The following is a 41,231-nucleotide window of genomic DNA, read 5'->3' on the forward strand; positions in this document are numbered from 1 at the left end:
CACATGCCGGCGGCAATGGTCATACCCATATCACGGATAGCGAACCTGCCGAGCTGTGGAATTTCTTTTACTGGCTCGATAACCATCGGCTTTGTTGGTTTGATGGTAACGATTGCTGCATCTCCGGCCTTAAGGAAGGTCGGGTTTTCTTCCTTTACCTGCCCGGACTTCGGGTCCAGCTTCTTGTCAAGAGAAATCAGCTGGCATGCAATCTGGGAGGTGTGGGAGTGGAATACTGGGGTGTATCCGGCAGTGATTGCGGAGGGGTGCTGCAGAACAACAATCTGTCCTACAAACTCATCAGCTACTTTTGGTGGGTTGTCAACATGGCCACAAACGTCTCCTCTGCGGACGTCGGCCTTGCCGATACCACGGACGTTCCAGCCAATGTTGTCTCCTGGAAGGGCCTGTGGAATTTCTTCGTGGTGCATCTCAATGGATTTAACTTCACCGGTTGCTCCGCCTGGCATGAAGACGACCTTGTCGCCCTTCTTCATGGTACCGGTTTCAACTCTGCCTACAGGCACAGTTCCAATACCGGAAATTGTGTATGCGTCTTCTACAGGGATCCTGAGAGGAAGGGTGGATGGCTTTTCTGGCTCTTTGAGGTTGTTTAGAGCTTCCATCATGGCTGGGCCCTTGTACCATGGAGTGTTTTCACTGTGCTTAACAATGTTGTCGCCTTGGAATGCAGAGGTTGGAATGAAGGGGATTTCGCTTGGCTTGAATCCGATCATTTTAAGGATACCGGAGACCTGCTCGACAACTTCCTTGTACCTCTTCTCGCTATATTCAACTGCATCCATCTTGTTGACTGCGACGATCAGCTGGTTGATACCAAGGGTTCTGGAAAGGAAAATGTGTTCTTTGGTCTGGGCCATTACACCATCAGGAGCTGCGACAATAAGGACAGCAGCGTCAGCCTGGGAAGCACCTGTGATCATGTTCTTTACGAAGTCACGGTGACCTGGGCAGTCTACAACTGTAAAGTAGTACTTGTCTGTGTCGAATCTCTTGTGAGCGATGTCAATTGTAATACCTCTTTCACGCTCTTCCTTAAGAGAGTCCATAACCCATGCGAAGGCGAAGGATTCCTTACCCTTCTGCTTTGCTTCTTCCTTGTACTTCTCAATAATGTGTGCAGGTACAGCTCCTGCGTCATACATTAAACGTCCTACGAATGTTGATTTTCCGTGGTCAATGTGACCAATAACTGCTAAGTTCATGTGCGGTTTATCTGATGCCATATTATAATTCTCCTGTAATTCTGGATGAGTTTCATTCGTATATCAAATATTTACTATATTAAGATTAGGGCGGATCTCAATATTGATTCATCTTTTCTATATTCTTTTGTCCGATCAATATTGTCAGTTTTCCTCTTTCCGGATTCCTTCTCGAACCGCCACTTTATAAATTTTCCAGTGGTCTGGACTGCTTTCCCCAATATAGGCATACCTTATTTTAAAGCTTTCCGATTGGCCGTATTCCCGAGCCGATAGGGATTCTCTTCCCTTCCAAATCAGTCGGGTGCTCTTATCTATCCTATCTGAGGATAGGTATATCCTTGTAAATATTAAGGAAAAGCGGAAAATTCCGCTTACATTGAAAGGAAATCAGTGGCTTTAGGCAGTTCTTTCTTCAAGCCTTTCCTCTCTCTGATCTGACCTACAATTTCGTTCTGAATGCTGGTTGGCACAGTGTCAAAGCCTCCGAATTCGGTGCTCCACATAGCACGCCCTTCAGTTGCAGACCTGATCTCTCCTGCAAATCCGAACATTTCAGCTACAGGCACTCTGGCCTCAATAATTGCCAGATCTCCTTCCGTAGTCATGTTAAGAATGATTCCACGGCGGCCCTGCAGTTCCTTTGTTGCACCACCCATTAAAAGCTGGGGTACTTGGACGAAAACCTTCTGATAAGGTTCTAGCAGGGTGTCGTCTGCCATAAGCATGCCTGCCTGAATGGCCTGCCTTGAAGCTGGAATTACCTGAGCCGGTCCTCTGTGGATTGCGTCTTCATGAAGTTTGGCATCTACGAGCACGCACTTTACATTTGCCACGGGTTCCCTTGTAAGCGGGCCTGCACGCATGACTTCCTCAAACCCGTCAAGCACAAGTTCCATTGTCTCATTCAGGTACTGGATACCTTTGGTCATATCAATGAAGATATTGGAATTGAAGATCCCGACAATGCCTTTTGCCTCTTCTTTTTCCATTCCGAGATCCATGAGTTTCTGCCTGCGTTCAAGCTCGGGCAGATTCATGCTGATATCGCCGGCCTTGATAGCATCCACAATCTCAAGGTCAAGGGGTTCCACAAAGATATAGAACCTGTTGTGCCTGTTTGGAGACTTTCCTTCAACAGCTTCGATCTTCTTCTTAATGGTTTCCCTGTAAACGACAATTGGCTTGCTAGTGGTGATTTCCACGTTCTTGTCCCTTTCGATCCTGTGTGCAATAACCTCAAGGTGGAGTTCTCCCATACCTGCCATCAGGTGTTCCCCAGTTTCTTCGTCCAGAGTAATCTGAAGGGTCGGGTCTTCCTTTGCAACCTGTCTGAGCACTTCAACCAGTTTGGGTAAGTCCTTGGTGTGCTTTGCTTCCACAGCTACAGTCACAACAGGCTCGCTTACGTGCCTGATGCTTTCAAAAGGTGTCATGCCTTCGAGGGTTGTTACAGTGGATCCCACAATTGCATCTTTCAGACCGGTAACTGCGGCAATGTTTCCTGCAGGAATCTTGTCCACTTCAAGCCTCTCAGGGCCCATGAAGATACCTACCTGCTGGACTCTGCTCTTCTTTGCAGTGCCTGAGGTATAGACTTCCATACCACGGGAAAAAGAACCGCTGAACAGTCTTCCTGTTGCAACTTCACCTGCGTGGGGGTCAACAGAAATATCAGTTACCATGAATGCGAGGTCTCCGTCTGGATTTGCATGAGTCATGGACTCTCCGATCTCGGATTTCGCATCTCCGTGCCATATAACAGGTACTCTTCCCTTCTGAGCGTCAAGTGGGTTTGGCAGGAAGTGAATGACCATGTCAAGTACAGCTTCGTGCAGTGGGCACTTTTCTGCCAGGGACTTCATATCTCCGGCTTTACAGTATTCGTATACATCGTTAAAAGAAACCCCGGTTTTCTTCATCATGGGCACACTGATTGCCCAATTGTAAAGAGCTGACCCGAAAGCAACAGTTCCGGCTGCAGCATCAACTCTCCAGCCTGCCTTGTATTTTTCAGGGTTCATGTTCTTGATGAGCTTGTTCACGTGGTCAATGACTTTTCCAAGGCGAACCTGCATTTCCTGAGAATCTACCTGGAGCTCATTGATCAGCCTGTCGACCTTGTTAACAAAAAGTACAGGTCTGACATGTTCCCTGAGTGCTTGTCTCAGAACGGTTTCGGTTTGGGGCATTGTACCTTCGACAGCATCCACGACAACAACAGCGCCGTCTACAGCCCTCATTGCACGGGTGACGTCCCCACCAAAGTCAACGTGTCCGGGAGTATCGATTAGGTTGATCAGGTAGTCTTCATTATCAAAACTGTGAACCATGGAAACGTTGGAGGCATCGATAGTAATACCTCTTTGCTGTTCCTCTTCGTCGGAATCCATGAATAACTGTCTGCCTGCAAGTTCCTTCGAAATCATGCCGGCGCCGCCTAACAGGTTATCCGATAATGTAGTTTTTCCGTGGTCAATATGCGCAACAATCCCGATGTTTCTGATCTTTGCCGGTTCATTCATGAGCGTCGTTACACGCTCGACCATCTTCTTCCTTCGTCCCATGCTAATACCTTTTAAACAAATGTAATCTCGTTCTATAATGACTTTTTATATCGAGGCAACCCGCATAAGCGATTAACGTGCTGCCTTTGCAACTCTTTCCTTTGCATCCTTCCTGTTGATTGCGAAGGACTTTGTGTCACGGTTTGCAGCGCCTATTAATTCGGTTGCCAAACATTCTGCAACCGACCTCTTGGATTTAAAGGCTGCATTGTTGGTTCCCATACTGATGTAGCGCAGAGCTGTATCCACACGCCTCTGTGGTGCGGTGTCTACTGCTTTTGGCACGGAGATTCCGCCGTACTTCAGCCTTACTACTTCCTCCCTGGGGCCTGCGTTGGCAATAGCATCCACAAGCACCTGGATAGGGTTCTGCTGGGTTTTCCTGTTTATGATGTCGAAAGCTTCTTCAATGGCGCTGAGAGTCCTCTGCTTCTTTCCTGTGTTTACCTCGGTCCTCATCAGGTTATTTGCCAGACGTTCCACAATAGAAATCTCGGATTTGTTAAACTGCTGCCTCGCATGCTTTCCGCTGCTGTGGGGAACAATAACAGGAGTAAGACTGACATAGCGCTTAATTCCTAGGTCTCGGACTTCAACTTCAGTCGGGTCCCATTTGCCGAATATCTTCAAGAAAATCATCTCCTGGGTTTTTCCATTCTGCCGATAACCAGCTCGTTCAGAGATACGTTGTTTACGGCAGTCACTTTGAAGCGTACACCCGGAATATCACCCATAGCACCACCCATGCGGCCTCCAATCCTTTCCACGGTTACTTCATCGTGCTCGTCGATGAAATTCACTGCGCCGTCTCCTGGACAGAAAGCAGTTACCTGACGCCCGTTTTTAATAAGCTGGATTCTTACACATTTGCGGATAGCTGAGTTTGGCTGCTTTGCTTCAACTCCTACCTTTTCTAACACAATACCCCTACCCTGGGGTGCACCACCTAGCGGATCGGCTTTCACGTTCAGCCCAAGAACTCGCCTGCCATAGTATGAGTCTTTCCAGCGGGCATTTTTCCTGGTCTGTGTGAGAATATTAGCTGCATATTTTCCTTTAGCCATTGTTAATTTCTCCAAATTAAAAATTTATCTCAGTTTTCTAGAGGCATACTGGATGCCAGATTGTCCTTCAACGCCGGATTAATAGATCAATGTAAATTAAATTAGATTACTGCAGGATCACATCTTCTATATCATGATGGCGACGGGCAAGCATCTTTACTTTCTCAATGTTTTTGCCGTTACGACCTATGGCAAGCCCCTTTTCTTTATTGGGTACCTCTACATAAGCTAATCGCTTGCCATTTTTGTTTAGAATGTTTACCGAACTCACGGAAACAGGTCCAAAGGCATTCTTCAGAAAGGTAACAGGGTCATCTGAATATTCCACAAGTTCTATGGGTTTGTCCAAGGTCTTTTTAACGCGGTTTATATTCTCCCCATTTCTGCCTATAGCAAGTCCCATATCTCCCTGTTTTACGACATATACGAGCCTTTCCTCCTCAGGGATACAGTCAAGAATTTTGGCTCGCGTCATATTTTCAAATAACGCAATGTACTGGATGCTTTCTGCAGTAAGTCTTATTTCACCCAAGACGTTGCCAACTCCTTTTATTAAACTGTAGCTGCCAGAATATCGGATTCTCCTACATCGAGAATTGCCATGGCTGCAATCGTAAAAGGCTTACCGCATACCGGTCCGAGTTCTACACTTGTGCCTTCATATTCCAGAACAGGGACATTTGTTGCCTGAACTTTCTGTTTAATTTCTTCGGGGCAGTTTGATGCCAGGACCACCATTTTTGCAGAACCATCTGCAGCTGCATCCATGGTCCGGTTGGCTCCAACTATTACTTTTCCTGTTTTCACAGCCTTTATAAGAGATTTATCAACATTGATCTTCATTTTCATCAACTCTGTCTCAAATGAGCTCGTCTACTCTATCTCTTTCCTAATAAAGATTTTCCAAGCTCGGTGAATATATGGTACTCTAAATACCTGATGCCTTATATTTATTTTCTGGTTATGAGCCTAGCAGACTCGAGTTTCTGCAGCAGGATTCTCTAAGTTTCATAAAGGTAAGGTATACCTGATCTGAACTGGTCCTCTATCAGGCTACGCACTTAAATAATTATAGGTTGAGTTTCAGGTTTTTGCACCGGGCTGGCTTTTACCCAGAAACCTTCACTCTTCTGCCGCTTCTGCCGCTTCTGCTGCTTCTGCCGCTTCTATTGCTGCTTCAATTTCATCTCGTCTTCGGCTTATAAGGTGCACGTCTCCTGTACCCATACGGATAGGCTGGCCAACGATGATATTTTCCGTGACTCCCTGAAGCTGATCCACATCCCCGCGCATTCCTGCATCCAGCAAGTGATTTACCGTAACTTCGAAAGCTGCACGAGCAAAGACACTTGCCTTTTCTCCTGAAATCCCGTGCCTTCCGATCTGTTTTACTTCTCCGTCACAGGTCATAAGATCGGCCACAAGCATAATGTGCCGGATGTCCACAGTAAGACCCTGTTCACGCAGAGTATCTGTAGCTTCCTTAATTATCGCATTTCTTGCAGCTTCGATTCCAAGCACTTCATAAATTTCATTGATGTTATTTGTACTTGTCCTTGTCTTATCCACGCCTTCGAACTGAAGCACTTCACGCAGGGCCGAACCTTCAGTGTAGAGTGTATATTCTTCCCCTTCCTTACGGACCACTACACGCTTGATTCCTTCTATTCCTTTCAGGGTGACATTATGGATGCTTTTTGCAAGCTGTAGAAGCTCCCTGTAAGAAGGCTCTCCCGGTGCAATGATAATTTGGTTATCTATATCCGGAGAGATGGTAACCATCACGTTCAATTCTTCATTGAACTTTTCTTTTACCTGATCTATAGTAATGTTCCTGCCTTCCATTGCCTTCTCATGCAGGTCAATTATCAATTTCATCTGGGAAAGATCAGTGGTTACGTCAGCGATATGATCAATTTTTGTGGCTTCAATCTCCCAGGCAAGATATCTTGTCTTTTCCCTGTCGTAAGCATAGTCCTCAGGATGTTCTTTTGAGAGGGCAATTGTCATCATAGGAGTGCTCGGAATTTTTCGAGCATCCACAATTTCAATAAGACGGGGCAGACCGAGTGTAACGTTAATCTCGGCCACACCAGCGTAGTGGAAGGTACGCATTGTCATCTGGGTACCCGGCTCCCCTATGGATTGGGCTGCAACCACACCGGCAGCATCACAGGGTTCCATACATGAGGTATGATACTCTTCCATCACCTGTTCTATAATCTCTTCCATTTCCTTCTTGCTTACTCCGGCTTTGATAACATCTGCCTTGAGAGCATTAAGGATATTTGAAGGGAGAGGCAGATCTTTTATCATGCTATCGATTGTAGCTTCACTAATACTCATCAGGCCACCTCCCGGTTTACTACGGAACGGACAATCCTGTGGATTGTATCGGGCTTGCTGAAATCACTTTTTGTGGGGTTAATTCCATCTTCTCCGAACTTGAACTGCACAAGCACACCTCTGGTATCCCTGACCGTAAGATCGTACTGGACTTCCAGGTCCTGAAGAGCATTAACAAGCCTTCTCTGCAGGTACCCTGATTGTGATGTCCTGACTGCAGTGTCCACAAGACCTTCCCTACCACCGATTGCATGGAAGAAATATTCAGTCGGGTTAAGCCCGCTCTTGTAGCTTGCCTTAACGAACCCGTGGGCATCAGAACCCAGGTCTCCTTTCTCGAAATGGGGCAGTGTCCTGCCTGCATATCCTCTGCGGATACGTTCACCACGAACTGCCTGCTGACCAACACAGGCTGCCATCTGAGTAAGGTTCAGAATGGAACCTCTGGCTCCTGAGCGGGCCATGATAACTGCCGAGTTTTCAAGTCCCATATGGCTGTCTGCGATATTACCGGTCTCGTCTCTGGCCTTTCCGAGCTTCTGCATGATGCTCATTTCAATTGTCTCATCAAGGGTTCTTCCAGGAAGAGGTTCAAGTTCTTTATTCTGGTAAGACTTGATGAGGTTCTGCACAGCACCTTCAGCTTTGCCGAGGACTTCATTGATCTGGATTCTGGCTTCTTTCGGAATATCCTCATCAGCTATCCCGAAACTCAGGCCTGTTCGCATGATAGCCCTAACTGCAAGCATAGTCATATTGTCTATAAAGCGGGCTCCGGCTTCAGGGCCTATTTCCTTGATAATGCGGTCCTGAACTTTTCCTTTGAATGCTCCGATGGCCGCCTCGTCTATCGTACCTTTAATGAGTTCTCCGTCCCGGATCACCACATAGGCATCGTTAGGGCACTCCTCTTTCTTGCAGGTATCACAATGCGAGCAAACCTGAGCTGTAAACTGTGCATTCAAATTTTTGGGCAGGATCTGGCTGAAAATCTGTTTTCCTGTCCAGTAGGGCTTTCCGTCGGGATCATACCCTGCAGGGGAAGGCAACTCACGGATATCACTTTTCCGGAGCATATCATAAGCATCATTAGCTGAGATATGATCTTCATACCGTGTCAGTAGGAAAAGCCCAGAGATGTGGTCGTGAATCCCGCCTATAATAGGTCCTCCGAAACGCGGGGAGAGAATATTTTCCTGAACCTGCATGAGGATCTTTGCCTCAGCCCTGGACTCTTCGGTCTGAAGGGCATGCATGTTCATCTCGTCCCCATCAAAGTCAGCGTTATATGGAGGACAGACCGCAGGATTTAACCTGAATGTCTTATTCGGGAGTACCTTAACTGAATGAGCCATGATACTCATTTTGTGTAGAGACGGCTGCCTGTTAAAGAGTACAATGTCTCCATCCTTTAACTGGCGTTCAACTGTCCATCCGAACTCCAGCTTTTCGGCAAGGTCATCTTTGTTTACATTAGTAACTTTTATACGCCTACCGTCAGGCCGCAGCACGTAGTTTGCTCCGGGGTGTACATCTTCCCCATTGCGCACGTAAATCTTTAGCTGTTCTATATTCCTTGGCGTTACCACTGCGGGCATTGTCAGGGTCCTTGCAATGGGCATAGGAACCCCTACCTCATTAATGCTAAGGTTCGGGTCCGGAGAGATTACCGTACGGGCTGAGAAGTTAACACGCTTACCTGACAGACTTCCTCTGAAACGCCCTTCTTTACCCTTCAAACGCTGGGAAAGAGTCTTTAAGGGCCTGCCTGACCTGTGCCTTGCAGGAGGTATCCCTGAGACGGAGTTGTCAAAGAAGGTTGTAACGTGATACTGAAGGAGTTCCCAGAGGTCCTCAATAATGAGCTGAGGTGCACCGGCCTCCCTGTTTTCCTGGAAGCGCTGATTAATCCTAATAATATCTACAAGCTTGTGAGTCAGGTCGTCTTCACTGCGCTGTCCGGATTCAAGGGTAATTGAAGGACGAACCGTAACAGGAGGTACTGGCAGGACTGTAAGGATCATCCATTCAGGCCTTGCGTTCTTCGGGTCCATCCCAATAACCCGGATATCTTCGTCAGGGATATTCTCGAAACGGTCCCTTATCTCTGTAGGGGTTAATTTCTCTCCGTTTTCAAGATACTCAGTGGGTTTTTCAAATTTAATATCTAACTGTTCCTCGTTACAGTAAGGGCAGACCTTTACTTTACTGGCTTCCTTATAAGCCTCGTTAATCAGGTCATCAGGCATATGTCCGATTTCCTCAATGCCTATAAGCTGATCCAGAAAATGCTGTTTCTGTGCAGGTTCAAGCAGGATCTTGCTGCATTTCCTACAGGTTGCCCTGAGAAGTTTTCGGATTACTTTGTTGAAACCAACGTGGACTACAGGGGCAACGAGTTCAATGTGTCCGAAGTGGCCTGGGCACTCGCCTGCTCGCCCTGAACAGGTTTTGCAGCGAAGCCCAGGGTCAATAACCCCGAGTTTTGTATCCATAAGCCCCATATCTATTGGAAATCCGTCATCATCGTAAGTGTCGGCTGTGATGATCGGGGTTGAACTCATTTTACGGATCTCTTTTGGGGAAAGTAAACCGAATTTAATAGAAGAAATTCTTTTTGGGATTGGAGGTACGTTTGCCATATCTGCCTCACCTCATACCGCGTCTTCAAGTTTAAGCCTGGGCGCAACTCCCAGGGATTTTATTTCGTCAAGCAGCAGCTTGAATGCGTAGCTCATTTCCACAGGATATATGTCCGTGTCAGCTCCGCAGGTTGAGCAGAAAGAGACATTCCGCTGCTTGTCATACGTTGCAATCATTCCGCAGTGGGAGCAGACAAGTTCCACAACCTTGTCCGACTCGTCGAGCAGCCTTTCTTTTAATGACATGGCAGCTCCGTGCCCTACAAGCACATCACGCTCCATTTCTCCGAATCTGAGACCTCCTTCTCTGGCTCGACCTTCAGTTGGCTGGCGGGTAAGTACCTGTACTGGTCCGCGAGACCTTGCATGCATCTTCGAAGTGACCATATGGTGCAGTTTCTGGTAGAGAATAACCCCAACAAAGACATCTGCAGGAATCATCCTCCCGGTTGCTCCATCGTAGAAAACCTCTTTTCCGGTGTGGGCAAAACCGTGCTTTTTCAGGGCTTCTCGAAGATCTTCTTCATTTTCCCCGGAGAAAGCTGTTGCATTAACTCTTCGGCCTTCCATGGAACCTACTTTTCCACCAATCATTTCCAGAACGTGGCCTACAGTCATACGCGAAGGAATTGCATGCGGGTTGATCATCAGGTCAGGAGTTAGGCCGGATTCCGTAAACGGCATATCGGCAATCGGGACTTTCAGGCCGATAACTCCTTTTTGCCCGTGTCTTGAAGCGAATTTGTCCCCTATATCAGGAATCCTTTCATCTCTTACTTTTACCTTGGCAAGCCTGGTTCCGTTAATGGATTCGGTCAGAATAACCGTATCAACAATTCCGGTTTCATTTGACCGCATTGTGATCGAGCTTTCTCTCCTCTGCTCGACTGCAATCCCGAAGTCCGACGGTTCTTCAAGGAACCTTGGAGGACTGGTCTTTCCAATCAGTACATCGTTGGGTCCAACCGGAGTTTCGGGATTCACAAGCCCATCAGTATCCAGGTTAGCATAGGCTTCTGCACTGCGCGCTCCACGGTATTCAGAGTCAGGAATCTCAAACTTATCTTCCTGTCCACCGGGATACCTGCGTTCTTCTCCTTCGAAAGTTCTGAGGAAGTGACTTCTCCCGAGACCTCTATCAATTGAGCCTCTATTGAAAATCAGGGCATCTTCAATGTTATACCCTTCATAGGACAGAATTGCAACCACAAAGTTCTGGCCTGCAGGCCTGTCATCAAAACCTATTGCTTCCGAGGTCCTGGTTTTGGTCATTGCTCTCTGAGGATAGTGAAGGACATGGGCACGGGTATCAGGTCTGAGTTTCTGGTTTGCGGTTGCAACTCCAATACATTGCTTTATCATGGCTGCACCCATGGTATTACGCGGAGACGCATTATGTTCTGGATAAGGAACCATTCCCGTAGAGATTCCGAGAATAAGTTCAGGATCAATCTCCATGTGAGTATGCCTTGGACCAATGTCAGCCTCGTAGAGTGCGATATAGGCATTTTCCTCTTCTTCAGCATCGAGATACTCTATGCAGCCTTCTTTCACCAGGTCATCAAAATTGATTTCCTTGTTCTTAATTTTCTTTACGTGCTCTGGAGTTACCTTGAGAGCTCCGTTCTCCACAACTAGGAGGGGCCTTCTTGCTCTGCCCATATCGGAGTTTATAACTACTTCTCTAGTGCTGTCGTTAAGAGCGACATTAACCTGTCTGGATATGAACCCCTGCCGCCTCATTTTTCGGAGCTCGTCTACAAGCTCCGCAGGGTTATCATGGGTCCCGACAAGCTCCCCGTTTATGAATACTTTTGCTTTAGTCATCTAACATCGACCCCTCAATCACCGAACATTGATCCGGCATCGTCCATATCTGAATAATCGTAAAAATCATCATCTTTGTATTTGCTTTCGACTTCTGAAGGCTCTTCATACTCTTCAACAATCTCTTCTCCAAACTCATCAAGTAGGGTTTCCTTTATTTTAGCTGGGAGTTCCGGTACCTTTACAACCACACGCTCAACGTTAAGATCATAGAGGATTTTCTTTATTCCGTCGATCTCCTCTATTCCTGTTGAAAGCTCAACCATCTCGGCAAAATTTTTCACCAGACCACAGTTTGGACCTTCAGGGGTTTCCGAAGGACAGAGTCTTCCCCACTGGGTTGCATGCAGGTCTCTGGCTTCAAAGTGAGGTTGGGCACGGGAAAGAGGAGAAATTACACGGCGAAGATGAGAAAGCGTGGAGATATAGTCGTTTCTGTCAAGAAGCTGAGACACACCTGTTCTTCCTCCAACCCAGTTTCCGGTTGCTAGTGGGTGCTGCAGGCGGTCAGTCAACACATCTGCCCTGACTATTGTTGCGACATTCAACTCCCTGTTCCTCATGTTTGCACGTTCGAGCTGATATTTTATGTCTCTTGCAAGCCTGTTGAAAGATACCCTAAAGAGATCTTCCATCAGGTCTCCTGCGAGTTTCAGCCTTTTATTTGCGTAGTGGTCTTTATCGTCTTCCGAACGCTTACCAAGCGCCAGCTCGAAACAGGACTCCGCCATTCTTGCCAGGAAGTGAGCCTTGGAGATCCTGTCTCTCATGTCGTTTCCAAGATGAGGGAACAGGTACCTGTCAATAACATAGTTTGCTCTTTTTATCTGGTATTCCTTGGCCTGGCCTGCAGCGACCCTAGCTCCAATTTTCTCGATTGCCTCTTCCTGGGTTTCGACTTCGGCTTCTTCGAGGTTTTCCAGCATGAATTTGATAATTTCGGGATCGCTTGAAACTGCATTTACAATATCTTCATCAGTTACAATCCCAAGAGCTCTCATCAGTGTAATGAAGAAGACTCGACCTGAAATTGAAGGGAAAGAAACCTCAAGCAGGGATTTTCTTCCTCTTTCTACGATTACGAGGGCTCTGTATCCGCGTTTCTGTGAGAAAACCTTTGCAACTTCTATGGTATCGCCGTACCTCTCTCCATACTCTACAAGAATTTTGTTAGGAGCGAGGTCTTCAAGAGTCATAACCACTCTTTCGGTACCACCGATAATGAAATATCCCCCAGGATCAAGGGGATCTTCCCCATAACGAACTTTTTCGGTTTCGCTGAGCCCAGGAAGGTTACAGATCTTGGATTTGACCATGATAGGAAGCTGTCCGATTTTTGCTTCCATTACTTCGGACTCAACTCCGTCTTTTACTACGCTCATTTCGAGGTAGAGAGGGCCTGAGTACGAGAGGTTCCTGAGCCTTGCCTCGTTGGGATAAAGTTTTTCGATTGCCCCGTCGGCTTCTTTTACCACAGGATGTTCTACCCGGATTTTGCCAAGTTTGAGGTAGGTATCCTCGATATCGGTTTCTATTATTCTCTGTTCATCTATGATTTTTTGCAGCCCGTAATCTATAAACTTATTAAACGAGTCTATATGGTGCTGCACTATTTTATCCCGTGTAAAATAAGCCTGCGACAGTATACTTGTTTCTAACGCGATGATAGCACCCTCTTTGCTTTATTAAAATGAAAATCAAGAGATTCTGATCCTTAGATCGGTATGCAACTGTTGAATTTTGCCGTATGATGGTGCGTGGAATTCAAAAAGACACATTCCGTGAAGAAATTCAATCTTGCAAGCGGTTTACCCCATGCCGCTTACTCGATCACAAGTCTGTAGTACTCTGCCTCCCCTGCAGTTTGACTTTTTCTTGTGATTTTCACTACGTCTCCGACAACAGCTCCTATTTCTTTACTAACAGGATCCTGCACTTTGATTTTCGGAAGTTGCTCCTTTTCTATGGAATATTTGCTCAAAACAGATTTTAACTCGCCTTCAGACATAATTTCATGTTTAGGGACCGACTCATGGTCGAGCAGGCTGAATTTTGTCAAATCCTTTCCTCCAAAAATAAAGTATTCAAAAAATTTGTCAGGTCTGATTTTCCCGCGGATGGCCTTTCCGCCGGATATAATAAAGAACATGGCGGGCCCGTAGGGATTTGAACCCTAGGCCGACTGGTTAAAAGCCAGTCGCTCTGCCTGACTGAGCTACGGGCCCAGTTACTTTTTTTACATCATTTTACTTCTTTGCACCTGGAGCTTTTTTCATGCCACCCTGCTGCCCCGCTGCCTCAGGGAGCACCTCTCACACCGGTGCAACCCTCTAATTATAGCTATTCTATAAATAGTTTATGGTGAGATCCTTTTTTCTCCCGGAATTCCTGTATATTTAAGCTGAAATTATTTCTCACGTGACGTATTTTTACGGGATTTTTTTAGATTTTGCCAGTAAAATATATGTACGATAATTTTTAACTTTTTAAAAGTAAGGCCAAAAATTCAATTTATTTCTCTTATTCCCGGGTAACTTGAGACTTTTGCCCCAATTCTGAATAACGTCCCTATTCCCGGTAGTCACCCTCTCCAAAATAAAGTATTAATTAGTCAAATCCAAATTTCTAAATTTAAGTATTTTAAAAAATGCAAGCAGGGTATGTATATCTCAGCTCTAATGCCTCTATCATCTATAATAGAGTGATCTATAGAGCTATCTCGAGAGCCACTTGATTAATGATATAAATATGTAAAGATGTACATCCTGAAAATTTTACTAATTCTCCTATACTGTAAGTTTTATAACAAATTCAGTTCCAGAATCCCTGTTTAATTCAAGTTCACCATCTAATTGATCTACCAGGATGGTTACCAGCTGTATTCCAAGCGTATCGGAGTCTTCTATATTAATGCTTTTAGGTATGCCTACTCCGTTATCCGAAACGGTCAGGGTATAACCGGTAGTTTTACTCTTCCCATTGCTGTCTTCAATTGCACCGTTTTCAAAATTTCCTTTTTCGTTCCTGGAGAGTTTTATCTGGATTTCTCCGGTTCTACCTCCCGGAAATGCATGTTTAAGAGAATTTGAGACAAGTTCGTTAACAATCATCCCTAATGGAACTGCGGTGTCCATATCAAAAAAGGTGTTTTCCTCTATTTCCAGAACCTTTTGGGCTCCTGAAGCTCCAATGTTGTAACACTTGAAAAGGTCCTCAGTCAACTTCTGCAAGTACGTTGCAAAGTTAAGTGTACTTACTTCTCGGGACCCATACAGTTCTTCATGGATCAAGGCCATAGAAATAACCCTGTTCTGACTATCCCTGAAAGCTGAAAGGACTTTTGAAGTATCGTATACATCATTGCCAGCAAATTTTTCAGCCTGGAGATCAAGCAGAGATGAGATCACTTGCAGGTTATTCTTAATTCTATGATGAATTTCCTTTTTACGGGCTTCTTCAATCTTTTTCAGGGTATTTTCTGCCTTTTTCCTTTCTGTGATATCCTTCATTATCCCAAGGACTTTATTTGTGAGATAATTTCCTTTTTGAAGGTAGACTCCATGATCTTCTATATGGATATAACTTCCATCTTTCCTTCTCAAACGATATTCCAAATGGAAGTTTCTTTTATTTTTTCTTTTATTTTCAGTTTTTTTTATGCTTTTACCGCAGTCTATTATTTTTTGATTCCAGACATTTTTCTGGTCGTCAGGATGAACATTGTTTATCCAGAGCTTAACTCCGGTGCTCAGTAATTCTTCCTGAGTATATCCTGTAACCTTTTCTATGGCACCTGCCCAGTAAATTTTATCTTCTTCAATGTCATACTCGTATACGAGCTGGCCGGTCTGTTCTGTTATGATCCGATATCTTTCCTCACTTTTCTGAAGCTTTTCTTCGGCTTTTTTACTTTCAGTTATATCTCTGACAATAACTGAGATAGCTATAAGCTCTCCAGATATCTCTAAAACCGGAGAAAGAGTCATTGAGACATCAATAATCTTACCGTCTTTTCTTAACCGTGAAGTCTCATACTGGTGAATCTTTTCTCCCTGTCTTACCATTTCAGTTAGTTTTAGTGTTTCGTTTTCCAAGCCGCATGGTATTAGGAGTGTTGCAGGCTTTCCCAATATTTCTTCAGCTGAATATCCGTATATTTGTTCTGCTCCCTGGTTCCAGCTGGTAATGAAACCGTCAAGAGACCGGGTTATAATAGCATCATTTGATGATTCCACTATATTTGCTAAGTTCTGAACTCTTTCCTCTGCTTTTTTACGCTCAATGGAATACTGGATAGAACGTTTCAATAACCTACTGTCTACCTGCCCTTTGACCAGGTAGTCCTGAGCACCTTTCTTTACAGCATCAATTCCTATTTTTTCATCACTTATCCCAGTAAAAATTACAATGGGAATTCTTGAATTCCTTGCATGAATTTCAAGAAAAGTATCAATGCCATCACTATCTGGCAATCCCAGGTCAGATAATATTATGTCAAACAAGTTCTCTTTAAGAAAACTCAAGCCTTCTTTCAAGGTTTCAGCATTTTTAAGTTCATATCGAAAGTCGGCGGATTCTTCGAGCATCTCTTCAATTAAACCTGCATCCCCGGGATTGTCCTCGAAAAGTAAGATTTTTACTTTTTCTTCCATAGCCAAACCGTCCTATCCGGGTTAACTTGACTTTACTTCGATGGCAATTTTACAATCTCAAGCCAGAAATTTTCTATAGATTTAACTACTTTTAGAAACTGGTCAAAGTCAACAGGTTTAGTAATGTATGCGTTGGCATGAAGATTATAAGATCTCAGTATGTCCTCTTCAGCTTTGGAAGTGGTTAAAACCACAATAGGTATATTTTTTAGTTCATCGTCGCCTTTAACTTCCTCAAGAACTTCACGCCCGTCTTTTTTTGGTAAATTTAAATCCAGTAGTATTATATCCGGGCGTGGGGAGCCTGAAAACTGTCCTTCGCCACGTAGAAAAGCGATTGCTTCTTCTCCATCCTCTACAATATGAAGAACGTTCCCGATTTTTGCGTCTTCGAAACCTTCTTCTATTAGTCCAATATCGCCTTTACTATCTTCTACTACAAGAATCTCTACCGGTTTAAACGCTATCCGAGTTTTCATACCTATTTCCTTCCTAAATGATGAAGCTAAGCAAGAACCTTGAACTTTTCTGAAATTGATTATCGAATTTAAACCCAAATTTCAAAGAGGTCAAATTTTTTACGATATTTCTTTATCATAAAATTTTATAGGAATTATTGGTAGAGTGAAGTAAAAGATCGAACCTTTACCTGATTCAGATTCTACCCAAATATGTCCTCCATGTCTTTCTACGATTTTTTTACAAATTGAAAGCCCTATACCTGTTCCAGGGTACTCTTCTCTTTTATGAAGCCTTTTAAAGACTTCAAAGATCTTATCATAGAATCTGGAATCAATTCCAATTCCGTTATCCTGTACTGAAAATAGCCATTGTTCGGCCTTTTCCTCTGCAGAAATCTCGATTTTCGGGGCTTTTTCACTGCGGAATTTTATAGCATTACTGATAAGATTTTGGAATACCTGAGCTAACTGGATAGAATCTGCCATTACTACAGGTAAAGAACTATAGGATATACTGGTTTCACTTTCTTTTATGGATACATCTAAATCAAATACTACCTGATCCAAAATAGATTTGCAGTCTGTGGGCTCGAATTCTCTGGCTTTTGTAGTCACTCGAGAATATTCTAGAAGATCATTTATTAGATTTTGCATACGGGTAGCCCCGTCTACCGCAAAATAGATGTATTTATCAGCTTTATCGTCAAGCTTTCCCTGATATTTTCTTTGCAGAAGCTGTAAGTAACTTGCTATCATTCTTAAGGGCTCTTGCAAGTCATGGGATGATACATAGGCAAATTGCTCTAATTCTGCATTTGAGCGAGCAAGTTCCTCTAATTTTAGTTTTAACAGTTCTTCTGCTTTTTTTCTCTCAGTAATATCTCGCGCTGCAGCAAAAACCCCAATAACCTTACCGGTTTCGTCTTTATAAATCGAAGCATTATACAAAACAGGAGTTACTTGACCATTCTTGTGCTGGATTTCAAGAGGATAATCCCAGACTTCACCTTCTATAAACGCCTGTCGATATCCTTCACTGGCTTTTTCAGAGTCTGTAAAATAATCCGAAAAATCAGTTCCTATCAATTCATTTCTGGAATATCCTGTAACTAGTTCTGTAGCCTTATTTAAATCGGTTATCTTTCCGTCAGGCCCTATAGTAAGCAGGGGGTCGAGACTGGCTTCAATAAGGCTACGGTTATAAATGTTTGATAACCTCAGAGCCTCTTCTGCCTTTTTCTGTTCACTGATATCACGTGCAGCTGCAAAAATTCCAATAACTTCTCCAGCTTCATCTCTGTAAACCGATGAATTATACAAAACCGGGGTTATGTGTCCGTTTTTATGCTGAATTTCCAATGGGTAATCTCGCACCAGCCCTTCCCGGAATACATGCTGATATCCTTCTCTGGCTTTCTCAGGCGCGGTGAAATAATCTGAAAAATCAGTCCCAATTAACTCCTCACGAGAATAACCCGTAGCAAATTCTGTTGAATTATTCACATCAGTAATTTTACCATCCGGACCGATAGTTACAAAGGGATCTATACTGGCTTCAATAAGACTGCGATTATATGCGTTAGCCAGTTTTAATGCCTTTTCTGCCCTTTTCTGTTCGGTAATATCCTGAACTGTTCCTCGCATCCAAACAGGAATTCCTTTATCATTAAAAATAGCTTCAGCCTGTTCATGTACTATACGTTCTTCTCCATTGGCTGATATAATCCTGTGATCAATACTGTAGGTCTTTCCGTTTAAAGCCTCTTTAACTGCATTATTTACGTAATCTCTATCTTCTGGATGTATATACTCCATAAATGCATCGTAAGTTACCCCAAATTCTTGGGGAATGCATCCAAAAATGCGATAAATTTCGTCAGACCAGTAAAGTTCATTATTTATAATATTCCATTCCCAGTTTCCAAGATGCGCCATTCTTTGAGCTTCAGCAAGGCCTTTTTCGTTTTCTTTCAGTGATTCATAAGCCTTCTCAAGCTGCATTGTACGTTCTTCAACTAACTCTTCCAGGTTATCAAGTGTTTCATTCAGTTTTGCTTCTGCTATTTTTATGTCTGAAATATCACGGGAAATTGAAAGAATGGAAGCAATTTTCCTGCCAATAAACTCAGGTACTATTTTTGTGTTAAAATAGTATTCTTTCCCTTGAGGCGATATGTAATGGAATTCCATTGTCATAGGTTTTCCTGTGGCGAAAACTTGCTGATGGTGTTCTTCCCAGAACTTTACATGCTCAGGATCTCTTCCCAATTCAGTTTTAGTTTTCCCGATAATTTCTTCCTGAGGAAAACCATAAATTTCGGTAGCGGTAGGATTAATGTACATATAGCGGTTTTGTGTATCAAAACGAGCAATTATGTCAGGAGAATTTTCAGCTAATGCACGGAATTCATTTTCGCTTCTAAGTAATGCTTCTTCAGCCTGTTTGCGTTCGTTGATGTCACGTGCTACATGAACGCTACCGATTATTTTTCCTTCAGAGTCATAGAGTGGCGAGACACTCACTATGAAGTAACCACCTAGGCATTCCTCGCAAATCTCCGCAGTGTGTTCAAGCCCATCCTCAAGCATCCTCCTATGCGGACAAAAAGAAGGAGGCCTATCCGTCCCATGTACAGCCTGGTAGCAGGTTAAGCCTGTACATTTTTCGGGTTTCAATCCAAATCGTGCCGCCATTGCCTTGTTTGCACGAACAATTTTATATTCATTGTCAAGTATGGCTATCAGGTCTGGCACAGCATCAAAGGTGTATCCCCAATGCTGCTCTATTCCAAGAGCTTTTTTTCCTTCTTTTTTGCGCCTGGAACTCTCGATCTGCTCCCATTTTTCTTCCTTCTTAACCAGAGCAAACTGATGGTTGCTGACAACGTCAATTATGTTAGTTGCGCTGCATTTCTCAAGGAAATAAGTGCATAGAGCCATCATCTGGTAGTTACCAATAGTAGTATCTATTAGTTCTTCATATTCGATGAAATCATTCCAGCCTTCTTTTTCCAGCCAAAAGGTGTTTCCGCTCAATCTCAGGCCATCGTAGCCTTTAGCTAGAGCCTGATCGAGTTTTTCAATCCACCCATTAAGTATTCTTTGCGGATCGAAAGTCCCATCTACTACATACCAGCAGTCATAGGGAATAATTTCGATTTGCCCTCTCTCCAAGTAAATATCAATCTCGGAATAAGCCTTTCTCAGGGCTTCTTTTGCCTCTTCCTCATCGAGAGGCTGTGATGTAATCCACATACAAAATTCATTATTTTCCAGTCCTGCTTTGAAGTAGGGGATAAGTATGTCAATTAAATCTTCTTTTGTCTGGTAGAATTGACAGAAGTGAGTTCCCCAGGGCGCATCTTCAATAATATCAATGCCAGATTTTCTCAAACTTTTTTGCATTCCAACCCTTTTCCGAATTTCAAAGGTAATTTAAAAGTTTGTTTTTAATCAATACAATAATTGGTCACCCGTGAGTGATTTGTTACTTATAAGATCAGGCAATTTTCTAGACAATTTTCTAAAATTTTGTCATATAAACCAATTTATTCATTATCCCTTTGCCAGGACTTTCAAAATACGGAACCTGATATCGAAATATTTGATGTAAGCTTTTGATATAATTGTTTGATTTAATTTTTGATGTAATCGTTTGATGTTTAATGCCCAACTTTTAACCCACTCCTTGTCAAAGTTTTTAGCCTTTGAATGTTTTCTTGTACATCAGGTATCCATTATTTTCTAACCTATTTCTCTAACCTCTGTTAATCAATACTTCATGTTCTAGGTCTAAAGAGTAATTTACGTATTTGCTGCTATCGATTTCACCTAAATTTCCGCTACTGAAATCGAATTCCACCATTTTTGTAAAAAGTAAAAATATGTTCTTTTTTCAAATGTATTTCTAAAATAAATTATACATTTGTTATGTTCTTTGCAAATTATTGGTTATAAAACTGCCTATGATAAATATCAAAATATTTAACTCTCGACAAAAATTCTTAAAAAAGAAATTCAATAGTACTATATAAGTTAATAAATATTCAATAAGTTGAACAATGTTTATGAAGTAAAGTAATTTAGGAGATAAAATTTTATTTAGAGACCATGTTAAGTGGTTATAAAAATATGATAAAGATTCTGAGATGCGGTAAATATTATTGCCTTGTGAAAATGGAATGCAATCAAAAATTAAAGCAGTAAGATTACTGCACTTTAAATCGTCAGAATCTCTTGACTGCGGAAAGTACTCTTTTTGTTTTCTTAATTACGTCCCGCACTCCCAGCCGCTCATGTAGCATTCCTGTGCCGGTGTGAGTTCATCTATACTTATGCCCATTGATTCAAGTTTCATTTTTGCCACAAAAGTATCAAGTTCAAGAGGTACTTTATGAACTCCGTTCGTAAGCTTGTTTTCGGCAATATAACGCACACAGAGGGCCTGGTTTGCAAAACTCATGTCCATAACTTCGGCAGGATGCCCGTCGCCGGCAGCAAGGTTAACCAGCCTGCCTTCAGCTATAACATTGATGCGCCTGTCGCCGAGATCGTATTCTTTTATGTTATGTCTTACGATTCGGACGGATTTAGCAAGGGAGGCAAGGGCTTCCATATCGATTTCCACGTTGAAGTGCCCGGAGTTTGCAAGGATTGCTCCGTCCGGCATGGTCTGGAAATGTTCGGCTGTGAGGATATCGCGGTTTCCGGTAGTGGTCACAAAGATTTCCCCTAATTTTGCAGCGTCTGACATTTTCATTACCCTGTACCCGTCCATCCTGGCTTCAAGGGCCCTTATAGGATCGACTTCGGTAACGATTACATTTGCTCCAAGGCCTGAAGCTCGCATCGCAACACCGCGCCCGCACCAGCCGTAGCCTGCAACAACAACGTTTTTGCCTGCTACTAAAAGGTTTGTGGTTCTGTTAATTCCATCCCAAGCTGACTGGCCTGTTCCATAGCGGTTATCAAAAAGAAATTTGGTCATGGCATCGTTTACCGCAATAACTGGCATTTTCAGGGCGCCTTCCTTTTCCATTGCATGAAGCCTGTGCACACCGGTAGTTGTTTCCTCGCAGCCGCCCAATATGTTCGGAAGTAGGTCGGTCCTTTCCTTATGCAGTTTAAATATAAGGTCTGCTCCGTCGTCTATGGTGATATCGGGTTTGATGTCCAGGACCCGGTCGATTGCTTCGTAATATTCCTGGCTCTCGACTCCGTATCTTGCAAAACAGCTTATATTCTTGCGGGTACCGAGGGCAAGGGCCACATCATCCTGCGTGCTGAGAGGATTGCAGCCGGTGATCGATACCTCTGCACCTCCTGCTGCTAGGGTCTCTACAAGGACTGCAGTTTTTGCTTCCACATGCAGGGCCATTCCTACCTTCAGCCCTTTCAGGGGTTTTTCTTCCTCAAACTTCTCCCTGACAATAGCAAGTACAGGCATATGGTTTCTTGCCCAGTCCATTTTCATGTTTCCGGATTCTATGAGTTCTTTTTCGGTCATGTTGATCCCGTAGTATCAGATAAGCAATTGAATTCAATTTATATTAAATCAAACATATTCGATTTCTTTAAAAATCAAACAGAAGTGTTTACATTTAATTCATTGAGGTTACACACCGGAACATTATTTCAATTTATTTATCCATTTCCGATATTTAATTACAGCATTATATCTGGGTGTTATATCAAAATATTTCAATGTAGTCCGGTATCAAGATCATATTTCATTAGAGGGTTCAGGCGTTTACCCTTGCAACAAGTTCTTCTGCAGCTTTTTGAGCTTCTTCCATTACTTTCTGCTCGTCCAGGGCCAGTACCCTGTAATCGTCCATCAGGATTTTTCCGTTTACAATTGTTGTCCTGACATCGCTTCCTTTTGCAGAGTATACCAGATGGGAAGGAACATCAAAGCAGGGGGTAAGATGCGGTTTTTTCATGTCCACTACTATCAAGTCCGCTTTCATTCCGGGTTTCAACATGCCGGTTTCCGTGCCCAGGGCTTTTGCACCATTCACTGTTCCCATTTGAAGTACTTGTCTCGCAGGAAGAGCAATAGGGTTGAAAGTATTGACTTTGTGCAGAAGAGCAGCCGTTTTCATCTCCTCAAAAAGGTCAAGATTATTGTTTGAGGCACAGCCGTCAGTGCCAAGGCTCACATTCACTCCTTTTTCGAGCATTGTGTGTACAGGTGCAATCCCTGAAGCCAGTTTCATATTGCTTATGGCATTGTGGGAAACATTCACACCTCTTTTCCCAAGAATTTCTATATCGCCTTCCGAAAGCCAGACACAGTGAGCGGCGAGCACATCAGGCCCGAAAAATCCTATATCTTCCAGGAGATGTACCGAACATTTACCGTACCTTTCTTTCATAGCTAGGAGTTCGGCTTCCGTTTCAAGGACATGAATGTGGATTCCGGCGCCATCCCTGTTAGCCTCTTCCCTCACCTTTGCAAGGAATTCCTCAGAACAGGTATTCGGGGCATGGGGCCCATACATTGTTTTTATTCTGCCATCAGCTGCTCCCTGCCAGGCTCGAACAAAGCGTTTACCTTCCTTAAGGTCGGTTTCTCCTTTTTCTTCGTTCCAGAGTTCTATGAGCCCATGACAAAGTGAAGCCCGAAGTCCTGATGCCTCAACAGCTTTTGCGGTTTCGTCCATATAGAAGTACATGTCTGCAAAAGAAGTGGTTCCTGACCTGATCATCTCCAGGCAGGCAAGCAGGCTACCTTTATAGACGTCTTCTGCAGTCAGTTTTGCCTCAGCAGGCCAGATATGCCCTTCAAGCCAATCTGCAAGCTGTAAATCGTCGGCATAACCCCTAAAAAGCGTCATTGCGGCGTGAGTGTGCGTATTTACAAGCCCTGGCATTACTACCGAATGTTTTGCATCAATTACGGTCTCGGCGCTTTCGTCGGTCTTTTCCCCGATTTCCGTAATCTTCCCGTCTTCAATAACAACAGTCCCGTTTTTGAGGTCTCCCACTTCAGGGTCCATTGTTAAAACGTAAGCATTTTTTATAATTATGTCAGCCATATAATCAGATCCGTCAAGTAATGAACTGAAGCTGTTCAACTATTCTGAATTTAAGAATCCGGTCCAAATTTAAGAAATGCTGGACTTAATAGGTAACTGAAATTAAAAGGTATTGGGATTAAGAGGTTATCCTAAAAAAAGTTGTCCTGAAAATTATGCTAAATTTTAAAGGTTGACAAATTGAGTATATTTATGTGTAGAGCGTTTTTCCACAGCTATATGTAAAATCATGCGAATATGTTGTATTATAAAAGGAGAACACCATAAAATGAGAGAGTTTACTGTTGTCATCGAAAAGGATGAGGATGGAATTTACATAGCTTCTGTTCCGGAACTCCCTGGATGCCATACCCAGGCTGAAACTCTTGATGAGTTAAGCAGAAGGATAAAAGAGGCAATTGAACTCTACATTGAAGTTGAAGCCGAGAAAGGAAGAGAAAAGCATCTTGATTTCATTGGAATACAACAAGTTAAAGTTGAGGTCTAATGAATAAAATATTACCTATTCCGGTAAAAAAAGCTGTGAAAGCACTTGAAAATATAGGGTTCGAGCAGATAAGGCAAAAGGGCAGTAACTTATTTTACGACATCCAGATGGAAGAACAACAATAGTCCCGATACATCCTACTGAAAAGATAGGAAGAGGAATGATTAACAAAATAATAAAAGACGCAAAAATCACGCGGGAAGAATGGATTGAGTTAATAAAAAGCCTTATTCTTTTCTGATGAAGCCTGATGATATTTAGGCAAGTGCTATTGATAAAATAAAACAAAGTTACTGGAAACTCAGTTACGGATGAATCGTGTCCTGCGTTGGTGCTTTCAGTTTAACCTCTGTGTTTCTTAAGCTTTTTTGCCTTTGATGTATGTATTCATCGAAGGAAACAAGCAAATTCCTATATTATTTGGAATGATTAAGGAAACAAACACATAGGCGATTGTGGAAAAATCAGCCTGAAATTAGCAATTTTCATTATAACAATCAGTCAATAAAACGAAAATAACATTTTTTGTATTACGATTATTAGTAAAGTTATGTTAGTTCTGCGTACTAGAGGTATTTTTTAATTTTTCAGAAATCTTTTATCGTCTTCTCTTTTCATTTATTTGAAGTAGTGTCATCTAAAACTTGATAAATTAAAGTGTTCATAACTTGTTTTACAGCTTCCTCGTCATCGATGTCTTTTATTTCCGAAAGAAGCATGTCACCCATAACTCTATGAATATATGTATCTGTTACTCCTTTAGCTTTCCCCCATTTTCTCAAAACTGAATCTAATTCCTTATCCATCTCTTGAAAATACGTACTCAATTGACTTAGTTCAGCAATCATTTCTTCTTGCCCTAGCGTATGGCTCATCTTTATGGCACGATTCCAAAAATAATGGTGTGCTACAAAGTTTCTCTTCTTCAGAGCATCGGCAAGCTTCTTTTCAAAATCATCTGGCAGATCAACAGACTTTTTGATTTGCGTTATCATTTGACCCAACGATTTAGTAAAATTTTTTTCAAGGATGGTATCGTATTCCTCTTTGGTAATTTTATCCGCATTTGGATTGTATACAGTAGCTCCTAACATGGCTAAAGTTCTTTCTAAACACTGGATGTAATACATTGTAACTCCAAAGAAGGCGTAAATCTGCCTACAACGGTATGATTCAGGATCAAGTGTAACATTGTCGTCATAATGAGCATCATTATCCATGGCATCTACCAACATCTCAATTAAAACAGCTAACTCAAAATCTTTTTTATCTTAGGTTCTGTAAAGTCTTCGTCGGTTATTTAAGAATACTCTTTTTGTGAAGTCTACAACTAATATTATTTTTTTACCTAATATTAACTGACGAAGACTTTACAGTGCCAAGATCAAGAATACATAAATATTTTTACAGTTTAAATTAACAGGAGATATAATTAATCATATTATAAACTTGCCGAAAAATACCAGCCAATCTTATTATTATTTTAGAATTATTTCTTAAAATATTATATTTTACTTTTTATTTTCAATTAGGATAAACTAGATTCAACCTTTTTTTATACTAAAATTAAGAAAATTTAAAATCAATTTAAAATTAAGAGGGGAAAATTTATTGTATATATCAAGATTGGTCATTAGAAATTTTAGAAGCATTAAATATATTGATATAAAATTTCAAAATGGTATGAACTTAATAGTAGGAAAAAATAATGCAGGTAAAAGTAATATTTTGAATGCATTAAATATGCTTTTTGGAGACAAATTTCCTACATACTTAACTTTTGAAGACAAGGATTTCCACAAATATAAAAATAATTTAAATGAAATAGATGATGGATACTTTTGGATACTTGCAGAGTTATCTGGTTCTATATCTAGTCATATAAATGAAATTAAAGGAATAAACATGGGAAAACTACTTTGTTTTCCATTTTTAGAAGGAGAAACACAATTTGATATTCACGATGCTCTTAAAATCGACATCGATAAAGAATTAGAAAAGTCAACCTATTTTGATATTTGGGCTAATAACAGTAAGAGAATTTACGTTAGACCGGATGGTAAACACAACGCTGACTTAAATAAATATTTAAAAGAGCTTAAAAATGCTTGGATTCTTTTATACGTTAAAAAAGATGATAAAGGTGAAATATGTCAACCAGATTTTTCACTTATTTTACAAACCCATACAAATTCATATCGCTGTTGGGGTCTAAGTACAGAGTTCAGAGATTCTCTCATCAACAGTGCAGTTATCCCATCTTTTAGAGATCCAGAGAAACAATTGAAAATCAATAACTGGACATGGTATGGGAAACTTATAAAAAAAACGTATGATGAGAACAAAGACAAAGCAATACTTAATGCAGATAGTGATAAAGATCCAAAGACATATTCAGAAACAATGAATACTTTATTTAAACGGATTAATGAAACCGGCAATATGTTATTCGATGATATTATTCAGGATATAAAACAAAACATGGATTTATCTTTTCAAGGTTGCGATTTTTCACTTCAATTTGTTATGGATACCAAAGATGATATATATAAAGCAATTAATATTTTTGTAGATGATGGATACAAATCATTATTATCTAATAAAGGATCAGGTATACAAAGTGCATTTATAATTAGCTTATTTTGTTATTATTGTTCCAAGTTTCATAAAAATAGTTCATTACTAGTAGTAGAAGAGCCTGAATTGTATTTACATCCTCAGGGACGAAGATCCATCCTTCAAGTATTTGAGGATTTTGTTAGTTTACAAAATATTGAAAACCAGGTAATAATTACTACTCATTCATCCGATTTTATTAAGCCAGATTATGTTAATAGAATAACTGTAGTAAGAAAAGAAGAAGGGGAAACTAAAAAGTACAAAGTTGATATTCCTGATGCAGATGATTTCAAGAAAAAGCAAATATTTAACTGGAAACAAAACAATGAGCTCTTTTTCTCTGAGAAAATATTAATTGTAGAGGGAGCAGAGGAAAGAATCATACCTTTACTTGCAGACAAAATAACAAACATAAAAGCATATTTGGATAAAAATAACATTTCTGTAATAAGAGCAAATGGTAAAGGTAATATTGCGAAGTATATCCAAATTGCTGAGAATCTTAATATTGAATGGTTTGCTCTAGCTGATTTGGATTTCTTATTCCACGGTTTAGAAAACTTAAAAAATATCGTTGAGTATGATGAAGCAAAATTATCTGAAATTCGATCCAAAATTAGCAAATTAACAGAACACGAGGATGACAAGTGGAAAAACAATAAGAAGTTGGAACCTAGGTTATTAAAACCTAAGGAATCACTTGATGCAAAGGCTTTTTGTAAAATAATGGAAAAATGGGAATATGGTGAAAAAGTTGAGGAAGAACTCCTCAATCTTTGGAAACACATAAAACCAAATCTGGAAAGCAAGGCAAGTGAAACGTTGTTAGATAATCATCCAGATGTTTACAAATTAATCAAGGAATTCATAATCAATTTGAAAAAGAACGATATTTATATTTTGCAAAAAGGTGAGCTTGAAGATTATTTAACTGAAGAAGGCGTAAAACTTTCGGATTCAAAAGAAATAAGAGTATTCGAAATTGTTTCAAAGGTTGAAGACGAAAAGGAAGATCTCAGCACTTATCTTCAATATTCTGAATTTGAAGAGTTTGTAAGGGCAGCTCTAAAATATCCAAGAGTTGGAGTTTTGCCAAAATAGAGGTTCTACCTATATTTTTATGAAAAAGTACATTCATAATTTACAATGCACAGGTTTTATTGTAAAAACAGTGTATTCCCCTAAAAATCTGCTTTTACAGGACGCTTTGATTTACGAACTTTTTGACCTATAATGTTCGTATTTTAAAAGAAAAATCACTTCTTTTTCTCTCAATTTTTGGGATATTCTATATCAAATACGAACATTTTAATATTTTGTTCCTATTTCTCAGTTCAGGTACATAAACCTGGGAAAAGTATCAATATTTCTCTAAGCGACTTACTGTTTTCTGACTTTACACAGATAATCCTTTTTTAATTGCGACTGTCCAAGCGATCCAGATCAAATTGCCCATGAATCAGGCAAAAACTAGCGCAGTAATCAAATATAAAAATTATTAACATAAAAAATAACAAATATAAATAAGTATATATACTATGATACAATAGATCAGTTACTAAAGCTAAGTCATATGACACTAGCTTTAAAAATGAATGTCCAACTCAAAAGATTGAGTAAAACTTTTATAGTACTAAAAAACGAGATATGGAGTACTTTACTCAATGGGCTTAAAAAACGGATTGTGTTAGTGCACAAAGAGGGGGGAATTACTCCCTCCTCAATACCTACTTATAAAAATCAGTTTTACATATTACGAAATACTATATATGAATTTCGTTTTTATTCAATTGTTGCGTTCATCAGAAAAGAATAAGGTTTTTTATTAATTCAATTCATTCTTCCCGCGAATTTTTTGTGTCTTTTAAAAATCAATTTGTGTAGACAGATTTTGAAGCAGTAAATTACCTTCTGTTTTATATATCTAATGAATATCAAAAATAATAAAAAGTCTCTAAAAATTACAATAGATAACAATACTTTTTGGATAGACTCTTAGAGCCCTCTTTCGTCAATTCCTGTCTCAAGGTTCAGGGCTTCGAGGTAAAGGCGCATGATTTTCAGCCTTTTTTCGGCAATCTCTTTCGCGGTATTGGTATTCAACTTCTCAGGAATTGTGAAAGGTTTATACTGCATATATTCATTAAAACCTTCAATAGGGTCTTCAATATACACGGTTCTTTTTGAGCTTCCCTTATCCATACCTGTTGTATGCTTTAGCATCCTAAGAGCTCCCATAGAAAGAACAGCCCTAAAGATCCCTACTGCTCCAAGGGCATCAAGCCTGTCGGCATCCTGCAAAATTCTGGCTTCTAGATTTTCCGGGCTTTTCCCTGCGCTGAAACGATGTGTCCGGATGCAGTTTGTAACAGCTTCAATAACTTCTTTTCCAAGCCCTGCTTTCGAGAGAAATTCAGATGCGATGTCGGCACTATATACGGCATGGTCGCCACCTTCTTCATGTTCCTTAATTACACCGACATCATGGAGGAGAGCTGCAAGCTGGAGTACAAGAGGATCTCCTCCTTCTTTTTCCCTGATTTCCAGACAGAGGGATTCTACCCGGTTTATGTGGGTCATATCATGGGAACTGGGCTCTCCTTCAAGAAAAGAGGCTACAAATTCTCTCGTTTTTTCTATTAGGTCCATATTCAGTATTCCACTTCTGCAGCCATGGCTTTAAGGTGTTCCTGGATTTCAGAAATAGCCTCAGAGAGAGCTTTTTTATTATCATAAGTAGTGATTAATTTCACAAGTTCTTCTTTTCTCTCTTTTTTTAGTTCCACCCCGAGCTTGATCATGTTTTGGAGTGCTCTGGTAAGATTGTCTACTATTGAGATTGTAGCCATCCTTGAAGTCCGTGAAAGAGGGTTCAGGTCGATGGTTATAACAGTCTTTCCCATTTCTACAAGTTTTTCACATCGGTCGCCGTCTTCCAGCGGGACAAGCACAACGTCCGCAGAATAGATCCCTCGGCTCTCTACCAGTCGTCTGTCGTGAGAGAGTTCAAGGATTGCATCCGGATTTTTCCCAAGCACCTCGGAAGCCCCGTTGGCTTTGAGTTGTTCTATTATAAGGTGGACTCGTGTTTCAGTCCTGTGAAAAAGATTTACCTCAAGCTTTGCCCCTGTAACGTCTGCAAGGGCAACAACTTTCTCAGGAGCGAGAGCTGCGACATTGCCGTTTACGGAAATTACAGGGTTTTTCGCCAGAAGTAAGGCAGCAACTGCTGCTCTTTCAGCGTACAGGGCAGACTGTGTGCTTCGCTCACCTAGAATGTAATCAAAGCTTTCGCCTCTTCCCTGGGCAATTAGCCCCTGAATGCTCGTAATTCCCATTTTTACCCCAGCTGCAACCTTTTCTCGGGCTAGCAGGGATTCATACCTCGGGTGATCTTTGGGTATCTCGGTCATATCGGTCTCTTACCTTTTTTAATTTACTTTATTGTACCTTTTTTATTTGTTACCTGAATTCGTAAATGAGTTTCATCAGTTTCAATATTTGCCTGATTAGTTCAGAGCACTCAGAGAAAACACTTAGATGAATATTCTGAATTATATATTATCTATTTGATCTCAATTTTCTATTTCTACTCTCTTTAATCTATAGGGGGATTAGTTACGTAGCAATTTTCTGCAAATATTTTCCTTTCCTTAGCCTATTCAAAGTATTTTTTTGTCTTGGACTTATTCCTTCATTAGTTTTGGTACACAGGTACTTATGCCATACTCTAACACCTGCCCAAATTCCTGGAGAGCTTCGTAGAGAGCGAATTCTTGAGAGTTAGGGGCAATTGCAAAAACCGTATCTCCTAACATTGCCTGGGAAGCAAGTCCTCCGCATGCTTTTGCAGCCTCTATTACATCTTTTGCCCTACTACTCATAAGGCCGGTCTTACTAGCAAAATCTTTTGATTGTTGCATAAAGTTCTCAATAGTGGGTTTTTTAAGCAGTTCCGCCATAGCTGCTTTTCCCGCACTGTTAATTCTTGCGGATGCAGCTTCATTCCTTAGGACCGAACCGGTAGAGATCTCGCCAAGCACGATGCAAAAAACCCTGGCTTCAGGGGCCGGAATCCTGTCAACAAGCCCAAATTCGGGCCCACCTGGCTGCATTCTGACTACTACTCCACCGCTGGACTGGGCAGCAATATCTCCAAGTCCGCTGCAGTTGACAACTTCAGCTACATGGGCATATTCAGTCAGACATTTTACGGTCTGGTTCAGGGAAAGTGCACTGTTCAGGGCATAGGCTGTCCCGAGAGCTCCTGCACCTGAAGCTCCAAATCCGCATCCTGTTGGGATTTCTGCCCAGCTCTTTATTCTTACAGGCAATTCAGTCATCATCTCTGTGACTGTTCGAGTAGTTCTGCCTTCAACCTTTTTTCCATTAAGGAAGATCTCGGTTTCTTCTACAGATTTTCCGACCTTTACTTCGGTGGTGACGCCTCCATTCAGGACGATTCCGCAGCCTGTAGAACCCTTACGATGAGGATTTTCATGCTCGTGAATCTGGAAAAAACCTGTAATATGTCCCGGAGCATAGGCTTTTGCCAGAAAATCCTCTCCTTCACTCTCATATGTATACATAGAAAACGCCTTTTTACAATTTCAATCATTTTTTCAAAGTTCGTTCCTGTTTTGTAGAATACTTTGCAGAATGATTTTGGATTTTATGAAATACTCTAGAATATTTTGCAGGAAATTTTTTCTTTTAACAGATTTTTTACTTTAACAGATCAGCTATCTCTGCAAGGATAAAGGCTGCAAGTTTGCGTTTATTCCCTCTTGCATGCCTGGGTTCATTTTTTTCTCGCCCAAGCAAGTACAATTCATTCTCCTCAGTGCCCATTCCGCCTTTTGCGACGTCGTTTGCTGCAATCAGATCCAGCTTTGACGCTTTAAGGGTTGAGGCTGCTCTTTTTAGGAGCTCGTCTTTTTTAACCCCGGTTTCAGCCTTGAAACCTATAATTACAAGGTCAGGGTATTTTTCACGGCATTCTTTTATCAGTTTACGGGTCGGTTTCAATTTTAATACAAGTTCCCCTCCCGACTTTATCTTTTCGGGAGAAGGGTCGGCTGTATAATCTGCAATTGCTGCCGAACTGATAAGGATATCGTACCCTTTCTCAAGTTCCGAGAGTACTGCATCGGTCATGTCGTCGGCGCTCTCTGCAAAAATTTCTTTAATCCCTGCAAATCCAAGCCGATCTTGATGGACCAGCGTTACATCAGCCCCATTGCGGTACGCTTCAAGGGCAAGTTCCCTGCCGGTTTTGCCTGAAGCCCGGTTCGTAAGAATTCTTATTGGGTCCAGACTTTCTGCAGTGGAGCCACTTGTAATAATTATCTTTCGGTTTTCAAGGGTTTTGCTTCCGAGAGTTCTTTCTACTTCGAGCACGATTTCTTCGTTTGCTGCAATTTTCGCGATGCCTTCTTCAAGTCTGGGGCCCACAATAGAGATTCCCCAGCTTTTCAATTTTACCAGATTCTCAGCTACAGCCGGGTGCCTGAACATTGATTCATGCATGGCAGGAACAACCATTACAGGCACGCCTGAGCCAAGAGCAGTCGTTACAAACGAGGTGACTGGGGTATCGTCTATACCGTAAGCGATTTTTCCTATAGTGTTTGCAGTTGCAGGAGCTATAAGGAGAAGGTCGGCCCTGCCCTTGAGCCCGCAGAACTCCACATGTTCAACCCTGCCTCCAAGTTCGGTTATTGCAGGGTTTCCGGTAGCGTAATGCAAGGCATCCGGGTGCAGGATATGCGTGGCAGCTTCTGTCATGACAGCGTGGACTTCAGCCCCGTTTCTTATCAGTTCTCTTGCAAGCTCAACGGTCTTTACCGCCCCAATGCTCCCAGTAACGCCAAGAACTATGGTTTTCCCGGCAAGAGAAGCGCTTTTTTGTCCCTGGATCCAGAGTGTGGGATGGAATTTTCCAGCTCTGTATCCGGCAGTCTTTTGCCTGTCCTCTTTATCCATTTCATCTACTCGACCCGGTTCTTCTTGACCGGGATTTTCCTGGTTCGGGCTCTTTTGGCCTGTTTGGTTTTGAAAGTCTTTCAATGAGGTTTTCATTCAGGCACCGGAGTGATTTATAGGTTATAAATTGGAAGTAGGTTATAAATTGAAGGTTATAAGCTAGGCAATAATTTCTTAAATCAACTTGCTTTTCAGAAAATGCTCCTGAAAGCAAAGTGACATTCAATACGATATTATTAAAACTTTCGAAATAATAAGGATTAAAATTGACAAAGAAATTTTATAGAAAGCTTTTATTTTATTAACTCGGTATCTAAGTCAAAAATAACAGAGTGCGAGGGAGACAAATCAGCGACAAAAAAACAAAAAAAGAAGCCACTGAAGTTCCAAAAAAGGGTCTGGGAGCATTTCTAGGGAAGATTTCCGGAAAAGGGCAACTCGAACTTGAAATCGACCGGCTCAACTCGCAGATTGTTAAACTGGAACTCGACCTGCAGAGTGCAAAAACCCAGCTTGAAAAGAAAGAGGCTCTTGCAAGGCAGGCAGTTGCGGACAGGCAGGAAGCTGAGGCTCTTTTAAATCAGGAACGTACTCGAACCCGGACTCTTGCCTACGAGCTCGAAACAATCAGGGCTGAATCCCAGGATAAACTGAAGTTTTGCGGAATTGAAACCCTGAGTCCGCAAGCTGTTGAGGCTTACCTCTCCAAACTCAAATCCTTTCAGACTCCTGCAGGTGGCCTGCTGACCGCTTATATGCCTCCAGGCACCCGTCTCTCAGGTGTGCTAAGTGAAAAAGTTCTTGATCGAGTAGAAGAAGAAACCCGTACGCTTCTTGACAGGCTTGATTCTGATACCGGCCTTGTACTTTTTTATGATTTTCACCGCATGGTCTGCGAGGCTATAGCTCCTCCTTTTCCGATCACTTCTGCAGCCTGGCAGCTTGGGCACAGTTTTGAGGTATCTTTGCTTGAAGAAAGTTTGAGTAAGGACTACCACATGCTCGTGCTTGTCCTGCATGCAGGCGAATCCTTCATAGGCTTTGCTCCCAATGCGCAAGTTTTCGATACTGAAGAGCTTATCCGCAGCAGTGTGAAGGAAAAGCACAGTAAAGGAGGCTTTAGCCAGCGCCGCTTTGAACGCCTGAGGGAAGAGGATATTGCACACCACATGGACAAAGTCCTCGAGGCCCTGGATAGGGTTCTTGACGAAAACAAGTTTATTGACTGTGTTATCCTGAGCGGGGATTTTCAGCTAATTGGAGAAATCCGAAAGCGCCTTCCTTTCAATCTTGAGATAATTGAAAAGCCGTCTGACATCAGGGTCGAAAAAGCAGGCGGTGAAGATATCCTCAGGACTGTTTTAAGCTCCAGAAGATATCTGCTGTGAAACTGAGAGCATTTGCTGCAAATTGCCAGGAAAAACATATTTTAAAGCCTCGAAAAAGGTAGAAGTGAGACAAATTTATATCAAATCCTGAGCATGACTAGTGAAACAATTTCTGAATATCAGTTTCTAGATATCAGTCTCTGAATATCAGTTTCTAATATCAGTCTCTGAATATCAGTTTCTAATATCAGTTTCTAAATATCCGTCTATGAATATTAATCAGGATTGTATCATGTTTAACTTAATACATTCTCATTTTTTTCATTTTACCTGCAAAAAACTACAATCTATCGCAAAAAATATCATTTATTACAATATTGCCAGGAAAGAACTTTCATCTTTGAAAAACTGTTTTTAATAAATTAATTTTATAGGATTGAGAATTCTCTATATGAAACTATCCCGAAATTAATATTATGGTGTAATTATATCTATTGTGGTGAGTTATATTTAGTATTATGTCATTTTATAAAATTTATTTTAAAATAATCTTTTAAAATAAATTTGTTTTAGAAACAAATTATTCCCTATATATCTATTGTCTTTATATAAGATATAAATATATTGTATAGATCCGTATTCTATTTACGTAATCCTGATATTCATCAGGAAACCTTTAGTGAAATTTAGATAAAACTTATGATTTTGATAAGTTTGAAGAAAAGTGACAGCTGACAGAATGTATGATACTAATGATACAGAAACGAACATGAAAATCTTCGAATTACAGGCACAAAAATATGAAAGTACTTTCAAGTACTTTCATGCCGAATATAGTCGAATAAGAGAAATAAAGTCCAACATTCAATAAAGAGAAGGTATCGAAAGAAAAAAGAAGAGGAGAAGATCAATAAAATAGATTGAAATGAGTTAAAAACGAAAAGTGCAATAGAGAGATTCTTTAGCTGGATAGAGTTTTGTAAATGAGCTTTTCAAGGTACGAATTCAAAATGCATCATACCCTGAAGTTGTAGTGTTAGTAGAAATAATGAGGTTGAATCAAATTCTGGATGAGTTTTATAATATAAAACAATTTATATAATTAGGAGAAAGGTTAGTTACTATTAAATAAGGTTATTTGAATTCAAATGGTAAAGATGCAAATATTAAAAAATGAAAGAAAAATACGTTTATGTAATTTCACTTCTGAATCTGTGGAACTTGGGATACTTCTTGCGATTGTAGGGGGATTTCTTGATGCTTACACGTTTGTTGGAAGAGGTGGGGTTTTCGCTAATGCCCAGACAGGAAATGTTGTGCTTATAGGCATGGAGGTTGCAACAGGAGAATGGGGGCAAGTGGTGCTTCACGCGATACCTATTCTGGCATTTATGATCGGGGTAGTGGTTGCCGAGATGATTAAAAAACCTTCAATGCGCCTGTTTATACCGGATTCCGAAAGAGCTGTTTTAATTCTTGAAATTGCAGTTCTTTTTATCATAGGTTTTATACCTTACACAAGTCCAGATATCATTGTAACCGTTGCGATTTCTTTTGTCTCTTCGGTTCAGGTATCTTCATTTCGCAAACTTGTTGGTTACACGTATAACACAACAATGATTACGGGAAATTTACGTTCAGCTACATAGGAAGCTTATTTTGCTTTCACAAACAAAGACAATGAATCGGCTCGGCGAGCTATTCGATACTCTACAATTAACCTCTCGTTCTTAGCAGGAGCCATTTTGGGAGGGCTGCTTACGTCATTTATTGGAGTTAAAGCAGTATGGGTAGCTGTGATAATACTGATATGCTCTGTAATTTTGTTCAGTACAGACGATTGTAAGAGTAAGAATACTCATATTGAAGTATAAGATTCAGTGGACTATTAACAGTAGGTAAATGAATCAGTGACAATAAATCAGGAGATTTGACAAAGATCCGTCAATTTGTGACAAAACGGATTTTGCGTAACCTATATCAGCTTTCAGTGCAGGGAAAGTAACAATGGCAAGAGACAGAAGAGATTATTATTATCATCAGGCAAAAGAGGAAGGGTACCGATCCAGGGCTTCCTTCAAGCTCAAGCAGATTAACGAAAAACATCATGTTATCAAACGGGGAGACTCGGTTGTCGATTTGGGTGCAGCCCCAGGCGGCTGGCTCCAGGTTGCAAAAGAACTGTCCGGGGGGAAAGTCCTTGGCGTCGATTTGCAGAGAATCGAGCCTATAGAGGGTGTCGAGACCATTCAGGGTGATATCAACGCCGAATCTACAATAAAAAAGATTATTCATAGCGTAGGGACAAAAGGAACTGATGTTGTGCTCTGTGACGCAGCCCCGAACCTGTCAGGAAACTGGTCTTATGACCATGCAAGGTCAATTGAACTTGCGACTTCGGCCCTGGAATGTGCAAAAAAAATCCTCAAGCCCAAAGGGAATTTCGTTGTGAAGGTCTTCCAAGGAGACATGTTTAATGATTACATGCAGAAAGTAAGGGATAACTTTGTCCGGACAATGGCTTATTCCCCTAAAGCATCGAGATCCCAGAGTGCCGAGATCTACGTTATCGGAAAGAAGTTCCTGACAGCTCCGCTCCGCAAAGGAGACAAATTCGTTGTGGATATCGAGAAACTGGGCTCAAGCGGAGACGGCGCAGTGCTCATTGAAGGGTTTGTTGTTTTCGTAAAGGAAGTTGAAGTAGGGGAAAAAGTCAGGATTAAAATAACGGATGTCAAGCCAAATTTCGCTTTTGCCGATGTCGCAGAAAGGCTTGGAAAAACCGAGAACCCTGAGCAATGAAACCTGAGTAATTTTAGAGTTCTGCTTAGTAAAGGGAAAAAAGGGAAAAAAGAAATTAAAAGAAAAAACGGTCTGAATACGGAAAACTAAGCAGTAACAGAAAAAATAAGCAGCAATAACAAAACAAAACTAAAAAATTAAACAGTAATAACTTCACAATAGTAGCCAAAACAAGCAGTAATAACTAAGCAGTAATAGCAAAAATAAGTATTAATATTAAACAATAAAAGATAAAATGGCTTCCAAACACGGTGATCCGGTTGATTGATCTTCACACTCACACGATTTTCAGCGATGGGGAACTTATCCCGAGCGAACTTGTCCGGCGGGCGGTTATTCACGGCTATAAGGCTATTGCACTTACCGACCATGCCGATTACACAAACCTTGAACAGCTTATAGAAGCTGGACAGAAGGCAAAATATCTGGAAGAAGAATGGGATATCCGCGTTCTAGCTGGAGTTGAGCTGACGCATGTGCCTCCTAGAAAGATCGCTCCCCTTGCAAAGAAAGCAAAAGAGCTGGGCGCAGAAATCGTGGTCGTACATGGGGAAACCACCGCCGAACCGGTTGCTCCCGGAACAAATGCAGCGTCTGTAGCCTGTGAATATGTGGATATTCTAGCTCACCCTGGCCTGATTTCCGAGGAAGATGTCGAGAAGGCTAAAGAGAACAATGTCTGCCTTGAGATTACCGCCAGAAACGGACACAACCGGACCAACGGTCATGTTGCAAGGCTTGCTGTTGAGATAGGAGCAACGCTTCTGGTAAATACCGACACACATGATCCTGAAGACCTTATTACCGATGAAACTGCCATGAAAATTGCAATGGGAGCCGGACTTACTGAAGCAAGGGCAAGAGAAACGTTAAAAGCATCAGTGAGAAAAATAGTAGAGAGCGCCTGAACTGCGGTTTTGTACCCAGTTCCTATTTCTTTCAACGCTTTTTCTTAATTTTATCATTTTTTGATTTATTCCTATTTCTTGACTCTCTATCACCCTTATCCTTTCAATAATTTGTATAACCAATTTTAAATAAACTTGATACCAGCCCACTGAAACAATTTCTAGTGCATCACTTCCAAATTCTGGGAACAAAGCTGGAATTTTAGAGTAATACTGGTAAATGGATATTTTATAGAAGAACCGTAGATGGATACGGATAAAACAGATACTAACGGGTTGAAAAACTATCTTTATATGTCTGTATCCATCTGTGTTTATCCATGGTTTATTGAGAATATAATAAATGGTGACTAGTTTTGAATAAAAATCGATATGTAAAAAAGATCAGAAGAAATTTTACACATTGAATAATATATTGAACAACTACTCTACTTATTGGACATCATCACAATTAATTAAAGAATAAATATAATTTTAGATGTATTTACGATATTTATTCGAATTTATATTATAATGTCAAAATCGAAGATTTACAGTTTACGTTAAATGTATATTAGTTTTGAGAGATCGAGAATAGATGGGGGAAGTCAAATGAAAAATAAGGGGAAGTTAATAAGGGGAAGTTATATTCAATAGCCTTAGCTTCAGCAATCTTAATTTTTGCATTTTAAGTTTTAATCTTGCCAGTCGTATCAGCTACTCAGGTGACAAAAATTAATAACACAATGCTGCCAGTTGCTGCATTTACTTCCAATGTAATTTCAGGAAATGCACCTTTAGTTGTGTTGTTTACTGACACCGTCACCGGTGGAGTACCGACTTCTTGGCTCTGGAATTTTGGAGACGGTGTTACTGAATCTTACGTAGTAGATAGTAACCCTTTAGCAACTCCGTATGCAACGCACACCTACGAAAAACCAGGGAAATACTCTGTGACCTTATATCTGGATAATCGCGGCGGGAAATTATTCCCCTCAAGTAAGTTTTGCTTATTAACGTGATTTTTTTCTCTCCCATCTGACTTTTCTTGCCATTTCAGCTGCTTCCTGACTTATAGTATTGAAAATGCAGTAATTTCTGCTTCCTTACTACAATTCGCTCTGTCTCTATCTTCTCCTAGAAAGGAATATTCCAAACAGACTGACGATACAACTAATTACTTCAAACCCAGGCATGCTTTTATTCTTATTCACCTGGGATTGTTGTTCAGTATCCGGTTCTGTATCCTCTCCCGGAATGGTGCACATGTAGATATCAACTGTTGAATTGTTACCAGGTGCTTTATTTTCACCACTCCATACTATTATGTTACCGTAAGTAGCAAGATTATAAATTATATATTCACTGGTGGAAATCTTAGTTCCAGTGGAAGCTGAGAGATCGTAAACGTAGATGTTATAGCACAGATTTTCACCGGGCTGCAGGTCTTCAATATGTGGCCGATCAAGCCACACTATTCTGCTCCCGTAGATGGCAAGAGAACCATAGCCACTGGAAGTACCGTTTGCTGTCTCATTGGTAGTGATCTTAGTTTCTTTTTTTGTAGAGAGATCAAACGTGTAAATGTCAGGCTTTCCATGACTCGCATTATAATATACTATCCTGTCACCATAGATGACAGGAAGCACTGCTGATCCACTTGTGTTGATTTGAGTTTCCTCTGAAGTGGATATATTGTACATTTTGATATCAGAGTGTTTGAGGAGTCGACTGTCCCACTCATGAAATACTATCCTGTCACTGTAAATGGCAGGAATTCCTGGATATCTATTGACGACTATAGGAGTTTCCTTTTTTGTAGAAAGATCGTACATGTAGATATCACCTCGGCCTCCGAGACTATTAATATACACTATTCTGCCCCCATAGATGTCAGGAAAGCCTGAGATTCCGTTGCTGGTTATCCGAGATTCTTCAGAAGTGGAGAGGTTGTACATGTAAATATCAGCCCTTCCATTACTCATATTTACAGCAGAGTATACTATCCTGTCACCATAGATTTTAGGAAAGCCTGTTAATCCGCTGGTGGGAATCATGGTTTCCATTTTTGTAGATAGATTATAAACATAGATCTCAGAGAGTTCGGTTTCATTACGCCAATTCATATACACTATCCTGTCTCCGTAGATATCAGGAAAGCCCGCTGACCCACTGGTGGTGATCTTAGTCTCGATGATCTCAGGCAAAGAGTTTTGTGCAGTAGCTGCTGATGACGTAGATGATACGAGAACAAAAAATAACATCAGAGCTATTGTAGCTAAAGCTACTGAATATATTTTTTTATTAGTCTTCATTTAGTTTTCGTCCTTTCCATCATTCAGAAAATCTTAATACTTAAAGATATAACCATAAGTTTAAATCATTTCCTTAAACATTCAAACTTATAATATTATTTATATATTTGATTATTTAAATAAAATGTTTATAAATAATTAGAAAAACATTAATTTAAATTAGAAAAACAATTCAAATTTAAAATGAATTTTTATAATTTATTAGATAATTTGTATTAAAATAGAAAAATGCGTTTTTTTATTAAAATAAATCCCATTAAACAGGAATAATATATAACAGTAAATTCAAAACTGTTTTACATTATAGAAGATTCCAATAAACTTTTGAATTCAATTAATTGTAAACACTTTTAGATTCATTATAATCAACCAGGTTGAGAAGTTTTACGGAGTACACTGATATCAGAATCGTTATGTTGAGGATTAAAATGAAAGAAAAGAAATGTGATAAAATACGCAGAAGACATGTTCTCATAAAAGCTTTAGGAATATTGTCGCTGGCGCTTTTAATGGTAAGTATCGCAGGTGCGGAGTCGTTTGTATATGTTACAAACGCTGACGGAAACAATGTCTCAGTGATTGACACTGCCACAAATAAGGTTATAGCAAAAGTGCAGGTGGGAAGTAATCCTCTAGGAATTGTAGCCACACCGGATGGAAAAAAAGTATATGTGGCGAACTTTGGGAGCCTGGATTTCCCCGGCAATACTGTGTCTGTAATTGATACAGCAACTAACACTGTCACAGATACGGTTACTGTAGGTTTCTTTCCTTATTATGGAGTCACAGTCAGCCCTGATGGAAAAAATATCTATGTGCCGAATATGGGTAGCGGCAATGTCTCTGTAATTGACACAGCAACAAATAAGGTTACAGCCACAGTGGATGTAGGATACCATCCTGTTGGAGTTGCAGTCAGCCCTGATGGAAAAAAAGTATATGTATCAAACTTAGACAGTGGCACTGTATCTGTAATTGACGCA

At 41.0% G+C, this 41,231-nt stretch carries 32 protein-coding genes, 1 tRNA gene and 1 pseudogene; 10 read left to right on the forward strand and 24 right to left on the reverse strand.

The genetic code is table 11. The annotated features are described in order from the left end of the window. The 17 genes from tuf to BP861_RS02540 all read right to left on the reverse strand — a co-directional run. Positions 1-1,247: translation elongation factor EF-1 subunit alpha (tuf, locus tag BP861_RS02460; protein WP_292372246.1), on the reverse strand; the 1,247-nt coding region annotated here is incomplete at its 3' end. A 353-nt stretch (positions 1,248-1,600) separates the two neighbouring features. Further along, a complete protein-coding gene (locus BP861_RS02465) occupies positions 1,601-3,793 on the reverse strand; it encodes an elongation factor EF-2 (RefSeq protein WP_292372248.1) in 2,193 nt (730 codons plus the stop codon). A 72-nt stretch (positions 3,794-3,865) separates the two neighbouring features. After that, on the reverse strand, positions 3,866-4,432 hold the full coding sequence (locus tag BP861_RS02470; RefSeq protein ID WP_292372249.1) for a 30S ribosomal protein S7: 567 nt from the start codon (positions 4,430-4,432) through the stop codon (positions 3,866-3,868). Continuing rightward, entirely contained in the window at positions 4,429-4,857 is a 429-nt protein-coding gene (locus tag BP861_RS02475; RefSeq protein ID WP_292372251.1) for a 30S ribosomal protein S12, read from the reverse strand. The genes BP861_RS02470 and BP861_RS02475 overlap by 4 nt, the downstream gene beginning before the upstream one ends. Positions 4,858-4,963: 106 nt before the next feature. Continuing rightward, positions 4,964-5,389, reverse strand: coding sequence for a NusA-like transcription termination signal-binding factor (locus BP861_RS02480; RefSeq protein ID WP_292372253.1), 426 nt, complete (start codon positions 5,387-5,389; stop codon positions 4,964-4,966). A gap of 20 nt (positions 5,390-5,409) precedes the next feature. After that, positions 5,410-5,706: a 50S ribosomal protein L30e gene (locus tag BP861_RS02485; protein WP_292372255.1), complete on the reverse strand. Its 297-nt coding sequence runs from the start codon at positions 5,704-5,706 to the stop codon at positions 5,410-5,412. A gap of 273 nt (positions 5,707-5,979) precedes the next feature. Continuing rightward, positions 5,980-7,203 (reverse strand): DNA-directed RNA polymerase subunit A'', encoded by a 1,224-nt coding sequence (gene rpoA2 / locus BP861_RS02490; RefSeq protein ID WP_292372257.1) that lies wholly within the window; start codon positions 7,201-7,203, stop codon positions 5,980-5,982. Continuing rightward, positions 7,203-9,845, reverse strand: a complete 2,643-nt coding sequence (locus BP861_RS02495; RefSeq protein WP_292372260.1) for a DNA-directed RNA polymerase subunit A' — start codon at positions 9,843-9,845, stop codon at positions 7,203-7,205. Before BP861_RS02495 ends, rpoA2 begins: the two co-directional genes overlap by 1 nt. A gap of 12 nt (positions 9,846-9,857) precedes the next feature. Continuing rightward, positions 9,858-11,672: a DNA-directed RNA polymerase subunit B gene (gene rpoB, locus BP861_RS02500; protein ID WP_292372262.1), complete on the reverse strand. Its 1,815-nt coding sequence runs from the start codon at positions 11,670-11,672 to the stop codon at positions 9,858-9,860. 14 nt (positions 11,673-11,686) lie between these two features. Beyond that, a complete protein-coding gene (locus BP861_RS02505; RefSeq protein ID WP_394339081.1) occupies positions 11,687-13,282 on the reverse strand; it encodes a DNA-directed RNA polymerase subunit B'' in 1,596 nt (531 codons plus the stop codon). A 212-nt stretch (positions 13,283-13,494) separates the two neighbouring features. Continuing rightward, positions 13,495-13,731 (reverse strand): DNA-directed RNA polymerase subunit H, encoded by a 237-nt coding sequence (locus BP861_RS02510; protein ID WP_292372264.1) that lies wholly within the window; start codon positions 13,729-13,731, stop codon positions 13,495-13,497. Between the two features lie 89 nt (positions 13,732-13,820). Further along, positions 13,821-13,897, reverse strand: a tRNA-Lys gene (locus BP861_RS02515). Between the two features lie 561 nt (positions 13,898-14,458). Further along, complete coding sequence (locus BP861_RS02520) at positions 14,459-16,324, reverse strand: PAS domain S-box protein (RefSeq protein ID WP_292372266.1); 1,866 nt, start codon at positions 16,322-16,324, stop codon at positions 14,459-14,461. A 32-nt stretch (positions 16,325-16,356) separates the two neighbouring features. Beyond that, positions 16,357-16,803 carry a response regulator gene (locus tag BP861_RS02525; protein ID WP_292372268.1) on the reverse strand — a complete coding sequence of 149 codons (447 nt, stop codon included), beginning with the start codon at positions 16,801-16,803 and terminating at the stop codon, positions 16,357-16,359. A gap of 99 nt (positions 16,804-16,902) precedes the next feature. After that, positions 16,903-20,190 carry a PAS domain S-box protein gene (locus BP861_RS02530; RefSeq protein ID WP_292372270.1) on the reverse strand — a complete coding sequence of 1,096 codons (3,288 nt, stop codon included), beginning with the start codon at positions 20,188-20,190 and terminating at the stop codon, positions 16,903-16,905. Positions 20,191-21,055: 865 nt separating this feature from the next. Continuing rightward, positions 21,056-22,291: an adenosylhomocysteinase gene (locus tag BP861_RS02535; RefSeq protein WP_292372272.1), complete on the reverse strand. Its 1,236-nt coding sequence runs from the start codon at positions 22,289-22,291 to the stop codon at positions 21,056-21,058. 235 nt (positions 22,292-22,526) lie between these two features. After that, a complete protein-coding gene (locus tag BP861_RS02540) occupies positions 22,527-23,825 on the reverse strand; it encodes an amidohydrolase family protein (RefSeq protein WP_292372273.1) in 1,299 nt (432 codons plus the stop codon). Between the two features lie 268 nt (positions 23,826-24,093). Between BP861_RS02540 and BP861_RS02545 the strand changes: the two genes are divergently transcribed. Genes BP861_RS02545 through BP861_RS02555 form a run of 3 tightly spaced genes read left to right on the forward strand, consistent with a single transcriptional unit; the run spans position 24,094 to position 24,553 of the window. Beyond that, positions 24,094-24,312, forward strand: coding sequence for a type II toxin-antitoxin system HicB family antitoxin (locus tag BP861_RS02545; RefSeq protein ID WP_292372275.1), 219 nt, complete (start codon positions 24,094-24,096; stop codon positions 24,310-24,312). Further along, on the forward strand, positions 24,312-24,437 hold the full coding sequence (locus tag BP861_RS02550) for a hypothetical protein (protein ID WP_292372277.1): 126 nt from the start codon (positions 24,312-24,314) through the stop codon (positions 24,435-24,437). Before BP861_RS02545 ends, BP861_RS02550 begins: the two co-directional genes overlap by 1 nt. 5 nt (positions 24,438-24,442) lie before the next feature. Continuing rightward, a complete protein-coding gene (locus tag BP861_RS02555; protein ID WP_292372302.1) occupies positions 24,443-24,553 on the forward strand; it encodes a hypothetical protein in 111 nt (36 codons plus the stop codon). A 373-nt stretch (positions 24,554-24,926) separates the two neighbouring features. Here BP861_RS02555 and BP861_RS02560 read toward each other — a convergent pair whose 3' ends face one another. After that, positions 24,927-25,547, reverse strand: coding sequence for a hypothetical protein (locus BP861_RS02560; protein WP_292372278.1), 621 nt, complete (start codon positions 25,545-25,547; stop codon positions 24,927-24,929). A gap of 391 nt (positions 25,548-25,938) precedes the next feature. Here BP861_RS02560 and BP861_RS02565 point away from each other — a divergent pair, with 391 nt between their 5' ends. After that, positions 25,939-28,032 (forward strand): ATP-dependent nuclease, encoded by a 2,094-nt coding sequence (locus BP861_RS02565; RefSeq protein WP_292372304.1) that lies wholly within the window; start codon positions 25,939-25,941, stop codon positions 28,030-28,032. 894 nt (positions 28,033-28,926) lie between these two features. On the opposite strand, the gene BP861_RS02570 is transcribed toward BP861_RS02565, so the two are convergent. The 4 genes from BP861_RS02570 to coaBC all read right to left on the reverse strand — a co-directional run bounded on the left by BP861_RS02570 (position 28,927) and on the right by coaBC (position 32,916). Continuing rightward, the gene (locus BP861_RS02570; protein WP_292372280.1) at positions 28,927-29,580 is read right to left on the reverse strand and encodes an HD domain-containing protein; all 654 of its coding nucleotides are present in this window, start codon (positions 29,578-29,580) and stop codon (positions 28,927-28,929) included. Positions 29,581-29,582: 2 nt separating this feature from the next. Further along, a complete protein-coding gene (locus tag BP861_RS02575; RefSeq protein ID WP_292372282.1) occupies positions 29,583-30,344 on the reverse strand; it encodes a 4-phosphopantoate--beta-alanine ligase in 762 nt (253 codons plus the stop codon). Positions 30,345-30,617: 273 nt separating this feature from the next. Continuing rightward, the gene (locus BP861_RS02580; RefSeq protein ID WP_292372283.1) at positions 30,618-31,520 is read right to left on the reverse strand and encodes a pantoate kinase; all 903 of its coding nucleotides are present in this window, start codon (positions 31,518-31,520) and stop codon (positions 30,618-30,620) included. 136 nt (positions 31,521-31,656) lie between these two features. Next, positions 31,657-32,916: a bifunctional phosphopantothenoylcysteine decarboxylase/phosphopantothenate--cysteine ligase CoaBC gene (gene coaBC, locus BP861_RS02585; protein ID WP_394339157.1), complete on the reverse strand. Its 1,260-nt coding sequence runs from the start codon at positions 32,914-32,916 to the stop codon at positions 31,657-31,659. A 332-nt stretch (positions 32,917-33,248) separates the two neighbouring features. Here coaBC and BP861_RS02590 point away from each other — a divergent pair, with 332 nt between their 5' ends. The 4 genes and pseudogenes from BP861_RS02590 to BP861_RS02605 all read left to right on the forward strand — a co-directional run bounded on the left by BP861_RS02590 (position 33,249) and on the right by BP861_RS02605 (position 37,954). Then, positions 33,249-34,304, forward strand: coding sequence for a Vms1/Ankzf1 family peptidyl-tRNA hydrolase (locus BP861_RS02590; RefSeq protein ID WP_292372287.1), 1,056 nt, complete (start codon positions 33,249-33,251; stop codon positions 34,302-34,304). A 1,154-nt stretch (positions 34,305-35,458) separates the two neighbouring features. Continuing rightward, positions 35,459-36,118: pseudogene (locus BP861_RS02595) on the forward strand (YoaK family protein). 133 nt (positions 36,119-36,251) lie between these two features. Next, the gene (locus BP861_RS02600; RefSeq protein ID WP_292372288.1) at positions 36,252-37,046 is read left to right on the forward strand and encodes a 23S rRNA (uridine(2552)-2'-O)-methyltransferase; all 795 of its coding nucleotides are present in this window, start codon (positions 36,252-36,254) and stop codon (positions 37,044-37,046) included. Between the two features lie 260 nt (positions 37,047-37,306). Then, entirely contained in the window at positions 37,307-37,954 is a 648-nt protein-coding gene (locus tag BP861_RS02605) for a histidinol phosphate phosphatase domain-containing protein (protein WP_292372290.1), read from the forward strand. Here BP861_RS02605 and BP861_RS02610 read toward each other — a convergent pair. Beyond that, the gene (locus BP861_RS02610; RefSeq protein ID WP_292372292.1) at positions 37,925-38,146 is read right to left on the reverse strand and encodes a hypothetical protein; all 222 of its coding nucleotides are present in this window, start codon (positions 38,144-38,146) and stop codon (positions 37,925-37,927) included. The two genes, BP861_RS02605 and BP861_RS02610, sit on opposite strands and share 30 nt — an antisense overlap. A 488-nt stretch (positions 38,147-38,634) precedes the next feature. Here BP861_RS02610 and BP861_RS02615 point away from each other — a divergent pair, with 488 nt between their 5' ends. After that, the gene (locus tag BP861_RS02615; RefSeq protein WP_292372294.1) at positions 38,635-38,955 is read left to right on the forward strand and encodes a PKD domain-containing protein; all 321 of its coding nucleotides are present in this window, start codon (positions 38,635-38,637) and stop codon (positions 38,953-38,955) included. 105 nt (positions 38,956-39,060) lie between these two features. On the opposite strand, the gene BP861_RS02620 is transcribed toward BP861_RS02615, so the two are convergent. Then, entirely contained in the window at positions 39,061-40,197 is a 1,137-nt protein-coding gene (locus BP861_RS02620) for a PGF-CTERM sorting domain-containing protein (RefSeq protein ID WP_292372296.1), read from the reverse strand. 479 nt (positions 40,198-40,676) lie between these two features. Between BP861_RS02620 and BP861_RS02625 the strand changes: the two genes are divergently transcribed. Beyond that, the coding region (locus tag BP861_RS02625; RefSeq protein ID WP_292372298.1) for a YncE family protein at positions 40,677-41,231 on the forward strand (555 nt) is incomplete at its 3' end.

Source organism: Methanosarcina sp. UBA411, assembly GCF_002495725.1.
Lineage (GTDB): Archaea > Halobacteriota > Methanosarcinia > Methanosarcinales > Methanosarcinaceae > Methanosarcina.

What these genes read in the sequence shown, in the direction of transcription:
- BP861_RS02465 (WP_292372248.1), bottom strand. Translation starts at nt 3,793, where the DNA reads ATGGGACGAAGGAAGAAGATGGTCGAGCGTGTAACGACGCTCATGAAT.
- BP861_RS02470 (WP_292372249.1), bottom strand. Translation starts at nt 4,432, where the DNA reads ATGATTTTCTTGAAGATATTCGGCAAATGGGACCCGACTGAAGTTGAA.
- BP861_RS02475 (WP_292372251.1), bottom strand. Translation starts at nt 4,857, where the DNA reads ATGGCTAAAGGAAAATATGCAGCTAATATTCTCACACAGACCAGGAAA.
- BP861_RS02485 (WP_292372255.1), bottom strand. Translation starts at nt 5,706, where the DNA reads ATGAAAATGAAGATCAATGTTGATAAATCTCTTATAAAGGCTGTGAAA.
- rpoA2 (WP_292372257.1), bottom strand. Translation starts at nt 7,203, where the DNA reads ATGAGTATTAGTGAAGCTACAATCGATAGCATGATAAAAGATCTGCCT.
- BP861_RS02495 (WP_292372260.1), bottom strand. Translation starts at nt 9,845, where the DNA reads ATGGCAAACGTACCTCCAATCCCAAAAAGAATTTCTTCTATTAAATTC.
- rpoB (WP_292372262.1), bottom strand. Translation starts at nt 11,672, where the DNA reads ATGACTAAAGCAAAAGTATTCATAAACGGGGAGCTTGTCGGGACCCAT.
- BP861_RS02520 (WP_292372266.1), bottom strand. Translation starts at nt 16,324, where the DNA reads ATGGAAGAAAAAGTAAAAATCTTACTTTTCGAGGACAATCCCGGGGAT.
- BP861_RS02525 (WP_292372268.1), bottom strand. Translation starts at nt 16,803, where the DNA reads ATGAAAACTCGGATAGCGTTTAAACCGGTAGAGATTCTTGTAGTAGAA.
- BP861_RS02530 (WP_292372270.1), bottom strand. Translation starts at nt 20,190, where the DNA reads ATGCAAAAAAGTTTGAGAAAATCTGGCATTGATATTATTGAAGATGCG.
- BP861_RS02535 (WP_292372272.1), bottom strand. Translation starts at nt 22,291, where the DNA reads ATGACCGAAAAAGAACTCATAGAATCCGGAAACATGAAAATGGACTGG.
- BP861_RS02540 (WP_292372273.1), bottom strand. Translation starts at nt 23,825, where the DNA reads ATGGCTGACATAATTATAAAAAATGCTTACGTTTTAACAATGGACCCT.
- BP861_RS02545 (WP_292372275.1), top strand. Translation starts at nt 24,094, where the DNA reads ATGAGAGAGTTTACTGTTGTCATCGAAAAGGATGAGGATGGAATTTAC.
- BP861_RS02550 (WP_292372277.1), top strand. Translation starts at nt 24,312, where the DNA reads ATGAATAAAATATTACCTATTCCGGTAAAAAAAGCTGTGAAAGCACTT.
- BP861_RS02560 (WP_292372278.1), bottom strand. Translation starts at nt 25,547, where the DNA reads ATGTTGGTAGATGCCATGGATAATGATGCTCATTATGACGACAATGTT.
- BP861_RS02570 (WP_292372280.1), bottom strand. Translation starts at nt 29,580, where the DNA reads ATGGACCTAATAGAAAAAACGAGAGAATTTGTAGCCTCTTTTCTTGAA.
- BP861_RS02575 (WP_292372282.1), bottom strand. Translation starts at nt 30,344, where the DNA reads ATGACCGAGATACCCAAAGATCACCCGAGGTATGAATCCCTGCTAGCC.
- BP861_RS02580 (WP_292372283.1), bottom strand. Translation starts at nt 31,520, where the DNA reads ATGTATACATATGAGAGTGAAGGAGAGGATTTTCTGGCAAAAGCCTAT.
- coaBC (WP_394339157.1), bottom strand. Translation starts at nt 32,916, where the DNA reads ATGGATAAAGAGGACAGGCAAAAGACTGCCGGATACAGAGCTGGAAAA.
- BP861_RS02600 (WP_292372288.1), top strand. Translation starts at nt 36,252, where the DNA reads ATGGCAAGAGACAGAAGAGATTATTATTATCATCAGGCAAAAGAGGAA.
- BP861_RS02620 (WP_292372296.1), bottom strand. Translation starts at nt 40,197, where the DNA reads ATGTTATTTTTTGTTCTCGTATCATCTACGTCATCAGCAGCTACTGCA.